Annotated in this window: 55 protein-coding genes (1 of these 55 running past the window's edge); 26 read left to right on the top strand and 29 right to left on the bottom strand. The window is 69.7% G+C overall.

Annotated elements, in window-relative coordinates; genetic code table 11:
- Window positions 1–722: the 5' portion of a D-arabinitol 4-dehydrogenase gene (gene dalD / locus LGN10_RS27065; RefSeq protein WP_226225597.1), read on the bottom strand. The gene continues 673 nt to the left of window position 1, outside the view; only the first 722 of its 1,395 coding nucleotides appear in the window; the start codon lies at window positions 720–722; its stop codon lies off the left edge, out of view.
- A gap of 175 nt (window positions 723–897) precedes the next feature.
- Window positions 898–1,809 carry a LysR family transcriptional regulator gene (locus tag LGN10_RS27060; RefSeq protein ID WP_059578464.1) on the bottom strand — a complete coding sequence of 304 codons (912 nt, stop codon included), beginning with the start codon at window positions 1,807–1,809 and terminating at the stop codon, window positions 898–900.
- A 99-nt stretch (window positions 1,810–1,908) separates the two neighbouring features.
- Between LGN10_RS27060 and mdlC the strand changes: the two genes are divergently transcribed.
- The 4 genes from mdlC (at window position 1,909) to LGN10_RS27040 (ending at window position 7,623) form a co-directional block, all read left to right on the top strand.
- A complete protein-coding gene (mdlC, locus tag LGN10_RS27055) occupies window positions 1,909–3,516 on the top strand; it encodes a benzoylformate decarboxylase (protein WP_226225596.1) in 1,608 nt (535 codons plus the stop codon).
- 29 nt (window positions 3,517–3,545) lie between these two features.
- On the top strand, window positions 3,546–4,997 hold the full coding sequence (locus tag LGN10_RS27050) for an aldehyde dehydrogenase (RefSeq protein ID WP_226225595.1): 1,452 nt from the start codon (window positions 3,546–3,548) through the stop codon (window positions 4,995–4,997).
- 14 nt (window positions 4,998–5,011) lie between these two features.
- The gene (locus LGN10_RS27045) at window positions 5,012–5,956 is read left to right on the top strand and encodes a ketopantoate reductase family protein (RefSeq protein WP_226225594.1); all 945 of its coding nucleotides are present in this window, start codon (window positions 5,012–5,014) and stop codon (window positions 5,954–5,956) included.
- Between the two features lie 260 nt (window positions 5,957–6,216).
- A complete protein-coding gene (locus LGN10_RS27040; protein WP_226225593.1) occupies window positions 6,217–7,623 on the top strand; it encodes an MFS transporter in 1,407 nt (468 codons plus the stop codon).
- A 20-nt stretch (window positions 7,624–7,643) separates the two neighbouring features.
- On the opposite strand, the gene kynA is transcribed toward LGN10_RS27040, so the two are convergent.
- The 3 genes from kynA to kynB form a co-directional block, all read right to left on the bottom strand.
- A complete protein-coding gene (gene kynA / locus LGN10_RS27035) occupies window positions 7,644–8,579 on the bottom strand; it encodes a tryptophan 2,3-dioxygenase (RefSeq protein WP_226225610.1) in 936 nt (311 codons plus the stop codon).
- Between the two features lie 90 nt (window positions 8,580–8,669).
- Window positions 8,670–9,923, bottom strand: coding sequence for a kynureninase (gene kynU / locus LGN10_RS27030; RefSeq protein ID WP_264163271.1), 1,254 nt, complete (start codon window positions 9,921–9,923; stop codon window positions 8,670–8,672).
- Window positions 9,924–9,951: 28 nt separating this feature from the next.
- Window positions 9,952–10,593: an arylformamidase gene (gene kynB, locus LGN10_RS27025; RefSeq protein WP_059578446.1), complete on the bottom strand. Its 642-nt coding sequence runs from the start codon at window positions 10,591–10,593 to the stop codon at window positions 9,952–9,954.
- Window positions 10,594–10,723: 130 nt separating this feature from the next.
- Between kynB and LGN10_RS27020 the strand changes: the two genes are divergently transcribed.
- Window positions 10,724–11,224 (top strand): Lrp/AsnC family transcriptional regulator, encoded by a 501-nt coding sequence (locus tag LGN10_RS27020; protein WP_006477992.1) that lies wholly within the window; start codon window positions 10,724–10,726, stop codon window positions 11,222–11,224.
- On the opposite strand, the gene LGN10_RS27015 is transcribed toward LGN10_RS27020, so the two are convergent.
- The 3 genes from LGN10_RS27015 to LGN10_RS27005 form a co-directional block, all read right to left on the bottom strand.
- Window positions 11,211–11,720, bottom strand: coding sequence for a flavin reductase family protein (locus tag LGN10_RS27015; RefSeq protein ID WP_059578443.1), 510 nt, complete (start codon window positions 11,718–11,720; stop codon window positions 11,211–11,213). The genes LGN10_RS27020 and LGN10_RS27015 overlap by 14 nt on opposite strands.
- Window positions 11,721–12,015: 295 nt before the next feature.
- Window positions 12,016–12,681 (bottom strand): hypothetical protein, encoded by a 666-nt coding sequence (locus tag LGN10_RS27010; RefSeq protein WP_099316759.1) that lies wholly within the window; start codon window positions 12,679–12,681, stop codon window positions 12,016–12,018.
- Window positions 12,678–14,084 (bottom strand): selenium-binding protein SBP56-related protein, encoded by a 1,407-nt coding sequence (locus LGN10_RS27005; protein WP_059578438.1) that lies wholly within the window; start codon window positions 14,082–14,084, stop codon window positions 12,678–12,680. The genes LGN10_RS27010 and LGN10_RS27005 overlap by 4 nt, the downstream gene beginning before the upstream one ends.
- Window positions 14,085–14,196: 112 nt before the next feature.
- Between LGN10_RS27005 and LGN10_RS27000 the strand changes: the two genes are divergently transcribed.
- On the top strand, window positions 14,197–14,430 hold the full coding sequence (locus LGN10_RS27000) for a hypothetical protein (protein WP_226094298.1): 234 nt from the start codon (window positions 14,197–14,199) through the stop codon (window positions 14,428–14,430).
- A gap of 216 nt (window positions 14,431–14,646) precedes the next feature.
- On the top strand, window positions 14,647–15,207 hold the full coding sequence (gene msrA / locus LGN10_RS26995) for a peptide-methionine (S)-S-oxide reductase MsrA (RefSeq protein WP_059578436.1): 561 nt from the start codon (window positions 14,647–14,649) through the stop codon (window positions 15,205–15,207).
- Window positions 15,208–15,229: 22 nt separating this feature from the next.
- Here the strand turns inward: msrA and LGN10_RS26990 are convergent, their stop codons facing one another.
- From LGN10_RS26990 to pdxH, 3 genes are all read right to left on the bottom strand, one after another.
- Window positions 15,230–16,528: a DUF72 domain-containing protein gene (locus LGN10_RS26990; protein ID WP_226225592.1), complete on the bottom strand. Its 1,299-nt coding sequence runs from the start codon at window positions 16,526–16,528 to the stop codon at window positions 15,230–15,232.
- A gap of 23 nt (window positions 16,529–16,551) precedes the next feature.
- Entirely contained in the window at window positions 16,552–17,772 is a 1,221-nt protein-coding gene (locus tag LGN10_RS26985) for an SAM-dependent methyltransferase (RefSeq protein ID WP_124659056.1), read from the bottom strand.
- A 125-nt stretch (window positions 17,773–17,897) separates the two neighbouring features.
- Window positions 17,898–18,542, bottom strand: a complete 645-nt coding sequence (gene pdxH, locus LGN10_RS26980) for a pyridoxamine 5'-phosphate oxidase (RefSeq protein WP_059644820.1) — start codon at window positions 18,540–18,542, stop codon at window positions 17,898–17,900.
- A gap of 128 nt (window positions 18,543–18,670) precedes the next feature.
- Here pdxH and LGN10_RS26975 point away from each other — a divergent pair, with 128 nt between their 5' ends.
- Window positions 18,671–19,528 carry a ThiF family adenylyltransferase gene (locus tag LGN10_RS26975; RefSeq protein ID WP_059578424.1) on the top strand — a complete coding sequence of 286 codons (858 nt, stop codon included), beginning with the start codon at window positions 18,671–18,673 and terminating at the stop codon, window positions 19,526–19,528.
- Between the two features lie 108 nt (window positions 19,529–19,636).
- On the opposite strand, the gene trxA is transcribed toward LGN10_RS26975, so the two are convergent.
- Window positions 19,637–20,485 carry a thioredoxin gene (gene trxA / locus LGN10_RS26970; protein ID WP_059578420.1) on the bottom strand — a complete coding sequence of 283 codons (849 nt, stop codon included), beginning with the start codon at window positions 20,483–20,485 and terminating at the stop codon, window positions 19,637–19,639.
- Window positions 20,486–20,537: 52 nt separating this feature from the next.
- Entirely contained in the window at window positions 20,538–21,419 is an 882-nt protein-coding gene (locus LGN10_RS26965; protein WP_059578417.1) for a pirin family protein, read from the bottom strand.
- Window positions 21,420–21,676: 257 nt separating this feature from the next.
- On the opposite strand from LGN10_RS26965, the gene LGN10_RS26960 reads away from it, so the two are divergent.
- On the top strand, window positions 21,677–22,558 hold the full coding sequence (locus LGN10_RS26960; protein WP_179231749.1) for an EamA family transporter: 882 nt from the start codon (window positions 21,677–21,679) through the stop codon (window positions 22,556–22,558).
- Between the two features lie 45 nt (window positions 22,559–22,603).
- On the opposite strand, the gene LGN10_RS26955 is transcribed toward LGN10_RS26960, so the two are convergent.
- Window positions 22,604–24,130, bottom strand: a complete 1,527-nt coding sequence (locus tag LGN10_RS26955) for an N-acetylmuramoyl-L-alanine amidase (RefSeq protein ID WP_060012038.1) — start codon at window positions 24,128–24,130, stop codon at window positions 22,604–22,606.
- The gene (gene tsaE / locus LGN10_RS26950) at window positions 24,112–24,663 is read right to left on the bottom strand and encodes a tRNA (adenosine(37)-N6)-threonylcarbamoyltransferase complex ATPase subunit type 1 TsaE (RefSeq protein WP_059578407.1); all 552 of its coding nucleotides are present in this window, start codon (window positions 24,661–24,663) and stop codon (window positions 24,112–24,114) included. Before tsaE ends, LGN10_RS26955 begins: the two co-directional genes overlap by 19 nt.
- A gap of 17 nt (window positions 24,664–24,680) precedes the next feature.
- Between tsaE and queG the strand changes: the two genes are divergently transcribed.
- The 3 genes from queG (at window position 24,681) to xerD (ending at window position 27,387) form a co-directional block, all read left to right on the top strand.
- Window positions 24,681–25,904 (top strand): tRNA epoxyqueuosine(34) reductase QueG, encoded by a 1,224-nt coding sequence (queG, locus tag LGN10_RS26945; RefSeq protein ID WP_226225590.1) that lies wholly within the window; start codon window positions 24,681–24,683, stop codon window positions 25,902–25,904.
- Between the two features lie 65 nt (window positions 25,905–25,969).
- Entirely contained in the window at window positions 25,970–26,440 is a 471-nt protein-coding gene (locus LGN10_RS26940; protein WP_226225588.1) for a methylated-DNA--[protein]-cysteine S-methyltransferase, read from the top strand.
- A complete protein-coding gene (xerD, locus tag LGN10_RS26935) occupies window positions 26,437–27,387 on the top strand; it encodes a site-specific tyrosine recombinase XerD (protein WP_124659054.1) in 951 nt (316 codons plus the stop codon). Before LGN10_RS26940 ends, xerD begins: the two co-directional genes overlap by 4 nt.
- 49 nt (window positions 27,388–27,436) lie before the next feature.
- Here the strand turns inward: xerD and LGN10_RS26930 are convergent, their stop codons facing one another.
- Window positions 27,437–28,999, bottom strand: coding sequence for a class I adenylate-forming enzyme family protein (locus LGN10_RS26930; RefSeq protein ID WP_226225587.1), 1,563 nt, complete (start codon window positions 28,997–28,999; stop codon window positions 27,437–27,439).
- Between the two features lie 235 nt (window positions 29,000–29,234).
- Here LGN10_RS26930 and ybaK point away from each other — a divergent pair, with 235 nt between their 5' ends.
- Window positions 29,235–29,726, top strand: a complete 492-nt coding sequence (gene ybaK / locus LGN10_RS26925) for a Cys-tRNA(Pro) deacylase (RefSeq protein ID WP_012329097.1) — start codon at window positions 29,235–29,237, stop codon at window positions 29,724–29,726.
- A gap of 116 nt (window positions 29,727–29,842) precedes the next feature.
- Window positions 29,843–30,484, top strand: a complete 642-nt coding sequence (gene plsY / locus LGN10_RS26920) for a glycerol-3-phosphate 1-O-acyltransferase PlsY (protein WP_050017052.1) — start codon at window positions 29,843–29,845, stop codon at window positions 30,482–30,484.
- Between the two features lie 79 nt (window positions 30,485–30,563).
- Here plsY and LGN10_RS26915 read toward each other — a convergent pair whose 3' ends face one another.
- Window positions 30,564–31,049 (bottom strand): YajQ family cyclic di-GMP-binding protein, encoded by a 486-nt coding sequence (locus LGN10_RS26915; RefSeq protein WP_034208219.1) that lies wholly within the window; start codon window positions 31,047–31,049, stop codon window positions 30,564–30,566.
- A gap of 136 nt (window positions 31,050–31,185) precedes the next feature.
- Here LGN10_RS26915 and murB point away from each other — a divergent pair, with 136 nt between their 5' ends.
- The gene (gene murB / locus LGN10_RS26910) at window positions 31,186–32,235 is read left to right on the top strand and encodes a UDP-N-acetylmuramate dehydrogenase (protein WP_226225585.1); all 1,050 of its coding nucleotides are present in this window, start codon (window positions 31,186–31,188) and stop codon (window positions 32,233–32,235) included.
- Between the two features lie 85 nt (window positions 32,236–32,320).
- On the opposite strand, the gene argF is transcribed toward murB, so the two are convergent.
- A complete protein-coding gene (gene argF / locus LGN10_RS26905; RefSeq protein WP_006482207.1) occupies window positions 32,321–33,250 on the bottom strand; it encodes an ornithine carbamoyltransferase in 930 nt (309 codons plus the stop codon).
- 414 nt (window positions 33,251–33,664) lie between these two features.
- Between argF and LGN10_RS26900 the strand changes: the two genes are divergently transcribed.
- Window positions 33,665–33,985, top strand: coding sequence for a DUF3579 domain-containing protein (locus LGN10_RS26900; protein ID WP_034178852.1), 321 nt, complete (start codon window positions 33,665–33,667; stop codon window positions 33,983–33,985).
- Window positions 33,986–34,141: 156 nt separating this feature from the next.
- Here LGN10_RS26900 and rpsT read toward each other — a convergent pair whose 3' ends face one another.
- Window positions 34,142–34,414: a 30S ribosomal protein S20 gene (gene rpsT / locus LGN10_RS26895; protein ID WP_006482211.1), complete on the bottom strand. Its 273-nt coding sequence runs from the start codon at window positions 34,412–34,414 to the stop codon at window positions 34,142–34,144.
- Between the two features lie 302 nt (window positions 34,415–34,716).
- On the opposite strand from rpsT, the gene murJ reads away from it, so the two are divergent.
- Entirely contained in the window at window positions 34,717–36,267 is a 1,551-nt protein-coding gene (gene murJ, locus LGN10_RS26890) for a murein biosynthesis integral membrane protein MurJ (RefSeq protein WP_059578388.1), read from the top strand.
- 8 nt (window positions 36,268–36,275) lie between these two features.
- Window positions 36,276–37,118, top strand: a complete 843-nt coding sequence (locus tag LGN10_RS26885) for a SirB1 family protein (protein WP_060313760.1) — start codon at window positions 36,276–36,278, stop codon at window positions 37,116–37,118.
- 229 nt (window positions 37,119–37,347) lie between these two features.
- On the opposite strand, the gene adk is transcribed toward LGN10_RS26885, so the two are convergent.
- The 4 genes from adk to lpxK all read right to left on the bottom strand — a co-directional run bounded on the left by adk (window position 37,348) and on the right by lpxK (window position 40,336).
- Complete coding sequence (gene adk / locus LGN10_RS26880) at window positions 37,348–38,010, bottom strand: adenylate kinase (protein ID WP_226225584.1); 663 nt, start codon at window positions 38,008–38,010, stop codon at window positions 37,348–37,350.
- Between the two features lie 207 nt (window positions 38,011–38,217).
- Window positions 38,218–39,009: a 3-deoxy-manno-octulosonate cytidylyltransferase gene (gene kdsB / locus LGN10_RS26875; protein WP_089465083.1), complete on the bottom strand. Its 792-nt coding sequence runs from the start codon at window positions 39,007–39,009 to the stop codon at window positions 38,218–38,220.
- Between the two features lie 123 nt (window positions 39,010–39,132).
- A complete protein-coding gene (locus LGN10_RS26870; protein ID WP_006482216.1) occupies window positions 39,133–39,327 on the bottom strand; it encodes a Trm112 family protein in 195 nt (64 codons plus the stop codon).
- Window positions 39,308–40,336 carry a tetraacyldisaccharide 4'-kinase gene (lpxK, locus tag LGN10_RS26865; RefSeq protein ID WP_059644854.1) on the bottom strand — a complete coding sequence of 343 codons (1,029 nt, stop codon included), beginning with the start codon at window positions 40,334–40,336 and terminating at the stop codon, window positions 39,308–39,310. Before lpxK ends, LGN10_RS26870 begins: the two co-directional genes overlap by 20 nt.
- A gap of 493 nt (window positions 40,337–40,829) precedes the next feature.
- On the opposite strand from lpxK, the gene xseA reads away from it, so the two are divergent.
- Together xseA and sodB are read left to right on the top strand one after the other, a co-directional pair.
- Window positions 40,830–42,212 carry an exodeoxyribonuclease VII large subunit gene (gene xseA, locus LGN10_RS26860; RefSeq protein WP_226225583.1) on the top strand — a complete coding sequence of 461 codons (1,383 nt, stop codon included), beginning with the start codon at window positions 40,830–40,832 and terminating at the stop codon, window positions 42,210–42,212.
- A gap of 229 nt (window positions 42,213–42,441) precedes the next feature.
- Complete coding sequence (gene sodB / locus LGN10_RS26855) at window positions 42,442–43,020, top strand: superoxide dismutase [Fe] (RefSeq protein ID WP_059578375.1); 579 nt, start codon at window positions 42,442–42,444, stop codon at window positions 43,018–43,020.
- Between the two features lie 111 nt (window positions 43,021–43,131).
- Here sodB and chrA read toward each other — a convergent pair whose 3' ends face one another.
- Together chrA and LGN10_RS26845 are read right to left on the bottom strand one after the other, a co-directional pair.
- Complete coding sequence (gene chrA / locus LGN10_RS26850) at window positions 43,132–44,343, bottom strand: chromate efflux transporter (RefSeq protein ID WP_226225582.1); 1,212 nt, start codon at window positions 44,341–44,343, stop codon at window positions 43,132–43,134.
- A gap of 117 nt (window positions 44,344–44,460) precedes the next feature.
- Entirely contained in the window at window positions 44,461–45,168 is a 708-nt protein-coding gene (locus LGN10_RS26845; RefSeq protein ID WP_059644863.1) for a Crp/Fnr family transcriptional regulator, read from the bottom strand.
- Between the two features lie 81 nt (window positions 45,169–45,249).
- Between LGN10_RS26845 and LGN10_RS26840 the strand changes: the two genes are divergently transcribed.
- Both LGN10_RS26840 and LGN10_RS26835 read left to right on the top strand, forming a co-directional pair.
- The gene (locus LGN10_RS26840; RefSeq protein ID WP_059578369.1) at window positions 45,250–45,774 is read left to right on the top strand and encodes a DUF962 domain-containing protein; all 525 of its coding nucleotides are present in this window, start codon (window positions 45,250–45,252) and stop codon (window positions 45,772–45,774) included.
- A 238-nt stretch (window positions 45,775–46,012) separates the two neighbouring features.
- Window positions 46,013–46,618 (top strand): class I SAM-dependent methyltransferase, encoded by a 606-nt coding sequence (locus LGN10_RS26835; protein WP_226225581.1) that lies wholly within the window; start codon window positions 46,013–46,015, stop codon window positions 46,616–46,618.
- Window positions 46,619–46,644: 26 nt separating this feature from the next.
- Here the strand turns inward: LGN10_RS26835 and LGN10_RS26830 are convergent, their stop codons facing one another.
- Together LGN10_RS26830 and mdtD are read right to left on the bottom strand one after the other, a co-directional pair.
- Entirely contained in the window at window positions 46,645–47,919 is a 1,275-nt protein-coding gene (locus LGN10_RS26830) for an EAL domain-containing protein (protein WP_059578360.1), read from the bottom strand.
- Window positions 47,920–48,087: 168 nt separating this feature from the next.
- Complete coding sequence (gene mdtD / locus LGN10_RS26825) at window positions 48,088–49,524, bottom strand: multidrug transporter subunit MdtD (protein WP_059578356.1); 1,437 nt, start codon at window positions 49,522–49,524, stop codon at window positions 48,088–48,090.
- A 237-nt stretch (window positions 49,525–49,761) separates the two neighbouring features.
- Between mdtD and LGN10_RS26820 the strand changes: the two genes are divergently transcribed.
- Window positions 49,762–50,085, top strand: coding sequence for a DUF2917 domain-containing protein (locus LGN10_RS26820; RefSeq protein ID WP_226225580.1), 324 nt, complete (start codon window positions 49,762–49,764; stop codon window positions 50,083–50,085).
- On the opposite strand, the gene LGN10_RS26815 is transcribed toward LGN10_RS26820, so the two are convergent.
- A complete protein-coding gene (locus LGN10_RS26815) occupies window positions 50,058–51,290 on the bottom strand; it encodes a citrate/2-methylcitrate synthase (RefSeq protein WP_059578352.1) in 1,233 nt (410 codons plus the stop codon). The two genes, LGN10_RS26820 and LGN10_RS26815, sit on opposite strands and share 28 nt — an antisense overlap.
- 140 nt (window positions 51,291–51,430) lie before the next feature.
- Here LGN10_RS26815 and LGN10_RS26810 point away from each other — a divergent pair, with 140 nt between their 5' ends.
- On the top strand, window positions 51,431–52,822 hold the full coding sequence (locus LGN10_RS26810; protein WP_226225579.1) for a CoA transferase: 1,392 nt from the start codon (window positions 51,431–51,433) through the stop codon (window positions 52,820–52,822).
- A 21-nt stretch (window positions 52,823–52,843) separates the two neighbouring features.
- On the opposite strand, the gene LGN10_RS26805 is transcribed toward LGN10_RS26810, so the two are convergent.
- Window positions 52,844–53,590 carry a GntR family transcriptional regulator gene (locus LGN10_RS26805; protein ID WP_006489667.1) on the bottom strand — a complete coding sequence of 249 codons (747 nt, stop codon included), beginning with the start codon at window positions 53,588–53,590 and terminating at the stop codon, window positions 52,844–52,846.
- 167 nt (window positions 53,591–53,757) lie between these two features.
- On the opposite strand from LGN10_RS26805, the gene LGN10_RS26800 reads away from it, so the two are divergent.
- Window positions 53,758–54,603, top strand: a complete 846-nt coding sequence (locus tag LGN10_RS26800; protein WP_059578345.1) for an aldo/keto reductase — start codon at window positions 53,758–53,760, stop codon at window positions 54,601–54,603.
- A 52-nt stretch (window positions 54,604–54,655) separates the two neighbouring features.
- On the top strand, window positions 54,656–55,034 hold a 379-nt coding region (locus tag LGN10_RS26795), incomplete at its 3' end, for a hypothetical protein (protein WP_226225577.1).

The following is a 55,034-nucleotide window of genomic DNA, read 5'->3' as shown; positions in this document are numbered from 1 at the left end:
TCGCCCATCACCGGGCACGCGTCGTCGATGCCGGTGGCCGCACGCACGCGCTCGCGCACGTCGTCGGTCGGGCGCGGCGTGATGCGGTCGACCATCGCGCTGGGCGTCGCGACGTTCGCATCGAACCACGCGAGCAGTCCGCCTTCGCCGCGCCGTTCGAGGAATTCGCGCATGCCCGCACGAAACCGCGCGCCGTTGTTGCGCAGGTTGTCGCAGCTTTGCAGCGTGAGCGGGCCCGCGCCGCGTTTGACGCGTTCGGCGAGCAGCGCCGCGAGCGCACCGTACAGCGTCGTGCGCGCGCCCTGCAGGTCGGCGGCGAGATCGGCGTTCGCGACGTCGAGCCGGTTGTGTTCGTCGAGGTAGTAGCCGCCTTCGGTGACGGTGAACGACACGATCCGGCAGGCCGGATCGGCGCCGGCGTCGATCAGCGCGGCGAGGTCGATCGACCATGGCAGCACGCGGGTGATCGCGCGAATCGTCTCGTACGCGCGTTCGCCTTGCGGCGTGACGGTTTCGAGCGTGTAAGCGCCGTGCTGGGCGGCCAGCGCGTCCATCGTCGCGCGCATGTCGTCGCGGATGTTGCCGACGGTCAGCGACCAACGTTCGTCGGCCGGCACGGCCGCGTTCACGCGATGCAGATACCACGCCTGGTGCGCGCGGTGAAACGAGCCCGCGCCGATGTGCAGCAGCACGGGCGCGCGGGCGGCGGGCGATTCGCTCATCGGTGTCTCCTGTTCCTGCCTGTCTATTCCGTCGAATACGATCTTTTGCTCTTTGTGTGAGCGAATGATCGTATTCGGGCGAACGAAAGTCAAGGCGCGGAAACGGCATTTCGATGGTGCGCTGCGGCGGCGTGCGGGGGCAGGGCGGGCGCGGCGGGGCCGATGGAAAAAGGCGTCAGCGCCCTTCGCGCGTGAGTGCGACGAGTTCGTCGAGCAGCTTGCCGGCCGGCCCCGGCAGGATCCCGTGGCGGCGCCGGAATGCGGTGAGCGTGCGCACCGCGACGACCTCGCGCACCGGCAGCGTGTCGATCGTGCCGGCGCGCCGTTCGGCGCCGACCATCGGCTCGGCCATCCAGCTGAGGAATCCCGCATGCGCGACCAGGCTTTTCAGCGTGATGACCGAACGCGTCTCGACCGCGATGTCGGGCAACGGCAACCCGTGCGCGTCGAAGGTCGCGCGCATGTGGTCGAACGGCGCGGTGCCGCGCGGCGGAATCGCCCAGCGCGCGTGCAGCGTATCGGCGAGCGTCGGCGGCCGGCCGAGCGCACGCAGCGGATGGTGCGGCGCCGCAACGATATGGCTGCGATCTTCCCAGCGGCACTCGGGGATCGCGACGATCTCGTCGGTGTCGGGCCCGTGCGCGGACAGCGCGAGGTCGATCTCGTGCTTGACCAGCCCTTGCGCGAGCCGGTCCCACACGCCTTCGATGATTTCGACGCGCAGGTTCGGCCAGCGGTCGAGCACACGGCCGACCGCGACCGGCAGCACGAGGCTCGCGATGCTGCCCACCGTGCCGACCTTGATCGTGCCCTTCGCGAACCCGCGCATCGCGTCGAGTTCCTCGCGCGCATGCTCGGCCTCGTGCTGCAGCAGCGTCGCGTGCGGCAGCAGCGCTTCGCCGAACGCGGTGAGCTGAACGCCCTTCGAATGGCGTTCGAACAGCGGCGCGCCGACCTGCGCCTCGAGCCGCTTCAGGATCCGGCTCAGCGCCGGCTGCGTGACATGCAGCGCGTCGGCCGCGCGGCCCAGGCTGCCGCACGCGACGATGGTCGTGAACGCGTGCAATTGTCGGAGATCGAAAGTCATGCCGGGGCGTAATGGCTTTTGGCAAAAAATACAGTATCCGTGAATGGCCTGCGCTTCGATACTGTGGAAACCGCCAAGCCATCGAGGAGACGCCCGAGCATGTCCGGCACCCCGTCCCAATCCGCCGCGCCGATCACCGTCCGCGACGCCGTCATCGATCTGTTTCGCCAGTTCGGCATCGACCGCGTGTTCGGCAACCCCGGCTCGACCGAGCTGCCGATGTTCCGCGACTTTCCCGACGATTTCCGCTACGTGCTCGGCCTGCAGGAGGCCGTCGTGGTCGGCATGGCGGACGGCCACGCGCAGGCCACCGGCCATGCGGCCGTCGTGAACCTGCATTCGGCGGCGGGCGTCGGCAACGCGATGGGCAATCTCTTCACCGCGTTCAGGAACCGCACGCCGCTGATCGTCACCGCGGGCCAGCAGGCGCGCGCGATTCTGCCGTTCGATCCGTTCCTCGGCGCGACGCAGGCCGCCGAGCTGCCGAAGCCGTACGTGAAATGGAGCATCGAGCCTGCGCGCGCGCAAGACGTGCCGGCCGCGATCGCGCGTGCGTACCGGATCGCGATGCAGGAGCCGCGCGGCCCCGTGTTCGTGTCGATTCCCGTCGACGACTGGGACCAGCCGGCCGAATGGCTGCCGCGCCGTGACGTCAGCAGCATCGTGCGGCCCGATCCCGACGCGCTCGCGCGGCTCGGCGACGCGCTCGACGCCGCGCGGCGCCCGGCGTTCGTGGTCGGCGCGGCCGTCGATCGCGCGGGCGCGTGGGATGACGCCGTGCGCCTTGCCGAGCGGCACCGTGCGCGCGTGTACGTCGCGCCGATGTCGGGGCGCTGCAGTTTTCCGGAGGACCATCCGCTGTTCGCCGGCTTCCTGCCCGCGATCCGCGAGAAGATCGTCGCGCGGCTCGACGGGCACGATCTCGTGTTCGCGTTCGGCGCGCCCGCGTTCACCTATCACATCGAAGGCTCCGGCCCGCACGTGCCGCCGGGCGCGACGCTCGTGCAGCTCGTCGACGATCCGGGCGTCGCCGCGTGGACGCCGTCGGGCGATGCGGTCGTCGGCAACCTGCGGCTCGCCGCGCGCGATCTGCTGGCGCGGCCCGCGCCGCCCCAGCGGCCGATGCCCGCGCCGCGCGCGCCGCGTGTCCGCGTCGACGCGCCTGCCGCCGGCGCGCGCATGTCGGTCGCGTTCGCGCTGCAGACGCTCTCGGACGTGCGCGACGCACAGGACATCGTCGTCGAGGAGGCGCCGAGCGCGCGGCCGGTGATGCAGGAACATCTGCCGTTCACGCGCAGCGGCACGTTCTACACGATGGACAGCGGCGGGCTCGGCTACGGGATGCCGGCCGCCGTCGGCGTCGCGCTCGCGCGGCCGGGCCGGCGCGTGATCGGGCTGATCGGCGACGGCTCGAGCCTGTATTCGATCCAGGCGCTGTGGAGCGCCGCGCAACTGAAGCTGCCGATCACGTTCGTGATCCTGAACAACCGGCGGTATGCGGCGCTGCAGGATTTCGCGCCCGTGTTCGGCTTCGGCCCCGGCGACCCCGTGCAGGGCACCGATCTGCCCGACCTGGACTTCGTCGCGCTCGCGCAAGGGATGGGCTGCCGCGGCGTACGCGTGGCCGATGCAGCGCTCCTGCGCGATACGCTGGCCGACGCGCTGCGTGCGGCGACGCCGGTCGTCGTCGAAATCGAGATTGCCTGATGCGCCGCGCGCGTCTTTCCGGAGATTCCATGCAAACCGTAGCGATGCTGATCGGCGGCGAACGCCGCCACTCGTCCAGCGGCGCGACCTTCGTGCGCCGCAACCCGCTCGACGGCGAAATCGCGTCGGCCGCGCCCGCGGCCACCGCCGACGATGCGCGCGCGGCGGCCGACGCGGCCGCCCGCGCGTTGCCCGGCTGGGCCGCGCTCGGCCCCGGCGCGCGGCGCGCATGGCTGCTGAAGGCGGCCGCCGCGCTCGAAGCGAAGCACGACCAGTTCGTCGCCGCGATGGCGGCCGAGACGGGCGCGTCCGCGCTGTGGGCCGGCTTCAACGTGCAGCTCGCGGCGAGCGGGCTCGTCGAGGCCGCGTCGCTGACCACGCAGGTCGGCGGCGAGCTGATTCCGTCCGACGTGCCGGGCTCGCTCGCGATGGGCGTGCGGCAGCCGGCCGGCGTCGTGCTCGGCATCGCGCCGTGGAATGCGCCGGTGATTCTCGCGACGCGCGCGCTCGCGCTGCCGCTCGCGTGCGGCAACACGATCGTGCTGAAAGGCTCGGAGCTGTGCCCCGTCACGCACGGGCTGGTCGTCGAGGCCATGCAGGAGGCCGGGCTGCCGCCGGGCGTCGTCAACTTCGTGACGAACGCGCCCGACGATGCGGGCGCCATCGTCGACGCACTGATCGCACACCCGGCCGTGCGCCGCGTGAATTTCACGGGCTCGACGCGGGTCGGCCGGATCGTCGCCGAAGCGTGCGCGCGCCACCTGAAACCGTCGGTGCTGGAGCTCGGCGGCAAGGCGCCGTTCGTCGTGCTGGACGATGCCGATCTCGACGCGGCGGTCGCCGCGGCCGCATTCGGCGCATTCGCGAATTCCGGCCAGATCTGCATGTCGACCGAGCGCATCGTCGTCGACGCATCGATCGCCGATGCATTCGTCGCGAAGCTCGCCGACAAGGCCGCGTCGCTGCCGCTCGGCGACCCGCGCAACGGGCCGGTCGTGCTCGGGTCGCTGATCGACACGAAGGCCGTCGAGCGCTGCAACGCGCTGATCGACGATGCGCTCGCGCACGGCGCGACGCTCGTGTGCGGCGGCAAGGCCGACAGCACGCTGTTCCCGGCCACGCTGCTCGACCACGTGACGCCGGCGATGCGTCTCTATGCGGAGGAATCGTTCGGCCCGGTGAAGGGCATCGTGCGCGTCGACGGCGAGGAGGCCGCGATCCGCTGCGCGAACGACAACGCGTTCGGGCTGGCGTCGGCCGTGTTCAGCCGCGACGTCGCGCGGGCGCTGCGCGTCGCCGCACGCATCGAATCGGGCATCTGTCACGTGAACGGCCCGACCGTGCACGACGAGGCGCAGATGCCGTTCGGCGGCGTGAAGGACAGCGGCTTCGGCCACTTCGGCGGCAAGGCCGGCATCGCCGCGTTCACGGACCTGCGCTGGATCACGGTGCAGACGGCGCCGCGCCACTATCCGTTCTGACGAGGCCGCCGACGATGAAGATTGCGATTCTGGGCGCGGGCGCGATGGGCTCGCTGTTCGGCGGGCGGCTCGCCGAAAGCGGCGAAGCCGTCACGCTGATCGACGTGAACGACGCGCATCTCGAAGCGATCCGCCGCGACGGGCTGCGCATCGACGACGACCGCGGCGAACGGCGCATTCGCACGCTGCACGCCATGCGGCCGGAAGCCGCGAATGCGGACGCGGCCGCCGCGCCCGACACGCCGTTCGACCTGCTGATCGTTTTCACGAAATCGCTGCACACGCGGGCGGCGCTCGACGGCGTGCGCGCGCTGCTGACGCCGGACACGTTCGTGCTGACGCTGCAGAACGGGCTCGGCAACGTCGAGACGGTGAATGCGTTCGTGCCGATCGAGCGCATCCTGGTCGGCGTGACGACGTGGCCGGCCGATGCGGCCGGGCCCGCGCACGTGCGCTCGCACGGCGCCGGCACGGTCCGCATGATGACGGCCGACGGCGCGGCGCGCCCGTTCGCGGCGGCCGTGGCCGACGCGCTGTCGCGCGCGGGGCTCGCCTGCACGCTCGACGCCGACGTGTGGGCCGCGATCTGGGAGAAGGTCGCGTTCAACGCGGCGCTCAACACGGTGTGCGCGGCGACGGGCTGCACCGTCGACCAGCTCGGCCATCATCACGACGGGCCGCGGCTCGCGCTCGCGCTCGCGGCTGAGACCGCCGCCGTCGCGCACGCGAAGGGCATCGCGGTCGACGGCGCGCGGATCGCGCGCAACGTCGAGCATGCGATCCGCGACCATCGGGGCCATCGGCCGTCGATGCTGCAGGACGTGCTCGCGGGCCGCCGCACCGAAATCGACGCGATCAGCGGCAAGGTCGTCGCGGCCGCGCGCGAAACGGGCGTCGCGGTGCCGCATGCGGAGACGCTGCTCGCGCTGGTCCGGTTGATCGACGCACGGGCGAACTGAGTAACAGGCCGGCGGCCGGCTGGCGCCGCATGACGATACGGATGCCGCGCCCGCGAAGCGACGGTAATGGATCGTGAAGGGTGGGACGACACACCGGCGCCGCTCGATGGGCGCCGGTCGACTGCACAGCATGAGATCCGGGCACGCTTGCGTGCGCCAGCCCGGACAACCGGAGACGCCATGAAAACCATCGAATGCCGTTGTCTCGTCGCGCGCCGTCCGCGCATCTTGCCGCCGGCGCGCGGTGCATCGGAGGCCGCATGAGCACACCCGACGCCCTGAATGAACGGCTGCCGCCGTCGGTCGACATCGGCACGACGCTCGACGACGGGCCGTTCACGGCGATGCAGCGCTGCGTCGTGCTGCTCGCCGCGCTCGCGATCGTGCTCGACGGCTTCGACGGCCAGTTGATCGGTTTCGCGATTCCCGTGCTGATTCGCGAATGGGGCATCGCGCGCGGCGCGTTCGCGCCGGCCGTCGCGGCGGGGCTGGTCGGCATGGGGATCGGCAGCGCGTGCGCGGGGCTCGTCGCGGACCGCTTCGGCCGCCGCCAGGCCGTGATCGGCAGCGTATTCCTGTTCGGCATCGCGACCTGCGCGATCGGGTTCGCGCCCGACGTCGCGACGATCGCGATACTGCGCTTTTGCGCGGGGCTCGGGATCGGCGGCGCGCTGCCGACGGCCACGACGATGACCGCCGAATACACGCCCGCGCGGCGCCGCACGATGATGGTGACCGCGACGATCGTCTGCGTGCCGCTCGGCGGGATGCTGGCCGGCCTGTTCGCGCACGAGGTGCTGCCGCGCTACGGCTGGCGCGGGCTGTTCTTCGCGGGCGGCGCGTTGCCGCTCGTGCTCGGCTTCGTGCTCGTGCGCGCGTTGCCGGAATCACCGCGTTATCTGGCGCGGCGCCCCGCACGCTGGCCGGAACTCGGTGCGCTGCTCGCGCGGATGCGGCGGCCGGTCGCGCCGGGCACCGTGTTCACCGATATGAAGGACGCCCGTGCGCCGGGCGGCCGCGGCGGCTTCGGCGCGCTGTTCGCGGGCGGGCAGGCGCGCGACACGATCGCGCTCTGGTGCGCGTTCTTCATGTGCCTGCTCGCCGTGTATGCGGCGTTCAGCTGGCTGCCGACGATGCTCGCGGCGAGCGGGTTGAGCGTGTCGGTCGCGGGCTCGGGGCTCACCGCGTACAACCTCGGCGGCGTGATCGGCGCGCTGCTGTGCGCATGGGCGATCGCGCATGCGGGCTCGCGCTGGCCGCTCGCGCTGTGCAGCATCGGCGGCGCGGCGAGCGCGGTGTGGCTGATGGGTGTCGATGCGAGCCGCCACACGGGCTGGCTGATCGTCGGGCTCGGCCTGCACGGGTTGTTCGTCAACGCGGTGCAGTCGACGATGTATGCGCTCTGCGCGTACATCTACCCGACGGCCGTACGCGCGACGGGCACCGCGAGCGCGCTCGCGTTCGGCCGGCTCGGCGCGATCCTCAGTGCGTTCGCGGGCGCGATCGTGATCACGTCGGGCGGCGCGGGCGCGTACCTGACGATGCTGGCCGTCGCGATGGGCGTGGTGTGCGTCGCGCTGCTCGCGGTGCGGCGGCACATTCCGCGGCTGTCGCGCGCGCCGGCTCAGCCGCGCGAAGGGGAAGAACTCGCCCGCACGTCGTCGTGACGGCGGGCGCGTGACGGGCGTTACAGCGTGGTGCGCACGTGCCAGAGCTCGGGGAACAGCACGACGTCGAGCATCTTGCGCAGGTACGGCGCGCCGCTCGTGCCGCCCGTGCCCTGCTTGAAGCCGATGATGCGTTCGACCGTCGTCACGTGACGGAAGCGCCACTGGCGGAACGCATCCTCGAGATCGACCAGTTCCTCGGCCATCTCGTACAGCTCCCAGTGCTGCTGCGGATGACGATAGACCTCGAGCCATGCGGCCTCGACCGTCTCGTCGTGCCGCATCGGCTGCGTCCAGTCGCGCTCGAGCCGCTCCGCCGCGATCGCGAACCCGCGCCGCGCGAGCAGGCGCACGACCTCGTCGTAGAACGACGGCGCCTCGAGTGTCGCGCGCACCTGTTCGAGGATGTCGGCACGGTGCGCATGCGGCTGCAGCATCTGCGCGTTCTTGTTGCCGAGCAGGAATTCGAGCTGGCGATACTGGTACGACTGGAAGCCCGACGACTGGCCGAGATACGGCCGCATCGCCGAATACTCGGACGGCGTCATCGTCGACAGCACGTTCCACGCCTGCACCAGTTGCTCGAGGATGCGCGACACGCGCGCAAGCATCTTGAACGCGGGCGGCAGCGCGTCGGTGCGCACCGCGTCGAGCGCGCCGCGCAGCTCGAACAGCGCGAGCTTCATCCACAGCTCGCTCGTCTGATGCTGGATGATGAACAGCATCTCGTTGTGATCGGGCGACAGCGGATGCTGCGCGTCGAGGATCGAATTCAGCGACAGGTAGTCGCCGTAGCTCATCGACTTCGAGAAATCGAGTTGCGCGTTGTGCCAGCCGGCTTGCGTGTCGGCCTCGCCCGGCACGTGCGGCGCTTCATGCGCGGCTTGCGCCGGTTGGGCGGCGCGTGCGCCCGAGAACGGGCAGCCTGCCGGCGCGTCGCCGCCGGGCGGCTGCATATGACCAGAATTCACGACTTTCTCCAGATTTGAATGACGAACGCGCGGCGCATGCGCCGCCTGCAACGGCGGCGCGCCGCGCAAGACCGCTCAGGTCACCGCGCCGCGTTCGGCGAATTCGGGCGCCTTCCACGCATCGGTGGCGAGGATGTCGCGCAGCGTCTCGACCGCATCCCACACGTCGACGAAGCGCGTATAGAGCGGCGTGAAGCCGAAGCGCAGCACGTACGGCTCGCGGTAGTCGCCGATCACGCCGCGCGCGATCAGCGCCTGCATCACTTCGTAGCCGTGCGGATGCTCGAAGCTCGCCTGCGAGCCGCGCTGGTGATGCGCGCGCGGCGTGACGAGCTTCAGCGACAGGCCCGCGCAGCGCGCTTCGACGAGCGCGATGAACGCGTCGGTCAGCGCGAGCGACTTGCGGCGGATCGCATCCATGTCGGTCTGCAGGAACACGTCGAGCCCGCATTCGACCATCGACATCGACACGATCGGCTGCGTGCCGCACAGGAAGCGCGCGATGCCCGGATCCGGCGCGAAGCCCGGCTGCATCGCGAACGGCGCGCGATGGCCCCACCAGCCCGACAGCGGCTGCGAGAAATGCGCGAGGTGACGCTGCGGCACCCACACGAACGCGGGTGAGCCGGGGCCGCCGTTCAGGTACTTGTACGTGCAGCCGACCGCGCCGTCCGCGCGTGCGCCGTTCAGGTCGACCGGCACCGCGCCGGCCGAGTGCGCGAGATCCCACAGCATCAGCGCGCCCGCGTCGTGCACGAGCTGCGTGACGGCCGGCATGTCGTGCATGTAGCCGGTGCGGTAGTTCACGTGCGTGATCATCGCGACGGCCGTGTCCGCGCCGAGCGCGCCGGGCAGGTCGGCCGGATCGTCGATCAGGCGCAGCTCGTAGCCGCCGCCGAGCTGTTCGATCAGCCCCTGCGCGATATACAGATCGGTCGGGAAGTTCGAGCGCTCCGACACGATCACGCGGCGCTCGGGCGCGCGCTCGGCCTGGTGGCGCAGCATCGCCGACAGCAGCTTGAACAGGTTGATCGAGATGGTGTCGGTCACGACCGTTTCGCCGGGCGCGCCGCCGATCAGCGTCGCGAGCTTGTCGCCGAGGCGGCGCGGCAGCGCGAACCAGCCGGCCGTGTTCCAGCTGCGGATCAGGCCGTCGCCCCATTCGGCGCCGATCACCTGCTGCGCGCGGGCGGCCGACGCGCGCGGCTGCGCGCCGAGCGAATTGCCGTCGAGGTAGATCACGCCGTCGGGCAGCGAGAACTGGTCGCGCAGCGGGGCCAGCGGGTCGTCGCGGTCGAGCGCGAGCGCGTCTTCACGGGTCTTGATCATCATGATGTGGGGTCGTAGGTCGGGGTAGTCAGGCGGCGCGGGCGGGCAGCGCGCGCAGCACCGCGCGCACGGGGCTCGCGTCGAGCGTCGCGAATTTCAGCGGCAGCGCGATCAGTTCGTAGTCGCCGGGCGGCACGTCGTCGAGCACGATGCCTTCGAGGATCGCCATCCGGTGCGCGCGCACACGATGATGCGCATCCATCGTCTTCGATTCCTGCGGGTCGAGCGACGGCGTGTCGATGCCGATCAGCTTGACGCCATGCGCGGCGAGCAGATCGACGGTGTCGGGCGCGACCGCGCAGAAATGGCTGTCCCATCGTTCGACCGCGGCGCGCGCATACGTGCGCAGCAGCACGCGCGGCGGCACGCCGTCGAGCGCGGCCGCGATATCGGCCGGCCGCACGACGGGCGCCGCGCCGATGCAATGGATCACGCGGCACGGGCCGAGATAGGTGTCGAGCGGCACCGCGCCGATCGGCGCGCCGTCGGCGTCGTAGTGCAGCGGCGCGTCGCAGTGCGCGCCCGTGTGCGGCGACAGCGTCAGGCGCGCGACGTTGACCGGCGAACCGGCCTCCATCCGCCACACGCGCTCGACGGAAACCGGCGTATCGCCCGGCCACACGGGGGTGGCGGGGCTGACGGGCGGCGAGATGTCCCAGAGTGTGTCCATGGCATGACGAAGCGAAGAGTCGATCCTTCGAATGATAGGTGGACGCTCGCAGAAAGTGCTTGCGAAATAAACATGGACAATCCGCCGGATTGGCAGATAATTCGACTCAGAGGGAAAACGGGGACCAAAAATGCACGCGATCACGCTCGATGCCACCGACTGCCGGATTCTGGCGGTATTGCAGGAGGAGGGCAGAATCAGCAATCTCGACCTGGCCGAACGCATTTCGCTTTCGCCATCCGCCTGCCTGCGCCGCATGCGCCTGCTCGAGGAGCAGGGCGTGATCGAGCACTATCGCGCGTGCCTGAGCCGCGAGAAGCTCGGCTTCGAGCTCGAGGCGTTCGTGCAGGTGTCGATGCGCAACGAAGAGAATCAATGGCACGAGCGCTTCGCGGAAGCGCTGCGCGAATGGCCGGAGGTGGTCGGCGCGTTCGTCGTGACGGGCGAGAGCCACTATCTGCTGCGCGTGCTCGCGCACAACCTCAAGCACTATTCGGATTTCGTGCTGAACCGCCTGTACAAGGCGCCGGGCGTGATGGACATCCGTTCGAACATCGTGCTGCAGACGCTGAAGGACGAAGCCGGCGCGCCGGTCGGCCTCGCGCGCACGGGGGCGATCAAAGCGGTGTGAGGCCGTGGAAGCCGCCGCCGTGGAACACGAGCGGCGGGGCGGCGTCCGATACGGCGCGCACGCCGCAGCGCTCCACTTCGCCGACGAAGATCACGTGGTCGCCTTCGTCGTAGCGGCTGCGGTTGTGGCATTCGAACCACGCGAGCGCGCCGTCGAGCACGGGCATCCCCGAGTTGCCGGCCGCGTGCGCGATCCCTTCGAAGCGGTCGCCCTTGTAGGTCGAAAAGCGCTTGCACAGGTCGAGCTGCGACGCCGCGAGCACGTTCACCACGTAATGGCTGTTGCCGCGGAACACCGGCGTCGACGCCGATTTGTGCGCGAGGCTCCACAGCACGAGCGGCGGATCGAGCGAAACCGAATTGAACGAGCTGGCGGTGATGCCGATCAACTGGCCGGAGGGCGCCTGCGTCGTGATCACCGTCACGCCCGTCGCGAACTGGCCGAGCGCCTGCCGGAAGGCGGCCGAGTCGAAATCCGGCGGATTGGCGTGGCTCATCGGGCAGCCATCCGGGACGGGACGGGCGGGCGCGACACGGCGCGGGTGCGACGGGCGCGGCGGACGAAAGACGACAAGGCGGTCGATGAGGAAGGGGTGCGCATGGCCCGATTTTAGCGGAATCGGGGCCGCCGGGCCCGGTCGGGCGGCGCATCGTGACGGCAGGGTGACGTAGCGAACAGTGCGGCGCGCGGCCGGCATCGCGGTTCCGTCACGCTTTTTGACGGTGCGGCCGTTCGTCCCGGCGCCGGATTGCGCTGCCGGGCATTGCATCGCATCGCGACCGCGACCCGCGCTATCGCGCCGCCGCCAGCCCGAGCGACAGCGCCCCCGTCACGATCAGGCTCGACGCCCACACCGTGTCGAGATTGAACCAGCTCCGCGACACGAACTTCAGCCCGAGATAGCGGTACACGAGCCATGCGAGCCCGCCGCCGGCGGCGATCATCGCGGCCGCGTGCACGGCCGCGACGACGAGCGCCATCCCGAGATGCGCATCGACGAGCATCGCCGCCGCGCGGTGGCCGGCATCGCGGTCGAGCCCGCAGAGGCCGAGGTAGATCGGCACGAGCATCAGCCCCGCGCCGTGCGCGAGCGCGACCGCGAACGACCACAGGCCGAGCCGCGCCGGCGGAATCCGCGCGAGCGCCCGCGGATGTCGGCGCCGGATCAGCAGCACCGCGCCGAAGCCGATCACGAGCGCGCTCGCGCCGATCCGGATCGCCGTCTGCCACGCGAGCAGTGCGGCGAGCAGCCCGAACGGCAGCATCACCGCGAAGACGGCGAGCGCATGACCGAGCGCGAGATAGCCGAGCGCCGCGACGAGCGCGCCGCCGCGGCGCGTCATCAGCGCGTTCGACACCGCGAGCGGCCAGCCCATCGCCGGGTTGAGCCCGTGATAGACGCCGCTCGCGAGCACGGCCGCCCACAGCGCGAACGGCGCATGAAGCCCGGCGCTCAACGCTTGACCGACGGATAGCAGAACGAGTCGGTCGAGCAGTCGCCGCCTTCGAGCCGGATCTGGTGCGCGCGATAGCCGTCGGGGAATTCGACCCAGTAGTCGTCGGCGAGCGTCAGCCCGCCGTCCGGCCCCGCGTGCGCGAGTACCTGCGCGGCCGGCACGCCGTCCGGATAGAACTGGTCGTCCCACGTCGAATAGAGCGAGTTGGTCCAGTACACGCGCCGGCCGTCGCGGCTGATCTCGACCATCTGCGGGCCGCCCGCGAACGTGCGGCCGTTCGAGTGCGGCGCACGGCGCGCGATGCCGCCGATGCGCACCGACCCGGCGAGCACCGGGTGGTGCGGGTCCGACACGTCGTACTGGCGCATCTCGCCGGTGCCCCAGCACGACACGTACAGGAAGCGATCGTCGAGCGACAGGTCGATGTCGGTCACGAGCGGCGGCACCGCGCCGAATCCTTGCAGCAGCGGCGGCAACTCGTCGGCCGGCGCCGGCTCGGCGGGGATCGTCGCGGTCTTCTTCACATGGAACTTGCCGCCTTCGCGCCACCAGGTCCAGATCGAGCCTTCGAGATTGGTCGTATCGACCACGACGCCGACGAATCCGTACTCGCGCACCGGGTCGTGCGCGGGCCGTACCTCGAGCGCCATCTGGTGCTGCGCGCCGAGATCGATCGTCTGCACGTTGCGTCGCGCGCGCAGATCCCAGAAATGCAGCCGGTGCCCGTACTTGTTCGCGAGCAGATCCTCGGGGACGATCCCGTTCTCGAATTGCGGCGGCAGCGCCCATTCGCTCGACACCATGTAGTCGCGCGGCAGGTTCCACCAGAAGTCGTAGTGCTTGTCCTGCGGGCCGCGGTCGATTTCCCAACGGCCGAGCACGTCGAAGGTTTCGCAATCCATGATGAAGATGCCGGGCGCGCCGTCGGTGCCGTCCTTGCCCGCCCCGCCGAGCGTGCTCACGTAGATGCCCTCGGGGCCGCAATGCACGGTGTGCGGCCGCGAATAGCCGGTTTTCGCGAAGATCTCGTCGGGCTCGATGATCTTGTGGATGCGCGCCTGCGTCGGATGCGGCTTCGTGTCGATCACGTAGATGCGCGACGAGCGCAGGCCGGGGATGATCAGGAAGCGGCGCTCGAGGAACGCATGGCCGGTGAGCGGCGACAGCGACGACGAGCACGCATTCCAGCCGAAATGGTGAAACTCGTCGCCGGTGTTCGGCATCGTCACCGTATGCACGATCTTGCCGTACGTCGACGAACCGGGCTTCACGTCGATCACGGCGAGCGCGTCGGGTCTGGAAAAATCGGGGCTCAGCAACAACGTATAGGCAAACTCTTCCGCCGGCGCCTGCATCGCAAGCTCGGGCGAAGCGTGAAACGTCGGGTCAGGCCGCATGCTCATGGTGGTGTCTCTCGAAGGTATCGGATCGTGGACGCACGGCCGTTCGTTGCGGACGTGCGGACTGCGGTGGCCGCGCGGCGCGCATCATGCCGGCGGAGCGAGCGGCAGGCGAATGCAACGCGTCGGCGACGCGCGCGATGCCGTGCATCAGGTCGTGAAAGCGGGAAAAGGCGACGGGTTGCCGCGCGGCGCGCTCCGTGAAACGGGCACGCGCCACCGCGACGGTGCGATTGACGTAGCGGCGAGCGGGGCCGCGACGCAGGCGATGTCTGTTAAGGCGTGCATATCGATGTTCCGGCAGATGGTGTTGGCATCGGGGTCGGGCATGCATCGGACGCTGGGTTGACGCGGCGGGGTGACCGCCGCGTGCGCGTGCCTAGTGTAGACGAGAAATACGCTGCCGGTCGCGTGCGACGCCTGGCCGATCTGCCAGTTTCGCGCGCGAGTGAGATACTTGCCGGAGTGCCGCTGCGACCCGCACCGCGGGCCGGCAGCGGCGATGCGAAACCGTGGCAGCCGGCACGCGTGTGCCGGCTGCCATCATCCACGAGAGGCTGATTTCATGGGGAACGAAATGCTTGAAACCGCGACGCTCGGAGGCGGGTGTTTCTGGTGCACGGAGGCCGTGTTTCTCGACGTCGACGGCGTGACGGCCGTCCAGTCGGGTTACGCGGGCGGTCATACGCGCAATCCGGGCTATCGCGACATCTGCGAAGGCGATACTGGCCATGCGGAAGTCGTCAACGTGACGTTCGATCCGGCGCGCATCGGTTATCGCGAGATCCTCGAGATTTTCTTCGCGACGCACGATCCGACCCAGTTGAACCGGCAGGGCAACGACGTCGGCACGCAATACCGGTCGGTCGTGTTCACGCACTCGGATGCGCAACGCGATACGGCGCTCGACGTGATCCGCGAGCTCGAGCGCGAACAGGTGTTCGGCCAGCCGATCGTCACACAGGTCGTGCCGCTCGACGGCAACTACTGGCCGGCCGAGGACTATCATCAGAACTATTACGCGCGCAACCCGGGGCAGGGCTATTGCTCGGTCGTGATCGGGCCGAAGCTCGCGAAATTCCGGCAGAAGTTCTCGCACCGGCTGAAGTCGCTGCGCGGCGCCTGAGCGTCGGCCGCGGCAACCGGCGTCACGCCGCCTCGTTGCGCCACTGCGCGCACGCGGCGGCGATTTCGCGTGCGAGTGCGAGGCACGACAGCGGTGCCGAGCCTTCCGCCTTGTTGTTGATCGTGATGATCACCGGCTGCCCGGCCAGCGCGTAGCGCGCGGCCAGTTCGGCGAGCGCCGAACGCGTGGCCGGATCCTCGTCGACGAGCTTGTCGAACGGCTCGTATTTCGCTTTCGCCTGCTCGTACTTGAAGCCGCCGTGCAGGCTCCAGCGCACGATCAGCGGGCCCGGCGCGTCGCCGTCGAGCAGCGCGAGCGCGGCGGCCTGGCGCAGCGGGTCGGGCATCCGCGCGTGCAGGCCGACGCAGTAGCGCACGCCGAGCGCGGCCAGTGCGCGGATGAAGCGCGGCGTGAGCAGGCTCGCGTCGCGGATCTCGATCGCATAGCGCGTGCCGTCGGCGTCCGGCGGCAACGGCGGCAGCGCCGCGAAGAACGCGGCGAGCCGGTCGATCAGCGCGGCCGGCTGCGCGAGCAGTTGATCGGGCAGCGGCGAGAACTGGAACACGAGCACGCCGGCTTTCCGGCCGAGCCCGTCGAGGCACGGCTGGACGAAGTCGCGGGTCGCGAGCGGCGCATCGAGGAACGTCGGGTTCGGCCCGGACGGCTCGCCGCGCCGGCCGCGGATCACCGCGTCGGTCACCGCGGCCGGCGCCTTCACGACGAAGCGGAAATCATCGGGCACCTGCTGCGCGTAGCGCAGGTAGTCGGCCACCGACAGCGGGCCGTAGAACGACCGGTCGAGGCTCACGCTTTTCAGCAGCGGATGCGCGCCATACGCTTCGAGCCCTTCGCGCGACAGCTTCGTCTGCGCGAAGTCGCCGTCGTAGACGATGCCGTTCCAGCCGGGGAAATACCACGACGACGTGCCGAGCCGCACGTTCGGCGGCAGGCCGGCCGCGACTTCGGCGACGTCCGCCGAGATCGGCGCGGGCAGCACGCCGCGCTTGCGGCGGCCTTTCTTCGGCGGGGCGGCCGCCGACGGCGGTTCGTCCCACAGCAGGCCGGACGACGGGGCGGGTGCGTCTTCGGCGGCGGGGCGGGAGATCGTACGGGCGGGCGGCGCCGGTCGCGGGTCTTTCGCTGCGTCCGGCGTCACGGGCTCGTCGGGGCTGGCGAAGCGGTCACCGTCCGCTGGCGACGTGCGTGCAGTGTCCGTCGGCACGCCGAACAGGTCGAACTGCCCGTCGGCGTGCGACTCGTCGGTGTCGTCGTGCCGCTGTCGTTGCGGCGGCGCCTTGCGCCGCGTCCTGCCGTCACCCATGCATGCCCAGCGTGATGCGCTGCCTAGCGCGGCAGCGCGTGTTCGTACATATAGCGCCGCGACCACGGCAGCGTTTTCGCGCTGCGCCCGGCCTTGCGGCACACGATCTGGAAGATCGACACGTCGTCGTGCTCGAACGCATACGCGCAGCCGGCGAGATACACGCGCCAGATGCGGAATTTTTCGTCGTCGACGAGCTTTCGCGCTTCCTCGGCTTTCGCCTCGAAGTTTTCCGTCCAGATGTCGAGCGTGCGCGCATAGTGCCGGCGCAGACTTTCGACGTCAACCGCCTCGAGCCCGCCGCGCTGCGCCGCTTCGAGCGCGAGGCTGATGTGCGGGAGCTCGCCGTCCGGGAACACGTAGCGGTCGATGAATTCGCCGCCGCCGAGCGCGGTTTCACCGCTTTCCGCGTCGGTCGACGTGATCCCGTGGTTCATCGCGATGCCGTCGTCGGTCAGCAGCTCGCGGACGCGCGAGAAATAGAGCGGCAGGTTCTTGCGCCCGACGTGCTCGAACATCCCGACGCTCGTGATGCGGTCGAACTGACCTTCGATCTCGCGGTAATCCTGCAGACGAATCTCGATCCTGTCTTCCAGCCCCGCCGCCTTCACGCGCGCGGTCGCGAGGTCGAACTGGTTCTGCGACAGCGTCACGCCGAGACACGTCGCGCCGAACTTCTGCGCGGCGCGCAGCACCAGCGCGCCCCATCCGCAGCCGATGTCGAGCAGGCGCTGGCCGGGCTGCAGCTGGATCTTCGTCAGGATGTGGTCGATCTTCTTGATCTGCGCGGTGGCGAGATCCTCGTCGCCGTTCTCGAAGTACGCGCACGAGTACACCATGTTCTCGTCGAGCCACAGCTTGTAGAACTCGTTCGAGACGTCGTAGTGGTACTGGATCGCTTTCTTGTCGGTGCTCTTCGTGTGATTGAAGTAGCGCTTCACGCGTGCGAGCTTGCTCGCGCTCGTCACGGTGCTGCGCGCGAGCGAGTAGCCGATGTTGATGATGTCCGACAGCTTGCCTTCGATGTCGATCTTGCCCTTCACGTATGCCTCGCCGAGATTGTCGAGGCTCGGTTCGAGCAGCAGTGGCAGCGCCGACGCGCTGTTCACCTTCAGCGTGACCTGCGGCGCGCTGAAGGTGCCGAAATCGAGTTGATCGCCGTTCCACAGCACGAGTCGCGCCGGTATGTTCGCTTTCGCCCGTACTTCGTCCGCCCACTGTGCCAGCTTCTTTTCCCAGAACATTTGGATTCTCCGTTTGTTCGTTGAATCGAATACAGCCAAGTATCCTGACCGGCGCCCGCCGCGTGCGTGCGGCGCGGGCGCCCGGATGCAACCCGGGACACGACCGGCGCGTGCCGGCGCCGCGCTTACGGCGACAGGCGCGAGATCGTCCAGCCCGACGCCGCCGCGGTGTCGCGCGTATAGAGCAGGCGGTCGTGCAGCCGCGACGGGCGCCCCTGCCAGAACTCGATCGCGTCGGGCACGAGGCGGTAGCCGCCCCAGTGCGGCGGGCGCGGCGGGTTGTCGCCATAGCGTTCGCCGACGGCCTTTTCGCGCGCTTCGAGCGTCGCGCGGCTGTCGATCACGGTGCTCTGGTCCGACGCCCACGCGCCGATGCGCGAGCCGAGCGGGCGCGACGCGAAATAGCGGTCGCTTTCTTCCGCGCTGGTTTTCTCGATCCGGCCTTCGATGCGTACCTGGCGCTCGAGCTCGATCCAGTAGAACAGCAGCGCGGCGTGCGGATGCACGGCCAGATCGTGCCCCTTGCGGCTTTCGTAATTGGTGAAGAAGACGAACCCGCGTTCGTCGACGCCCTTGATGAGCACGATCCGGGCCGACGGCCGGCCGTCGGCGCCGACGGTCGCGAGCGTCATCGTGTTCGGCTCGGGCAGCTTGGCGGCGAGCGCCTCCTTGAACCAGCGATCGAACTGGGCGAAGGGGTCGGGGGCGGCATCGGCTTCGTCGAGCGAAGCGCGCGAATAGTTGATCCGAAGATCGGCGAGAGTCGTCATGTTATGCAAACGCTTCAATCTGGGGCCAGTATAGCGAACGCGCGAGAATCGTGCGTGCACGGTAGCGCGTGCGAGCGGGGAGTTCAGGCAGAATAGAGGGCTGCACGACTTACGTTTTCCTTGCTGCCATGTCCGCCGCCGACGCCGCCCCGCCCAGTTCTTCCGATCTTACCCCGACCCCGGAAATCCAGCTTGACGTGGATCGCGCGCGGCGTTTCGGCGGCGTCGCGCGCCTGTACGGCGCGCCGGCGGCCGCCGCGTTCGAGCGGGCGCACGTCGCGGTGATCGGAATCGGCGGCGTCGGGTCGTGGGTGGCCGAGGCGCTCGCGCGCAACGCGGTCGGCACGCTGACGCTGATCGATCTCGACAACGTCGCGGAAAGCAACACGAACCGGCAGATCCATGCGCTCGACGGCAATTACGGCAAGCCGAAGGTCGACGCGATGGCCGAGCGCATCGCGCTGATCGATCCCGCATGCCGCGTGAACCGCGTCGAGGATTTCGTCGAACCCGACAATTTCGACGCGCTGCTCGGCGGCGGCTTCGACTACGTGATCGATGCGATCGACAGCGTGCGCACGAAGGTCGCGCTGATCGCGTGGTGCGTCGCGAAACGGCAGCCGTTGATCGTCGTCGGCGGCGCGGGCGGGCAGCTCGACCCGACGCGCATCCGCATCGACGATCTCGCGCTGACGATTCAGGATCCGCTGCTGTCGAAGGTCCGCGCGCAGCTGCGCAAGCAGCACGGCTTTCCGCGCGGGCCGAAGGCGCGCTTCAAGGTCAGCGCCGTGTATTCGGACGAGCCGCTGATCTATCCGGAAGCGGCGGCCTGCGACATCGAGGACGGCGCCGAGCCGTCCGCGGCCGCGCACGTCGCGGGGCTCAACTGTGCGGGCTTCGGTTCGAGCGTGTGCGTGACCGCGAGCTTCGGTTTCGCGGCGGCCGCGCATGCGCTGCGGGCGATCGCGGCACGGGCGGCCGGCTGAGCGTGCGGCGCGCGGGCACGCAAGGACGATGCCGCGGCGCGGGCGACGTGCCGCGAGCGATAGGCCGATGCGGCCGGGCCGTGGCGGCCCGGCCGGTCGCGCGTCGGGTCAGTTGAGCGCCATGCTCAGCTTGCGTCGCCACGCGGCGACGAGGTCGGGCCGATCGCCGGCCAGTTCGAACACCGAGATCATCGTGCGGCGGCCGAGATCGTCGCCGTACGCGCGATCGCGCGTCACGATTTCCAGCAACTGTTCCAGCGCCCCTTCGTACGCGCGCCGCGCGATCAGGCTCTGCGCGAGGTCGAAGCGCGCGTCGAGATCGGCCGGGTTCGCCGCGATGCGCGCCTCGAGCGCGTCGGTCGGCGGCAGGTCGGCCGTGGCGTCGAGCGCGTCGAAACGGGTCTTGATCGCCTGGTAGCGCGGGTCGCCGTTCTGCACGGTTTGCGGCGACAGGCGCTCGGTCTCCGCGCGTGCGGCATCGACTTCGTTGCGCGCGAGCAGCAGCTCGATCAGGTCGAGGCGCGCGTCGTCGTAGCCGGGGTTCAGCGCGAGCGCCGCTTCGAGGTGCGCGCGCGCATCGTCGAAGCGCTGTTCGGCCATCGCGTACTGCGCGGCGCGGCGTTCGGCTTCCTCGGGGGCCGGCAGCAACCGGTCGAGGAACGCGCGCAACTGCCCTTCGGGCAGCACGCCGACGAACTGGTCGACCGGCCGCCCGTCCGCGAACGCGATCACGTGCGGGATGCTGCGCGTCTGGAAGTGCGCGGCGAGCTCCTGGTTCTCGTCGACGTTGACCTTCACGAGCTTCCAGCGGCCTGCGTAGTCGGCTTCGAGCTTTTCCAGCAGCGGGCCGAGCGTCTTGCAGGGCCCGCACCACGGCGCCCAGAAGTCGACCAGCACGGGCGTGTCCAGCGACGCCTCGATGACGTCTTTCTCGAATGTGGCAAGCGTGGTGTCCATGGCGTTCTCTTCCGTTCGAATATCGTCAGGGTGGGGGCGGTGGGCCGCTTTTTCAACGCGGCTTCGCTTCGGGCAGCGCAATCCATTCGGTCTCGCCGGGCACCTTGCCCATCTCCTGGCGCGTCCACGCCGCTTTCGCGCGTTCGATCGCATCGCGGCTGCTCGCGACGAAATTCCACTCGATGAAGCGTTCGCCGTCCATCCGGTCGCCGCCGAGCAGCATCGCGCGCGCGCCGCTGCCGCTCGTCAGCGTGACGCTCGCGCCCGGCGCGAGCACGGCCATCCGTTCGGCCGGCACCGGCGCGCCGTCGATCGCGAGCTCCCCGTCGACCACGTAGACCGCGCGCTCCTCGTGCGACGCATCGAGTTCGAGCCGGCCGCCGGCCGCGAATTCGGCCGCGACGTACAGCGTGCGCGAGAACGTCGTCACGGGCGAGCGCAACCCGAACGCGTCGCCGGCGATCACCGTCAGCGCCACGCCGTCTTCGTCCCGCTTGGGCAGCGTGTCGGCCGCGTGGTGCTCGAACGACGGCTCGGTCGTCTCGTGCGCTTTCGGCAGCGCGACCCAGGTCTGGATCCCGTGCACGGTGTGGCCGCTCGCGCGTTGCGCGTCGGGCGTGCGCTCCGAGTGGACGATCCCGCGGCCGGCCGTCATCCAGTTCACGTCGCCCGGCACGATTTCCTGCCGCGAGCCGAGGCTGTCGCGGTGCAGGATCGCGCCGTCGAACAGGTAGGTGACCGTCGCGAGCCCGATGTGCGGATGCGGGCGCACGTCGAGCCCCGTGCCGGCCGGCAGCATGGCGGGCCCCATGTGATCGAAGAAGATGAACGGGCCGACGAGGCGTGCGGCGAGCGCGGGCAGCGTGCGGCGCACCTGCAGGTTGCCGATGTCGCGCACGTGCGGCTTCAGCAAGGCTTTGATCGAGTCGGTCATGGCGGGCCTCGTGGGGAACGGCTGGATTGCCGGTCATTGTACTGGCGGCACGGCGGCGCGCGTGACGGGCAGCGCGAAACGCGCGCGGCGCGATGCGGCCGTGGCGGGCACGCATCGTGCGGTGTCCACCGCGTCGCGCGAGCCGCTGCGCCCGCTGCCGATTCCATGCGCGCCGCGCGGGTATCCGGCGCGGCGGCGAAACCCGGTAGACTGACCGGCTTCACAACGACGATTCGACAATCGAGGAGACGCCGATGATGGCCCCGAAGGATCTGCTGCTCGCGCTGGTCGTGATTCTGGCGTGGGGCGTGAACTTCGTCGTGATCAAGGTCGGCCTGCATGGCATGCCGCCGATGCTGCTCGGCGCGCTGCGCTTCACGCTCGCGGCCGTGCCGGCGGTCTTCTTCGTGCGCCGGCCGCAGATTTCGTGGCGGCTGCTGGTGCTGTACGGCGCGACGATCCAGCTTGGCCAGTTCGTGTTCCTGTTCACCGGCATGTACGTCGGCATGCCGGCCGGCCTCGCGTCGCTCGTGCTGCAGTCGCAGGCGTTCTTCACGCTGGTGTTCGCGATGCTGTTCCTCGGCGAGCGGCTGCGCGTGCAGAACCTGATCGGGCTCGCGATCGCCGCGGGCGGCCTCGTCGTGATCGCCGCGCAGGGCGGCCGTGCGATGACGCTCGCGGGCTTCCTGCTGACGATCTGCTCGGCCGCGATGTGGGCCTTCGGCAATATCGTCACGAAGAAGGTCGGGAAGGCGAACCTCGTGTCGCTCGTCGTGTGGGCGAGCCTCGTGCCGCCCGTGCCGTTCTTCCTGCTGTCGCTGTGGTTCGAGGGGCCGCGGCGGATCGCGACCGCGCTCGCCGGGCTCGACGGCGCGTCGATCTTCGCGGTCGTCTATCTGGCGTTCGTCGCGACGCTGCTCGGCTACGGGCTGTGGAGCCGCCTGCTGTCGCGCTATCCGGCCGCGCAGGTCGCGCAGTTCTCGCTGCTGGTGCCGATCGTCGGGCTCGCGTCGTCGGCGCTGCTGCTCGACGAGCATCTGACGCAAGCGCAGCTGATCGGCGCCGCGCTCGTGATGGGCGGGCTCGCGGTGAACGTGTTCGGCGGGAAACTGCTGAGCCGCTTCGCGGCATCGTCGTGACGCGCCGGCACGCGCCGCGTGCCGGCGGCAGGGAACGGATGGCGCTCAGGCCATCCGGCTCTTCGCGAGCGGCGGATTCGCGGCGAAGTAGCGCTTGATGCCGCGGAAGATCGCGTCTGCCATCTCGTCGCGATAGCTGTCGTCGTTGAGCCGGCGCTCTTCGTCCGGGTTGCTGATGAACGCGGTCTCGACGAGGATCGACGGGATGTCGGGCGCCTTCAGCACCGCGAACCCGGCCTGCTCGACCGAGCCCTTGTGCAGCTTGTTGATGCCGCCCACTTCCTTCAGCACGTAGTTGCCGTAGCGCAGCGAATCGCGGATCTGCGCGGTCGTCGACATGTCGAACAGCGCGCGGCTGACTGCCGCGTCCTGGGTCTTGATGTTGATGCCGCCGATCAGGTCGGACGAGTTTTCCTTGTTCGCGAGCCAGCGCGCCGCGGCGCTCGATGCGCCGTGGTCGGACAGCGCGAACACCGACGAGCCGCGCGCGGACGGCGTCGTGAACGCGTCCGCGTGGATCGACACGAACAGATCCGCGCCGACGCGGCGCGCCTTCTGCACGCGCACGTTCAGCGGCACGAAGAAATCGGCGTCGCGCGTCATCATCGCGCGCATGTTCGGTGCGGCGTCGATCTTCGCGCGCAGCTTCTTCGCGATGTCGAGCGCGATGTGCTTCTCGTACGTGCCGTTGCCGCCGATCGCGCCCGGATCCTCGCCGCCGTGGCCCGGGTCGATCGCGACCGTCAGCAGGCGCACGGTGCCGCCCTTGCCCGATTTCGGCGCGGTGAACTTGTAGGTGTCGCCGTCGTCGTCGCTGTCGTCGCGGCGCGCGATGACGGGCGGCGGCTTGACGGCTGGCTTCGCGGGCGTCGACGGCGTGCCGGCGGCCGGCGGCGTGTGCGGCGCGGCCGGCGTGTTCTGTGCGAAACGCTGGAAGAATGCGTCGCTGTTGTCGCCGGCGGCGGGCGGCGGGGTGCCCGGGCCGGCCAGCGTGGACGGCGGCTGCATCTGCTGCGCGCGCGCGGTGTCGTTGAGCGCCTGTTCCTTGCGTTCCGTCTGCGCGATCAGGTCGGACAGCGGATCGGGCGCGACGGCCGGGTACAGGTCGAACACGAGCCGGTACTTGTACGTGCCGACGGGCGGCAGCGTGAACACCTGCGGCTTCACCGAGCCTTTCAGGTCGAACACCATCCGCACGACGTGTGGCTGATACTGGCCGACGCGCACCGACTGGATCTGCGGATCGTTCGGCGCGATCTTCGAGACGAGGTCGCGCAGCGCCTGGTCGAGATCGAGGCCGCTCAGGTCGACGACGAGACGGTCGGGACCCTGCAGCAGTTGTTGGCTATTCTGCAGCGGCTGGTCGGATTCGATCGTGACGCGCGTGTAGTCGCGTGCGGGCCACACGCGCACGCCGAGCACCGACGACGCGTGCGCGAGCCGCGGCGCGACGAGACCGAGCACCAGCGTCGACGCCCCCGCGCGCAGGATCTGACGGCGCCGCCAGTTGTGCGTCGCGGTGGCCGCCGATTCGATCGAGCGGAACGGTTTGATCAACATCTTTCGAGACATGCGTTTCCTGAAGCGCTGTACGCCCGGACGGTGAGGACGCGGCCGTCGCCGTCCACGTCGAGCGAGAAAACCAGATCGGGCACGCCGAGCAGGGCGCCCGCCTGTTGCGGCCATTCGACGAGGCAGATCGCGCTGGAATTGAAATACTCGCGAAAGCCTGCGTCCGACCATTCGGCCGGATCGTTGAATCGATACAGATCGAAGTGATAGACCTCGAGTTCCCCGTCGCTGCGTTCGAGCGCGTACGGCTCGACGAGCGTATAGGTCGGGCTGCGCACGCGCCCCTGGTGGCCGAGGCCGCGCAGGATCGCGCGCACGAGGGTCGTCTTGCCCGCGCCGAGATCGCCGACCAGCTGGATCTGCAGCCCGTCGAACGCGTGGGCGCGGTCGAGCGCGATGCGCGCGGCGTCGAGCGCGTGCGCGAAGCGGGTGCCGAAGGCCTCGGTTGCCGCTTCGTCGGCGAGCGCGATCACGCGCTCCGCGAGCGGGGCGGGCAGCATGGCGTGAGGCGGTTGGCTGGGCGTGGCTGGCATTCTCGTAAAATAGTGCGATGAACCGACTACCGGAACGCGCCGCATCCGACAGGCCTTCGACTCGTGCCGAAGGCGCGGCGCCGTGCGCGCTCGACGATGCGGCGTTGACTGCGCTCGCCGCTCGCATCAGGGCGTGGGGGCGCGAATTGGGTTTCGGGGCGATCGGCATCAGCGACACCGATCTCTCGGATGCCGAAGCAGGCCTCGCCGCCTGGCTGGAAGCCGGTTACCACGGCGAAATGGATTATATGGCGAAACATGGGATGAAACGCGCGCGGCCGGCCGAACTTGTGGCCGGTACGCGACGCGTGATCTCCGTGCGGCTCGCCTATTTACCGGCCCAAACGCTGGCTGACGACGAGCCCGGCGCGCTCGTGCCGCACGATTGGCGCACGCGCGAACGCGCACGGCTCGACGATCCGCAGGCGGCGGTCGTGTCGATCTATGCGCGCGGCCGCGATTATCACAAGGTGCTGCGCAACCGGCTGCAGACGCTCGCGGAGCGCATCGAGCACGAGATCGGCGGGTTCGGCTATCGCGTGTTCACCGATTCGGCGCCCGTGCTCGAAGTCGAACTCGCGCAGAAGGCCGGGGTCGGCTGGCGCGGCAAGCACACGCTGCTGCTGCAGCGCGATGCCGGCTCGCTGTTCTTTCTCGGCGAGATCTACGTCGACCTGCCGCTGCCGACCGACGCGCGCACGTCGCCCGACACCGCGCCCGAGACGCCCGGCGCGCACTGCGGCAGTTGCACGCGCTGTATCGACGCGTGCCCGACCGGCGCGATCGTCGAGCCGTACCGCGTCGATGCGCGCCGCTGCATCTCGTACCTGACGATCGAACTGAAAGGCAGCATCCCCGAGCCGCTGCGGCCGCTGATCGGCAATCGCGTGTACGGCTGCGACGACTGCCAGCTCGTGTGTCCGTGGAACAAGTTCGCGCAGGCCGCGCCCGTCGCCGATTTCGACGTGCGGCACGGCCTCGACCGCGCGACGCTCGTCGAGCTGTTCGCGTGGGACGCGGGCACGTTCGATACGCGGATGCAGGGCAGCGCGATCCGGCGCATCGGCTACGAAAGCTGGCTGCGCAATCTCGCGGTCGGGCTCGGCAATGCGCTGCGCGCGGGCGCGGACCGGCTCTCGCCGGCGGCGCGCGACGCGATCGTCGCCGCGCTGCGCGCGCGGGCCGACGATCCGTCGCCGGTCGTGCGCGAGCATGTCGAATGGGCGCTGCGAGCCGCGTGAAGGCGGCGTAAAGTGTCGTCGGCGCGCGGGCAGGGCCGCGCGCATCCCCCGGTCAGGAGAAGGCAATGTTCAACGCAGTGATCGACGCGCCGTTCGGCAAGGTCGGCATCCGCACGGATGCCGCGGTGGTGCGCGAGATCGTCTATCTGCCCGAGTCGATGAAGGCGGTCGAACCGGATTCGGCGCTCGCGAAGCGCGCGGTCCAGCAGATCGAACGTTATTTCGAGCGCGCGTCCGCGCGCTTCGACCTGCCGCTCGCCGACGTCGGCAGCGCATTCCAGCATCGCGTGTGGGACGTGATCAGCGACATCCCGCCCGGGACGGTGCTGACCTACGGCCAGGTCGCGAAGCGGATCGGCAGCGCGCCGCGCGCGGTCGGCCAGGCGTGCGGCGCGAACTACTTCCCGCTCGTGATTCCGTGCCATCGCGTCGTCGCGGCGGGCGGCCTCGGCGGGTTCGCGAACCACGACGGCAACGGCTATTACCAGCGAGTGAAGCGCTGGCTGCTCGCGCACGAGGGCGTGCCATACCGATGAGCGAACCGATGATTTCCCCCGCGGCCGACGCCGACACCGCCGCGGCATCGCCCGCGCTGCTCGCGAGCCGTGCGTCGATCGACGTGTTCTGCGATGCGCTGTGGCTCGAACACGGGCTCGCGCGCAACACGCTCGACGCATACCGGCGCGATCTGGTGCTGTTTTCCCAGTGGCTGGCCGCGACGCACGACGCGCCGCTCGACGCGGCCGACGAGGCGATGGTGACGGGCTACATCGCCGCACGCAGCGACGGCAAGGCGACGTCGTCGAACCGGCGGCTGTCCGTATTTCGTCGCTATTACGGCTGGGCCGTGCGCGAGCATCGCGCGAGCGCCGACCCGACGCTGCGGATCACGTCCGCGAAACAGGGCGCGCGGTTCCCGTCGACGTTGTCCGAGGCGCAGGTCGAGGCGCTGCTCGGCGCGCCCGACATCGGCACGCCGCTCGGCCTGCGCGATCGCACGATGCTGGAGCTGATGTACGCGAGCGGGCTGCGCGTGAGCGAACTCGTGACGCTGAAGACGGTCGAGGTCGGCCTCAACGAAGGCGTCGTGCGGGTGATGGGCAAGGGCTCGAAGGAGCGGCTCGTGCCGTTCGGCGAAGTCGCGCACGGCTGGATCGAACGCTACCTGCGCGACGCGCGGCCGGCATTGCTCGGCGCGCGCGCGGCCGACGCGCTGTTCGTGACCGCGCGCGGCGACGGGATGACGCGCCAGCAGTTCTGGAACATCATCAAGCGTCACGCGCAGCAGGCCGACGTGCGCGCGCACCTGTCGCCGCACACGCTGCGGCACGCGTTCGCGACGCACCTGCTGAATCACGGCGCCGACCTGCGCGTCGTGCAATTGCTGCTCGGCCACAGCGACATCTCGACCACGCAGATCTATACGCACGTCGCGCGCGAGCGGCTGAAAACGCTGCATGCGGAGCACCACCCGCGCGGGTGACGCGCGGCGCGGGCTGCGACCCGAACCCGCGATGCGCGCGGCGGCTGCGTCAGACCAGCTCGCGCAGCCGGTGCTTGAGCACCTTGCCGGTCGATGCGGCCGGCAGCGCATCGAGCACGCGGATGTGCGCGGGGCGTTTGTAAGCCGTGAGCCGCTCCGCGCACCACGCATGCAATGCCGCCTCGTCCGCTGCCGCGCCCGGCACCAGCTCGACGAACGCGAGCACTTCCTCGTTGCCGTCGATCGCCCGGCCGATCACGGCCGCCTGCACGACGTCCGGATGCGCGTTCAGCACCTGCTCGACCTCGACCGGATACACGTTGAAGCCCGAGCGGATGATCAGCTCCTTGCTGCGGCCCACGATCGTCACCGCGCCGTCCGCGCCCTGCCGCGCGAGATCGCCGGTGCTCAGCCAGCCGTCCGGCGACACGGCCGCGCGCGTCGCGTCCGCGTTGCGGTAGTAGCCGAGCATCACGTTCGGCCCGCGCACGCGAATCTCGCCGACTTCGCCCGGCGGCACGTCGGTGCCGTCCGGCGCGACGATCCGCATGTCGACGCCCGGAATCGGTACGCCGACCGAGCTGTCCGTGCGCGGCGCGTCGAGCGGCGTCTGCGTGATCGTCGGGCTGCTTTCGGTCATCCCGTATCCGTTGTGCAGCGGCACGCCGTACAGGCGCTCGACGCGCGCCTTCAGATTCGCATCGAGCGGCGAGCCGCCCGAATACGCGAAGCGCAGCCGCGGCGCGCGCCAGGCATGGCCGTGCGTGTGCACGTGTTCGAGCAGCTTCGCGTGCATCGCCGGCACGCCCTGGAAGATCGTGACGCCTTCGTCGGCGAGCGCGATGCGGACGGCTTCCGGCGAGAAGCGCGGCGCGAGCCGCAGCGTCGCGCCTGCGTAGAGGCTGCCCAGGCACACCGACGCGAGCCCGTACACGTGCGACACGGGCAGCACCGTGTAGACGACGTCGTCGGGCGACACGCGGCGCAGCATGCTCGACGTCGCCGCGATGAACAGCAGGTTGCGGTGCGACAGCATCACGCCTTTCGGCGTACCGGTCGTGCCGGTCGTGTAGATCAGCGCCGCGCATTGCGCGGCGCCGTCGGCGGCCACCGGTTCGGCCGGCGCGCCCGCATCGACCCGATACGACCACGCACCGATGTCGACCGGCAGCGCACCGGCGGGCGTCGCCCCGAGCCGCCCGGCATGGGCGCGCGCATCGGCCGATGCGTCGCTCGTGAACGCGATCAGCTTCGGCCGCGCGTGCGCGGCGATCGCATCGAGCTCGGCGGCCGACAACCGCGCGTTCGACACCAGCGCCCAGGCGTCGATGCGCGCGGCCGCGAACAGCAGCACGATCTGCGCGACGCAGTTTTCCGCGACGATCATCACGCGGTCGCCGCCTTGCACGCCGAGGCCCGCCAGCCGCGCGGCCGCCGCGTCGACGGCCTGCGCCAGCTCGCCGTACGACAGCCGGCGCGCATCCTCGATCAGCGCCGGATGCGCGGGCGACTGCGCGGCCCGGTGCGCCGGCACGTCGGCAATCCGACGCGGCAGCGCGGCGAGCAGCGCATCGACGTCGAGCGATTCGGATGCACGGATGGGCGAGGACATGGCGTCTCCAGATGACGGGCCGGCGGCGGCCGACGATATTTGCGAACGATCGTGCCATGGCGGCGCGTGCGCGACAATCGGCCAATCGGACAATAGCGCTTCACGAAGTTCGCAACGATGATGGGCGCAATCGCGACGGCGATGCGGCGGGCCGGCGGAAAACGGGCCGCGAGTATACCGTCGGCGCGGGCACGCCATTGCGCGCCCGCCCATCGTTCGCCATTAAAATGCCGCCATGAGCAAATCCAGACACGTGTCCGAAACCCCCGCGACCCAGCTGCTGCGCCGTCATGGCGTCGCATTCGGCGAGCATCCGTACGAATACGTCGAGCACGGCGGCACCGGCGAATCGGCGCGCCAGCTCGGCGTCGACGAGCACAGCGTCGTGAAGACGCTCGTAATGGAAGACGAACACGCGAAGCCGCTGATCGTGCTGATGCACGGCGACCGCACCGTGTCGACGAAGAATCTCGCGCGGCAGATCGGCGCGAAGCGCGTCGAGCCATGCAAGCCCGAGGTCGCGAACCGCCATTCGGGCTATCTCGTCGGCGGCACGTCGCCGTTCGGCACGCGCAAGACGATGCCCGTCTACGTAGAGGCGACGATCCTCGAATTGCCGACGATCTATCTGAACGGCGGCCGGCGCGGCTACCTCGTCAGCCTCGCGCCGGCGGTGCTCACGTCGCTGCTCGGCGCGCAGCCCGTGCAATGCGCGAGCGTCGACTGAGGGTTTCACCTTCGTGGCACCTCGCGCCCGTTCGGTAGAATGGGCGCCGTTTCGGCCTGCCGGCTTGCCGCGCACGGCCGTCCCTTTCCCGATACGTTGAAAGAAGAGTCCTCCGCATGCAGATCCTGCTCGCCGCCCTCGTTGCCTACCTGATCGGTTCGGTGTCGTTCGCCGTCGTCGTCAGTTCCGTGATGGGCCTGGCCGACCCGCGTTCGTACGGGTCGAAGAACCCCGGCGCGACCAACGTGCTGCGCAGCGGCAACAAGAAGGCCGCGATCCTGACGCTCGTCGGCGACGCGTTCAAGGGCTGGATCGCCGTCTGGCTCGCCCGTCGCTTCGGCCTGCCCGACGTCGCGATCGCGTGGGTCGCGATCGCCGTGTTCCTCGGCCACCTGTACCCGGTGTTCTTCCGCTTCCAGGGCGGCAAGGGCGTCGCGACCGCGGCCGGCGTGCTGCTTGCCGTGCACCCGGTGCTCGGGCTCGCGACCGCGCTGACCTGGCTGATCGTCGCATTCTTCTTCCGCTATTCGTCGCTCGCGGCGCTGGTCGCGGCCGTGTTCGCGCCGGTGTTCGACGTGTTCCTGTTCGGCATGCCGGGCCACAACCCGGTCGCCTGGGCCGTGCTCGCGATGAGCGTGCTGCTCGTGTGGCGTCACCGCGGCAACATTTCGAAGCTGCTCGCGGGGCAGGAGAGCCGGATCGGCGACAAGAAGAAGGCGGCCGCGGACGGCGGCGCGCAGGACGGCGGAAAAGCCTGAGAACGCGCGGCGCGGGCCGCGCGCCGGGCGCGCCGCGTATGCGGGGCCCGGCCGGATGACGCGACGGGCCGGTGGCCGGTCAGTCGCGGAAGTTGTTGAAGTCGAGCGGCGTGTCGGTCACGTCCTTGCGCAGCATCGCGATCGTGCTCTGCAGGTCGTCGCGCTTCGCGCCCGAGATGCGCACCGCGTCGCCCTGGATGCTCGCCTGCACCTTGATCTTGCTGTCCTTCACGAGGCGCACGATCTTCTTCGCGAGGTCGCCCGTCACGCCTTTCTTCACGGTGACGATCTGCTTGACCTTGTCGCCGCCGATCTTCTCGACCTTGCCGTAGTCGAGGAAGCGTACGTCGACGTTGCGCTTGGCCAGCTTGCCGATCAGCACGTCCTTGACCTGGCCGAGCTTGAAATCGTCGTCGGCGAACAGCGTCAGCTCGCGTTCCTTCTGCTCGACGCGTGCGTCGGAGCCCTTGAAGTCGAAGCGCGTCGAGATTTCCTTGTTCGACTGCTCGATGGCGTTCTTCACTTCGATCATGTTCGCTTCGGAAACGACGTCGAACGATGGCATGGCATTCTCCCTTGAGATGCGGGCGCCCGGCTCGCGCGCGGGCACTCGCTATAATTGCGGACTGTTTGCCATTTTACCGATGCCCCTGCGTTTGCCCAAGGCCGGCCCTGCGCCGCCCGGGCCGACGCGACCGCGAATGCCGATGCCCCCTGACGATTCCGCCCTGTCGCTGCTTCCCGACCATCCGCTCGCCGCGCACAACACGTTCGGCATCGCCGCGCGCACGCGCTTCGCCGCGCACATCACGCACGCGGCGCAGTTCGAGGCGCTGCATCGCGACCCGCGAGTCGCGAGCCTGCCGCAGCTGGTGCTCGGCGGCGGCAGCAATATCGTGTTCACGCGCGATTTCGACGGCGTCGTGCTGCTCGACGAGATCGCGGGCCGCCGCGTCGTGCGCGAGGACGGCGATGCGTGGTACGTCGAGGCCGGCGGCGGCGAGAACTGGCACGCATTCGTCGCGTGGACGCTCGAGCACGGGATGCCGGGCCTCGAGAATCTCGCGCTGATCCCGGGTACCGTCGGCGCCGCGCCGATCCAGAACATCGGCGCATACGGCCTCGAGATGAAGGCGTACTTCGATTCGCTGGTCGCGGTCGAGCTGGCGACGGGGCGCCGCGAGCGTTTCGACGCCGCGCGCTGCGCGTTCGGTTACCGCGACAGCTTCTTCAAGCGGGACGGGCGCGGCCGGTTCGCGATCGTCGCGGTGACGTTCCGGCTGCCGAAGCAATGGACGCCGCGGCTCGGCTACGCGGACGTCACGCGCGAGCTCGACGCGCGCGGCATCGCGCCCGACGCGGCGACGCCGCGCGACGTGTTCGATGCGGTCGTCGCGATCCGCCGCGCGAAGCTGCCCGATCCGCTGGTGCTCGGCAATGCGGGCAGTTTCTTCAAGAATCCGGTGATCGACGCCGCGCAGTTCGACGCGCTGCGTGCGCGCGTGCCCGACGTCGTGTCCTATCCGCAGCCGGACGGCCACGTGAAGCTCGCGGCCGGCTGGCTGATCGACCGCTGCGGCTGGAAGGGGCGCGCGCTCGGTGCGGCGGCCGTGCACGACCGCCAGGCGCTCGTGCTCGTCAATCGCGGCGGCGCGACGGGCGCCGACGTGCTCGCGCTGGCGCGGGCGATCCAGGCCGACGTGCGCGCGCGGTTCGGCGTCGAGCTGGAGGCGGAACCGGTCTGCCTGTAACGCAGCGCGCGCCGGTTTCGGCGCACCCAAACGAAAAGCGCCGATCGTCGACCGGCGCTTTTTTACGCGTGTGCGCTGCCGCGCATCAGTGCTTCAGACGGCCGAGCAGCAGGAACTCCATCAGCGCCTTCTGCACGTGCAGGCGGTTTTCCGCTTCGTCCCACACGACGCTCTGCGGGCCGTCGATCACGCCGGCCGTCACTTCCTCGCCGCGGTGCGCGGGCAGGCAGTGCATGAAGAGCGCATCCGGATTCGCATGGCCCATCATTTCCTCGTCGACGCACCAGTCGGCGAATGCCTGCTTGCGCGCTTCGTTCTCGGCCTCGAAACCCATGCTCGTCCAGACGTCGGTCGTCACGAGATCGGCGCCCTTGCACGCTTCGTTCGGATCGTCGAACACCTCGTAGAACGGTGCGCTGTCGGGCGACACGAGCTTCATGTCGAGCGCATAGCCCGGCGGGGTGGACAGGCGCAGCTTGAAGCCGAGGATCTGCGCGGCTTCGATCCACGTGTAGAGCATGTTGTTCGCGTCGCCGACCCACGCGACGGTCTTGCCGGCGATCGGGCCGCGGTGCTCGTAGTACGTGAAGATGTCGGCGAGCACCTGGCACGGGTGGTATTCGTTCGTCAGGCCGTTGATCACCGGCACGCGGGAATTCTGCGCGAAGCGCGTGATCACGTCCTGCTCGAACGTGCGGATCATGATGATGTCGACCATCCGCGAGATGACCTGCGCGGAATCCTCGACGGGCTCGCCGCGGCCGAGCTGCGTGTCGCGCGTGCTCATGAACACGGCGTGGCCGCCGAGCTGGAAGATCCCGGCCTCGAACGACAGGCGCGTGCGCGTCGAGCTCTTCTCGAAGATCATCGCGAGCGTGCGGTCGTGCAGCGGGTGATAGGTCTCGTAGTTCTTGAACTTGCGCTTCAGGATACCCGTGCGTTCGAGCACGTACTCGTAGTCTTCCAGCGAGAAATCCTTGAACTGCAGGTAGTGACGAATGGTTTTGGCGGTCATGAAACGAAATACGGCGGGTCTCACCCGGCAGCGAGGCCGGACGGCGCCGCCGTCGGGTGTGGATAACTCAAAGCAGCATAAAGGATTTTCCGTGCTTTGACGAGCCGCGACGCGACGCGGGGCAGCGTCGCCGCGCGTGGCCGGCGGTGCGGGTAGACGGGCGTCGGGACGACGCGCGATGGCGCGCTGCGGTATAATCCAAAAGTTTTCTCCAGCCCGGCAGGCAAGGCTTTTCGCGCTCTGCCGGACACAAGCCGTGCGCTGCACAAATCCGGTGCAGTCCACCGGCGGCGCACATCGACGCCCCGTTTTCGGGATATCGGAACGCTTGTGCCGCTTGCCACTCCAGCTTTGTGTTCGCGTATCCAGGCGCCGTTGCCTGGGGCATCGCCGGGCCGTCACTTGGGTAACCACATGGCTGAAACCCCTCCGACCGAATTCTTCATCCAGGGCATCACGAAAGACGGGAAAAAGTTTCGCCCGAGCGACTGGTCGGAACGTCTGGCCGGTGTGATGGCCTGCTTCGGGCCGGGGGCGAGCGGGCCGAATGCGCGTCTCAAGTATTCGCTGTACGTGCGCCCGACGATGCTCGGCGACCTGAAATGCGTGATCCTCGATTCGCGGTTGCGCGACATCGAGCCGATGGCTTTCGATTTCGTGCTGAATTTCGCGAAGGACAACAACCTCGTCGTGACCGAGGCGTGCGAACTGCCGGACTACGGCGCGAAGAAGTGAGTGTGATGCCGGCGGGCGAGGGCGCGAGCTGCGCCAGCCCGGGCAAATCCTGCCGCCGCCCGATGCGCCGGCGGCAGGCAACAAAAAAGCCCGCCTAGGCGGGCTTTTTCGTGATCGCAGGAAACAGGAGCGCCCGCTCGCGCGGGCGCACCGGATTTACGCTGCTGCCTGCAGACCCTTGACGGCTGCGGCCAGGCGGCTCTTGCTGCGAGCGGCCTTGTTCTTGTGAACGATCTTCTTGTCGGCGATCGTGTCGATCGTCTTCACGGCAGCCTTGAACAGCTCGGCAGCCTTTGCCTGGTCGCCGGCTTCAACAGCCTTGCGAACCGACTTGATCGCGGTACGGAATTTCGAGCGCAGCGCCGAGTTGTGCGAGTTTGCCTTCGCGGCCTGGCGGGCGCGCTTGCGTGCTTGTGCGGAGTTAGCCATGACGGTTCCTTATCCTGTCCTGTTTCCAGAGCTTGGAGCCTGACGGCCAAGCGCTGCTTTTCGATCCGTCCCCTGAGAACGATTGCCCAGGGACGCATAAAAAACGGTGATTTTAACCGAGGCCGGGACATGAAAACGGCAGTTGCCGTGCATGTACGAGCCCAGAAACCGGCGATTATAGCAACAAAATCAAGCGAGCGGCAAGTTCGACGTAACGCTCGCCGGGCGGGCCGCGGGCGGCGGCCGTGCTTTTCGGCATCGGCGATGGCCGGGTCGCGCAACGTCCGTATAATAAGCGCCCCATGAATCTATTCCGAGCCCTGCTGACGGTCAGCGGCTTCACGCTGCTGTCGCGCGTGACCGGACTGGCCCGCGAGACGCTGATCGCCCGTGCGTTCGGCGCCAGTCAATACACCGACGCGTTCTACGTCGCCTTCCGTATTCCGAACCTGCTGCGCCGCCTGTCCGCCGAAGGCGCGTTCTCGCAGGCGTTCGTGCCGATCCTCGCCGAGTTCAAGAACCAGCAGGGGCACGATGCGACGAAGGCGCTCGTCGACGCGATGTCCACCGTGCTCGCGTGGGCGCTGGCCGTGCTGTCGGTCGTCGGCATCGCCGGCGCGTCGTGGGTCGTGTTCGCGGTCGCGTCCGGCCTGCACGGCGACGGCCAGGCGTTCCCGCTCGCGGTCACGATGACGCGGATCATGTTCCCGTACATCGTGTTCATTTCGCTGACGACGCTCGCGTCGGGCGTGCTGAACACGTACAAGAGCTTCTCGCTGCCCGCGTTCGCGCCGGTGCTGCTCAACGTCGCGTTCATCGCCGCGGCCGTGTTCGTCGCGCCGCACCTGAAGGTGCCGGTCTACGCGCTCGCGTGGGCCGTCATCGTCGGCGGTGTGCTGCAGTTTCTCGTGCAGTTGCCGGGCCTGAAGAAGATCGACATGGTGCCGCTGATCGGCGTCAACCCGCTGCGCGCGCTGCGTCATCCGGGCGTGAAGCGCGTGCTGGCGAAGATGGTGCCCGCGACGTTCGCGGTGTCCGTCGCGCAATTGTCGCTGATCATCAACACCAACATCGCGTCGCGGCTCGGGCAGGGCGCCGTGTCGTGGATCAATTATGCCGACCGCCTGATGGAATTCCCGACCGCGCTGCTCGGCGTCGCGCTCGGCACGATCCTGCTGCCGAGCCTGTCGAAGGCGCACGTCGACGCCGATTCGCACGAATATTCGGCGCTGCTCGACTGGGGGCTGCGCGTCACGTTCCTGCTCGCGGCGCCGAGTGCGCTCGCGCTGTTCTTCTTCGCGACGCCGCTCACCGCGACGCTGTTCAACTACGGCAAGTTCGACGCGCATACCGTCACGATGGTCGCGCGCGCGCTCGCGACCTACGGAATCGGCCTCGTCGGCATCATCCTGATCAAGATCCTCGCGCCGGGCTTCTATGCGAAGCAGGACATCAAGACGCCCGTGAAGATCGCGGTCGGCGTGCTGATCGTCACGCAACTCTCGAACTACGTGTTCGTGCCGCTGATCGGCCACGCGGGCCTCACGCTGAGCATCGGCGTCGGCGCGTGCCTGAATTCGCTGCTGCTGTTCCTCGGGCTGCGCAAGCGCGGCATCTACCAGCCGTCGCCGGGCTGGCTGCGCTTCTTCGTGCAGCTCGTCGGCGCGGCGCTCGTGCTCGCGGGCCTGATGCACTGGTGCGCGATCAGTTTCGACTGGACGGGCATGCGCGCGCAGCCGCTCGATCGCATCGCGCTGATGGCTGCGTGCCTCGTGCTGTTTGCTGCACTATATTTCGGTATGTTGTGGGTGATGGGCTTCAAATACGCTTACTTCAGAAGGCGCGCCAAGTGACGACCGCAATGACCCGCGTCCTCGACTACTTCAGCACGCTCGTGGCGGACGACGACAGTCTGCCCGTCACGGAAGCCGCGCTGTCGCTGGCGCAGGACGCGTATCCCGACCTCGACCTGCAAGGCACGCTGGCCGAACTCGACATGCTGGCGGCGCGGCTGCGCCGGCGGCTCGCCGACGATGCGGACCTGAAGGGCCGCGTCGCCGCGCTGAACGACTTCTTCTTCCGCGAGCTCGGCTTCGCGTGCAATCACAACGATTACTACGACCCCGATAACAGCCACCTGAATGCCGTGCTGAAACGGCGGCGCGGGATTCCGATCTCGCTGTCGGTGCTGTATCTGGAGCTCGCCGAGCAGATCGGCGTGCCGGCGCGCGGCGTATCGTTTCCCGGCCATTTCCTGCTGCGCGTGACGCTGCCGGACGGCGACCTGATCATCGATCCGACCAACGGCCATTCGCTGTCCGAGGCCGAGATGGTCGAGATGCTGGAGCCGTACGTCGCGCGCGCGGCCGGCGCCGTCGACAGCGCGTTGCGCGCACTGCTGCAGCCCGCGACGAGCCGCGAGATCATCGCGCGGATGCTGCGCAACCTGAAGACGATCTATCTGCAGACGGAACGCTGGCAGCGGCTGCTCGCGGTGCAGCAGCGGCTCGTGATCCTGTTGCCCGAGCAGCTCGACGAGGTGCGCGACCGCGGCTTCGCGTATGCGCGGCTCGACTACCTGCGTCCCGCGCTCGAGGATCTCGAGCAGTATCTCGGCGAGCGTCCGGAGGCGGAAGACGCGACCGTCGTCGAGTCGCAGGTCAGCGAATTGCGGCAGCGGATGCAGCGCGACGGCGAGGATTGAGCGACCACCGCACCGGCTCCGGTACGCGACAATGACGCCCGCACCGCGGGCGTTTTTCTTGCGCGCGTGCGTTGACTTCGGCTGCATCCGGATCACACCGTCGACGCGAATCACTTCGCCGCCGAGCATCGGATTCGTGCGGTGGCGACACGCGCCCGGTCGTGCAAATCGCGCGCAGGCAAAAAAAAGCCGCCCGGAACGGGCGGCCTGCCAGTGCGCGACGCGCGGCTTACTTCAGTGCGTCAAACGCGCGCTCGCGGATTTCGTCGACGGTGCCGAGGCCCGAGATCTTGCGATACTGCGGCGCCTTCAGACCGTTTTCCTCGCCGCGCTGCGCCCAGTCGCCGTAGTACGTGATCAGCGGCTTGGTCTGCGCTTCGTACACTTCGAGACGCTTCTTGACCGTTTCTTCCTTGTCGTCGTCGCGCTGGATCAGCGGTTCGCCCGTCACGTCGTCGAGACCTTCGACCTTCGGCGGATTGAACTTGACGTGATACGTGCGGCCCGATGCCGGGTGCGTGCGGCGGCCGCTCATGCGCTCGACGATTTCCGAGAACGGGACGTCGATCTCGAGCACGTAGTCGATCGCGACGCCGGCTTCCTTCATCGCGTCAGCCTGCGCGATCGTGCGCGGGAAACCGTCGAACAGATAGCCGTTCGCGCAGTCGGGTTCCATCAGGCGCTCCTTCACGAGGCCGATGATCAGCGCGTCCGGCACGAGCTTGCCGGCGTCCATGTAGCCCTTCGCCTCGACGCCGAGCGGCGTGCCGGCCTTAACGGCCGCGCGCAGCATGTCGCCCGTCGAGATTTGCGGGATGCCGAATTTTTCCTTGATGAAGTTTGCCTGGGTGCCCTTTCCCGCGCCGGGCGCGCCCAACAGGATCAAACGCATGGTGATATCTCCAAGTATGTAGATTCGTGTGGCGAGACACAAACGTGCCGGCGACAGTGGGCGCGGGGCTTGCACGGCGCGTGGCGGACCGGTCTGATGCGGCGCGTCGGTTCGAGCGACGCGCGGCTGCCGGCGGAGCCACGGGCGGGTCAAGCGAGGACGCGCTGGTCGCGGACGGCTCGCACAATCGCCTGATTATGCCATGGGTTATTTTGAACCCGGCCGAAAAAGGGCCTGCACGCGCGCGAGATCGGCCGGCGTATCGATGCCGGCTTCGGGCGCGGATTCGGTGATCAGCACCGCGATGCGCTCGCCGTGCCACAGCGCGCGCAGCTGTTCGAGCTGCTCGGCCTGCTCGATCGGCGCCTGCGCGAGCGACGGATAGGTGCGCAGGAAACGCGCGCGATATGCATAGAGGCCGATGTGCCGGTAGACCGGGAAAGCCGGCGCCGGCATGGCCGCGACGTCGGGCCAGTGCGGCTGATATGCGTCGCGGCTCCACGGAATCGGCGCGCGCGAGAAGTACAGCGCGACGCTCTGCGCGTCGAGCGCGACCTTCACGACGTTCGGGTTGAACACGTCGGCCGCGTCGTGGATCGGGTGGGCCGCGGTGGCGATCGCGCACGCCGGATGCGCGGCCAGGTGCGACGCTACGTCGCGGACCAGCGCGGGGTCGATCAGCGGTTCGTCGCCCTGCACGTTGACGACGACGGTGTCGTCGCGCCAGCCGAAAGCCGCCGCGACTTCCGCGAGCCGGTCGGTGCCGGACGGATGATCGGCGCGCGTGAGCACCGCGTCGAAGCCGTGATCGCGCGCCGCGTCGAGCACGCTCTGCGCGTCGGATGCGACGAGCACCTGCTGCGCGCCCGCTTCGCGCGCGCGCTCGGCGACACGCACGACCATCGGCTTGCCGCCGAGATCGGCGAGCGGCTTGTTCGGGAGCCGCGTCGACGCGAGCCGGGCGGGAATGACGGCGATGAAGGGTTGCGGGTGAGTCATCGGGAAGCGCTGAGAAGAACGAGGCGGGCGACGCCGGAAGCCGGTCGCCCGGCGGAGTGCGGCGGCCCGGCCGGGGCCGGGCCGTCGGTGTCGAATCGTCGCGCCGGCGAGCGGCGCGGCGGCTCAGCGGCCGGCTGGGTCGACCGGCGTGCCTTCGACGGTCTGGCGCGCTTCGTCGACGAGCATCACGGGGATGCCGTCGCGGATCGGGTACGCGAGCTTGTCCGCGTTGCAGATCAGCTCCTGCGCGGCGCGGTCGTAGTGGAGCGGGCCTTTGCAGATAGGGCACACAATGATTTCAAGCAGGCGAGCGTCCACGGAGTTTCTCCACAACGAGGGCAATGAGGCGAGGGTCGAGCGCGGCTTCGACGGGGACCACCCACAGTCGGGCGTCGCGCCAGGAAGCGCCCAATTTTACTGCATCCTTCTCGGTGATCAGGATCGCATCGACGGCATCGTCGACGAACGGATTGTCCGCGAACGCGTAATGGTCGGGCAGCGCGCGGGTCGCCGGCGCGAGGCCGGCCGCGCGCAGCGTCGCGAAGAAGCGCTCCGGCGCGCCGATGCCGGCCGCGGCGAGCACGCGTTCGTTCGCGAATTGCGACAGCGGGCGGCGCAGCGCGGGCTGGTCGAGGTGCCACGCGGCGCCCGGCGTCAGCGCGAGTGCGTAGGTGTCGGGCCACGGCGGCAGCGCGCCGCTGTACGGATCGTTGACGAGCGTCGCGTCGCGGTGCCGCGACAGCGGCTCGCGCAGCGGCCCGGCCGGCAGCAGGAAGCCGTTGCCGCCGAGCCGGTGGTCGAACACGACGAGCTCGACGGTGCGCGCGAGGCGGTAGTGTTGCAGGCCGTCGTCGCTGACGATCACGTCGACGTCCGGGTGCGCGGCGCGCAGCGCCTGCGCGGCCGCGACGCGGTCGGGGCACACCCACACGGGCGCGCCGGTGCGGCGCGCGATCAGCAGCGGTTCGTCGCCGGCCGCACCCGCGCGCGACGCCGGCGTGACGGCGGTCGGCGCCTTCACGGTCGCGCCATAGCCGCGCGACACGACGCCAGGCGTGAAGCCGGCCGCGCGCAGCGCGTCGACGAGCGCGATCACGGTCGGCGTCTTGCCGGTGCCGCCGACGGTCACGTTGCCGACCACGACGACCGGCACGCCGACGTCGATCGGCTGCTTCCAGCCTTGCGCGTAAGCAGTGCGCCGCAGCGCCGCGCACAGGCCGAACACGCACGCGAACGGCGTGAGCGCCCACGCGAGCGCGCCGCGCCGCTGCCATTCGCGTGTCAGGCGCGCTTCGAGCCGCGCGAGCGGGCCGCCGGGCGCGCTCATCGGGCCGGGCGCGGCGCGTCGTGCGCCGCGGCGAGGGACGGATTCGTCAAGGCGGATTCTCCGTTGGGCGGCGCGTGCCGCAGGGCCGTGGAAGGCGGCACTCTAGCGCGCCGCACGCCGACGCGGCAAGCGCGACCGGCCGACCCGGCCCGACCCGGCCCGACCCGGCCCGACCCGACCCGGCCCGACCCGGCCGACGGGGCGGGATCGTGCCGGCCTGTGGATAACTCTGTGAAGAACTCCCCGGTCGATGGCCTCAAACGCCCGTCCGGCGGGCATCGAATCGGATGAGAATCATTCTGAAAGGTTTAAAAAATTATAAAAATCAAGGCGTTACGGAGAATCGTCTGGATTTTTTGGCGGTTTCCGCGCGTTTTACGCGGACGAATGTCAGCGTGTGGACACCTTCCACGCGTGGCGGCGAATACGGCGACGCTGGACGCCGCGCGCGTGTCGGACTATCGTGACGCCGCCAGCATTCATCCGACCGCCCATGCTTTCCGATTCTCCTTTTTCCGCACCCGGCGCCACGCGCGGCGGCGACGAAGTGATTCCCGTTTCGGCGCTCAACCGTGCGATTTCGACGATGCTCGAGCGCGCGTTTCCGCTGCTGTGGATTTCCGGCGAAGTATCGAACTTCACGCGCGCCGCGAGCGGCCACTGGTATTTCTCGATCAAGGACCAGCAGGCGCAGATGCGCTGCGTGATGTTCCGCGGCCGTGCGCAATACGCGGAATTCACGCCCCGCGAAGGCGACCGCATCGAGGTGCGCGCGGTCGTCACGATGTACGAGCCGCGCGGCGAAGTGCAGCTCAACGTCGAAGCCGTGCGGCGCACCGGACAGGGGCGCCTGTACGAGGCGTTCCTGCGGCTGAAGGCGCAGCTCGAAGGCGAGGGCCTGTTCGCCCCCGAACGCAAGCGGCCGTTGCCGGCTCATCCGCGCGCGATCGGCATCGTCACGTCGCTGCAGGCCGCCGCGCTGCGCGACGTGCTGACCACGCTCGCCCGGCGCGCGCCGCACATTCCGGTGATCGTCTATCCGGCTCCCGTGCAGGGCGCCGGTTCCGCCGAAAAGCTCGTCGCGGCCGTCGCGACCGCGAATGCGCGGCGCGAGGTCGACGTGCTGCTGGTGTGCCGCGGCGGCGGCTCGATCGAGGATCTGTGGTCGTTCAACGACGAAGCGCTCGCGCGTGCGATCGCGGCGAGCGAGCTGCCGGTCGTGAGCGGCGTCGGGCACGAAACCGATTTCACGATCGCCGATTTCGCGGCCGACCTGCGCGCGCCGACGCCGACCGGCGCGGCCGAACTCGCGAGCCCGCGGCGCGCGCTGCTGCTGCGCGAGGTCGACGAGCGCCAGCGCGCGCTCGCGCGCGGCATGGCGCGCCGGCTCGAACAGCGCGCGCAGCAGCTCGACTGGCTCGCGCGCCGGCTCGTGAGCCCGGCCGAGCGGCTGCAGCGGCAGCGTACGCACGTCGAGCAGCTCGCGGTGCGGCTCGCGTCGGCGGCGTCTCGGCCGGTGCGCGATGCGCGCGCGCGTTTCGCGCTCGCGCAACTACGCTGGCAGCGCGCGCGGCCCGACGCGTCACAGGCGCGCCACGCGCTCGCGGGGTTGTCGCAACGTCTCGCGGTCGCGTTGCAGCGTCGTCACGAACGCGACACTGCGCGTGTGTCGGCCTGTGCCGCACGGCTCGAGGTGCTGAGCCCGCAGCGTACGCTCGAGCGCGGCTATGCGGCGTTGATCGATGCGCAGACGGGCCGCGCGGTACGCGCGCCGAGCGCGCTGAAGCCGCAGCGGCGCCTGACCGTGCATCTCGCCGAAGGCGCGGCCGACGTGTCGCTCGCCGACGTGCAGCCGCGGCTGACCGATACGATCTGACGCAAGCGTCGCGCGCGAGGCGCGAGGATCATCGCAACGCATGCCGCGCGGCCGGGCACGAATGCTGCGCATCGTCCGGTTCGCCCTGCCGGACGTTGCGCCAGCATCGCTTTTCCGCATACCGCGGATAAATGGCCCGTGAGTTTGCGGGGTTATTCGTCCTCGCCTACAATCGGACGCTCGGCAGCATCCAACACAGCCTCCCTACATACTCAACGAAGGAATCGCCATGGCTCATACGCTCCCGCCGCTCCCGTACGCTGAAGACGCACTCGCGCCGACCATCTCGAAAGAGACGATCGAGTACCACTACGGCAAGCACCACCAGGCTTATGTGACGAACCTGAACAATCTGATCCCGGGCACGGAATTCGAAAACCTGCCGCTGGAAGAGATCATCAAGAAGTCGTCGGGCGGCATCTTCAACAACGCCGCGCAAATCTGGAACCACACGTTCTTCTGGAACAGCCTGTCGCCGAACGGCGGCGGCGCACCGTCGGGCGCGCTGGGCGACGCGATCAACGCGAAGTGGGGTTCGTACGACGCATTCAAGGAAGCGTTCACGAAGGCCGCGGTCGGCACGTTCGGTTCGGGCTGGGCATGGCTCGTGAAGAAGGCCGACGGTTCGCTCGACATCGTGTCGACCAGCAACGCCGCCACGCCGCTGACGACCGCCGACAAGCCGCTGCTGACGATCGACGTGTGGGAACACGCGTACTACATCGACTACCGCAACGCGCGTCCGAAGTTCGTCGAAGCGTTCTGGAACATCGTGAACTGGGACTTCGCAGCGAAGAACTTCGCGTAAGTCCGGCGCCTGCGCGCCGTCACGGCGCGCGGCATCGAACAAGGCCCTCGGAGCCTCGGTTTCGAGGGCTTTTTGTTTTTGTCCCGCCCCGAACGTGTCGCGCCGGCCGGCTCAACCGGCCATGCCGAGCAGCCAGCCGAGCGCCGCGCTCGCGATCACGACGGCCCAGGGCGGCACGCGCCAGAACACCAGCGCGACGAACGCGACCAGCGCGGCGGCCAGGTCGCGCGGCGCGACGATCGTGTCGGTCCAGACCGGGTGATAGAGCGCGGCGAGCAGCAGCCCGACGACGGCCGCGTTCACGCCGGCGAGCGCTGCCTGCATGCGCGCGCTGCGGCGCAGGCGTTCCCAGAACGGCGCGGTGCCGGCGATGAGCAGGAACGACGGCGCGAAGATCGACACGAGTGCGATCGTGCCGCCGAGCCAGCCATTCGGCGCGTCGCGCAGCGACGCACCGAGAAATGCCGAGAACGTGAACAGCGGCCCCGGCACGGCCTGCGCGACGCCATACCCGGCGAGAAACGCCGAATCGCCGACCCAGCCCGGCGCGACCACGGCCGCCTGCAGCAGCGGCAGCACCACATGGCCGCCGCCGAACACGAGCGCGCCCGTGCGGAAGAACGCATCGACGACGGCCAGCGTATCGGAGCGCAGCGCGCGGGCCGCGAACGGCAGTGCGGCGAGCAGCGCCGCGAACAGTGCGAGCCACAGCACGCCTGCGCGCGGCGACACGTGCAGCGGCAACGGTTCGTGCGCATCGCGTGCCGGCTGCGGCAGCACCGCGAGACCGGCGGCCGCGGCCACCGCGATCACCGCGACCTGCGTCCACGCGGCCGGCGCGAGCAGCGCCACGCACGCGGCCGCGGCCATCAGCGTGACGCGCCGCGCATCGGGGCACAGCGTACGCGCCATGCCCCACACGGCTTGCGCGATCACCGCGACCGATACGATGCGCAGCCCGTGCAGCGCGCCGGCTTCGATCGGCGCGCCTGTCGCGTGAACGCCGAGCGCGAACAGCATCATCAGCAGCGCCGACGGCAGCGTGAAGCCGAGCCACGCGGCGAACATGCCGGCATAGCCGGCACGCGCGAGACCGATCGCCATCCCGACCTGGCTGCTCGCCGGCCCGGGCAGGAACTGACACAGCCCGACGAGATCGGCATAGGTGCGCTCGGTGAGCCAGCCGCGCCGCGTGACGAATTCCGCGCGAAAGTAGCCGAGATGCGCGACCGGCCCGCCGAACGACGTGAGGCCTAGCCGCAGGAACGCGATGAATACGGGCCACGGATGACGGGCGGGGGCGGGGACGGTCGACGTGTTCAAGGCGATGCGCGCGGTGGACGGAAACGAGCCGCCACGATAGCGCAACTCGGCCGCCGCGGGCAGCGCGTCGCGGCCGATACAGGCTGATAGGGGCCGATAGAGGCCGTGGCGCGCCGTTCAGTACGCGCCGTCGCCGAGCCCGCTCGCGCGGCGCAACGCGTCGACGTCCACGAGCTCGATCTCGCCGACGTGCAGCCGCACGACGCCATCGGCCTGCAGCGCCTTCAGCAACTGGTTGGTCGTCTGCCGCGTCAGCGACAGCATCGACGCGAGCATTTCCTGCGACAGCCGGATGTGCGTGCGCCCGGCGCTGATGCCGCCGTAGCCTTCGGCGATCATCAGCAGCCGCGCGGCAAGCCGCTGCGCGGCCGGCATCACGCTTATCGATTCGACCGTCAGGAAGCTCAGGCGCAGCTTTTGCGCCATCAGCAGCGCGAACTGCCGCCAGTATTGCGGCGTCGTATCGAGGATCGCGAGCAGCGCGGCCTGCGGTACGTGCAGCAGCAGCGTGTCGTCGAGCGCGATGGCGTCGTGCGTGCGCGGACGGCCGTCGAACAACGCGATCTCGCCGAACCAGGTGACGGGCTCCGCCACCGTCAGCAGCGCTTCCTTGCCCTGCGGATCGACCGCGCCTATCGTGAGTGAACCGGCCAGCACCGCGTACAGCCCGCACGGCGGGTCGCCGCGCCGGAACAGCGCCTGGCCGGACGGCAGATGGCGCGGCGTCGCGCGGGCGATCAGCTCCGCGCGCAGCGCGGGCGGCAGCGCGGCGAACCACGGGTTCGCTTCGATCTGCGGCAGGTACGGGGCGAGCGAGGAAGGCATGGGCGCGCGATGTCGGGTAGCTGACAGCGGTTCTCGGGCGTGATGCGCATCATAGCGCTCAATAACCGATCAGGAGACGCCATGAAGACCCTCGAAGACTATCTTTCCCAGTATGCGGCCTACCATCGCGACGCGCGCAACATCGCGACGCATCTGGTCGGCATCCCGATGATCGTGTTCGCGATCGCGGTGCTGCTGTCGCGGCCGGCGCTCGGGACGCCGGCCGGCATCGCGCTGTCGCCCGCACTGCTGCTCGCCGTCGCGTCCGCGGCGTTTTACCTGCGTCTCGACCTGCGGTTCGGGATCGTGATGGCCGTGCTGTTCGCGCTCGCCCTGTGGGCCGCGCAGTCGCTGGCGCTGAGGCCGACCGCGCAATGGCTCGCGATCGGCATCGGCGCGTTCGTCGTCGGCTGGATCGTGCAGTTCGTCGGGCACTGGTTCGAAGGCCGCAAGCCCGCGTTCGTCGACGATCTGACCGGCCTGATCGTCGGGCCGCTGTTCGTCGTCGCCGAGGTCGCGTTCTTCGCGGGGCTGCGCGGCGACGTGCGCCGCGAAGTCGAGCGGCGCGCGGGCCCCGTGCACGGCGGCGCGCATTCACCTGTCTGATGCGCCGGCCGGGCCGGTCCGCCTGTTCGGCGCGGGCGCTTCGGTGCGCCGGCGCCGGTCAATGCGCGACTGTGCGCGCTCGTTCACGACGCGGCAAGCGCGGCGGCGCGTCAGGCGTCGCGTGCGGCGCGCGTGCAGGCCGCGCAGGCCGGCGTCGCACCATCCGCCGTCGGCGCAGGCCGTACGCAACGGCTAAGATGCGGAGTGCGTCATACGACGCCTTTGCGGAGCAATCGCCATGGTGGATCGCCCGACCCTCGATGCCTACGACGCCCATGCCGCGCAATACGCGCAGGACTGGCTCGACCAGGCTGCGCCCGACGACATGTACGCACTGCTCGAACAGTATTTCTCGCCGGGGCTGACCGCCGACGTCGGCTGCGGCGCGGGGCGCGATACGGCGTGGCTCGCGTCGCGCGGCTTCGACGTGCGCGGCTACGACGCGAGCGCCGCGCTGCTCGACGAGGCGCGGCGGCGCCATCGGGATCTGATTTTCGAGCGGGCCGCGCTCCCGGCGCTGGCCGGCGTACCGTCCGGCGCGTTTCGCAACGTACTGTGCGAAACGGTGGTCATGCATCTCGAACAGGCGGACGCGGCGGCGGCCGCCGCGCGGCTGGCCGATCTGCTGATGCCGGGCGGCACGTTGTACCTGAGCTGGCGGGTGGCCGGAAACGGCGTGCTGCGCGACGAGCGCGGCCGCCTCTATACGCCGCTCGATTCGGCGCGGATGCATGCGGCGCTCCGCGCCGGCGTGCACGTGATCGACGAGCACGAGATCGTCAGCGCATCGTCCGGCAAGCGCGTGCACCGGTTGATCGTGCGCAGGGCGGGCGGCGACGCGTGAGCGCGCCGCGCCGGCGCACTTGGCACTTACTCGCGGCTGAGCGCCGCTTCCCAGTTGATGTCGACGCAGAGCACCTGCATGCCCGTCGCGGCCGGTGCGGCGATCGACGCGGTCACGCACAGGTGCGCCTCGTTGATCGACAGGTAGGGCGGCGTCAGATGCACGCCGCCCGGCGCGCGCATCGCGTCGATGAAGTACGGGCGGCGTTCCCAGCTCGCGCCTTCGGAATGCAGCAGCGGCCGGAAGCGCTTCGCGCGTTGCGACACGCTGCCGCGCGCGAGCACGTTGTCGCCGATCTGGCGGCCCGACGCGTCGAGCAGGAAGCAGCGTGCGGTCTCGGGCAGCCCGAGCACCGCGGCCGCCGCATCGGTGAGCGATTCGCCCGCGCCGAGCTTGCGGCTCGCTTCCTCGAGCGCGGCGACGTACGGCGCGAGCCGTTCCGCCTGCGTGCGCTCGCGCTGCGCGACGCGCAGCCGCAGCGCGGCCGACAGCGTATCCATGCAGCCCGCGGCGGCCTGCGGCTGCACGGGGTCGACGCTCGGCCCCGCGAAGTACTGGCCCTGCACGAAATCGACGTCGCATTCGAGCGCGATCAGCGCGTCGCGTTCGGTCGCGAGCCCACCCATCAGCACGAGCTGGCCGGATTCGTGCAGCAGCGACACGAGCCCCGGCAGCACGCGTTCGAGATGCGAGTGCTCGCTCGCCTGCGCGAGGATGCCGCGGTCGAGCGTGACGATGTCGGGATGCAGGTGCCACACGCGATCGATGTTCGAATGCTTCGCGCCGAATCCGACGAGCGCGATCAGGAAGCCGGCCTTGCGCAGCCCGTCGATGATCGCCGCATAGCGCGGCGTCTCGCCGCCGGCCTGTTCGGGCACCTCGAGCACCACGCGGTGCGGCGGCAGCCCGAGCGCCTTCAGGTTCGCGAGCAGCGCGTCGCCGTACACGGTGTCCATCAGCGCGGCCGGATGCAGGCTCAGGAAGAGCCACTCGTCGTGGCTGTCGAACGCGTGGAAGTTACCGAGATGCAACGATTCGGCGAGCCGGCCGAGCTCGAGCAGGTCGCCGCGCCGTGCCGCCTGCGTGAACACCTCGTGCGACGCCACCTGACGGTTTTCCTCGTCGTGCGCGCGCAGCGACGCGTGATAGCCGATCGCGCGCCGGTGCGACACCGAGAAAACGGGCTGAAACACGCTGAACACGGTGTAGCCGCCGTACAGCACGGTGCGCCGGTTCCCGTCGTCGCCGGCGACCGGGCGGGGCGGCTGAAAGCCGGGGGGATCGATTTCGATCATGCTCATGATGTCGGCCGAAGGAAGGCTGCCAGTTTACCTACAGAATAGGCCAGCAAGAAGCATGCACGGCGGCATGGCGCCGTGTACGGCCGCCCGGCGCGGCCGGTACGCGGGCGGCCGGGTCGCGTTGCACCGCGATGGTGCGCGCCGGCCCGATTCGGCGCGCGCCGCGCGTCACGCGCGCTCGGACGGGTCGGTCTTGCGCGCCGGGCCGCGGATCTCGGGCGCGAGCTGCGCGAAGATCCACGCGGACGCGGCCGTGATGATCCCGACGCAGATGAACGTCGCGTGGAACGCCGGCAGCGTGTTGCTCGGCGTCACGGTGCGCAGCATGCCGGTGAACGTCGCCAGCAGCGCGCCGGCGACCGTGACGCCAAGGCTCATCGACAGCATCTGCACGAGCGAGAACAGGCTGTTGCCGCTGCTCGCGCCGCCGGTGCCGAGATCCTTCAGCGTCAGCGTGTTCATCGCGGTGAACTGCATCGAGTTGAAGCCGCCGAACAGCGCGAGATGCACGACCTTCACCCACACCGGCACCGTGTCGCGCATCAGCGCGAAGCTCGCCATCATCACGCCGACCATGATCGTGTTCGCGAGCAGCACCTTGCGATAGCCGTGCTGCGTGATCAGGCGCGTGATGATCCGCTTCGAGAACATGCCGGCCGCCGCGACCGGCAGCATCATCAGCCCGGCCTCGAATGCCGAGTAGCCGAGGCTCACCTGCAGCAGCAGCGGGATCAGGTACGGCATCGCGCCGCTGCCGATCCGCGCGAACAGGTTGCCGAGCAGCCCGACGCTGAACGTGTGGATCTTGAACAGCTCGAGCGAGAAGATCGGCTGCGGCGCGCGCACCGCGTACAGCCCGTACGCGACGAAGCACGCGAGGCTCAGGACCAGCAGCACCAGCACGGCCGCGTGCTGCATGCCGAGATCGGCGAGCCCGTCGAGCGACAGCGAGATCGCGACCATGCCGATCGTCAGCAGCAGATAGCCCTTCAGGTCGAAGCGGCCGGCGGCCGGGTTGCGCGAATCGGGCATCGAATAGAAGGTCGCGATGCAGCCCGCGACGCCGACCGGCACGTTGATCAGGAAAATCCAGTGCCACGACGCGATCTTCACGAGCCAGCCGCCGAGCGTCGGCCCGATCAGCGGGCCGATCAGGCCCGGAATCGCGACGAACGACAGCGCGGGCAGGTAGCGCTCGGCCGGAAACGTGCGCAGCACCGCGAGCCGCCCGACCGGCAGCAGCATCGCGCCGCCGACGCCCTGCACGACGCGGAACGCGACGAGCTGCGTCAGCGTATGCGCGTTCGCGCACAGCAGCGAGCCGAGCGAGAACACCAGGATCGCGCTGAAGAACACGCGTCGCGTGCCGAACGTGTCGGCGAGCCAGCCCGACACGGGGATCATCACCGCCATCGTCAGCGAGTACGCGATCACGACCGATTGCATCCGCAGCGGCGATTCGCCGAGGCTCGCGGCCATCGACGGCAGCGCCGTGTTGACGATCGTCGCGTCGAGCGTCTGCATGAAGAAGCCCGTCGCAACGAGCCAGAGCATCACGGTGAGGTTTTTTTCGCCGGGAGCGGCGGCGGGCGGGCGTTGGAACATGAGGGCGGGGTGGTGGCGCGGGACAGCCGACATTGTAGGGAAAGCCGCCGCGCCGTGCAGGTTCGGGGCGATATGTGATGCGGCCCGACTCGACCTCGGCCGGCCGCGCCACGGGAAGCCTGTCCCCGTCGGGCGGCCAGTACAGTTCAGCCGAAAGCGTCCGCGGCCGTATCTGTCCGTGTGCCGCCTCCGTCCGAAATACTGGTGTCGTCGAACCCGTGCGACCAGGAGGCTGCCATGCGCGAACTGCGACTTTACGTGATGGACGGCGACGAGCCGGCCGGCCGGTGGCGGATCGTCGATCTCACGCTGCTCGAAGTGGCCGAAGGCGACGTGTGGGTGACCGTCGAGGGCCGGCCCGACGATCACTGGTTGGGTGCGGGCGCATCGCTGACGTTGCTGCCCGGCATGCGCGCGTGGGTCGGCGCCGGGCCGCGCGGCGCGACGTTCGCGTTCGGCCCGCTCGCGGCGCCGGCCGTGCGCTCGACGTCCGCGTGGTGGCGTCCGTTCGCCGCGTGGCGTCACGGCCGGCGTCACACGGCCGCGTCGCTGCCGACGTAGCGTGCGCGTGGCCGGATCAGCTTTCCGTCCGCGTACTGTTCGAGCGCGTGCGCGATCCAGCCGGCCGTGCGGCCGGCCGCGAACAGCGTGAACGCCGCGCCGTCGGGCAGTGCGAGCGTGCGCTCCAGCACTGCGAGCGCGAAATCGATCGCCGGCCGCAGGCCCGTCGCCGCTTCGACGCGCGCGGCGAGCGCGCGCGCCACGCGCAGCGCCGGCCGCTCGGGCGCCGCCGCGTGCAGCGCATCGAGCAGCGCCCGGGCGCGCGGATCGCCGTCGGGGTATAGCGGGTGCGCGAAGCCGGACAGGGCCGTGCGGCCGCCGTCCGCGCGTTCGTCGTGCGCGAGCCGCAGCGCGAGGTAGCGATCGAGATCGGCGGCGCGGGCCGCTTCGTCGAGCAGCGTGCCCGCGCGGAACGTCTCGCCGCCGTGACGCGGCCCCGACAGCGCCGCGAGCCCGCCGGAGATCGCGCCGAACAGATGGGTGCCGGTCGACGCGATGCAGCGCACCGCGAAAGTCGACGGATTCAGTTCGTGATCGGCGCACAGCACGAGCGCGCGCCGCAGCAGGTCGGCTTCGGCGCGCCGTCGCACGCGCCACGCGGCCGCGAGCTGCCGGTGCACGGGCGCGTCGCCCGGCGCGATGCCGGCGAGCGCGGCCGTCGCGACGCGCAGCAGCAACGCGGCGGAATCGAGCTGTGCATCGCGCCCCTGCGCCCACAGGCGCGGCAGCGATGCAGCCGCGGCCGGCAGCAGCACCAGCGCGCGTTCGAGCGGCGCGAGCGGCGCCCAGCGATGGGCCCAGTCGCGCCACTGCGCCGCGTCGAAACCGGTCGATGCGAGCGACGCGGCGGCCAGCCGCGCGGGCGGACAATCCCACAGCCGCGCGGCCGTTTCCTCGAGTGTTGCCGTATCGGCTAGCGCGATCGCATCCGCGCCGCGATAGCGCAGGCGGCCGTCGGCGATCTGCGTGATCCGCGATTCCAGGACCGGCACGCCCCAGTCGAGCGAACGTTCGGCGACACCGCCCGCGCGCTTCGCGTCGGCGCGGCGGCGCGCGAGCAGGCGCACTTCGTCGGCGTCGTAGCGGCGGCGCTTGGTCGCGCCGTCGGGCAGCGAGCGCAGCAGGCCGCGGCTCACGTATGCATAGAGGGTGCTCACGCTGACGCCGAGCATGCCGGCGGCTTCCTGCGCACTGAGGGACGTCATGCCGGTTGCTCCTGTCGCCGCGCATGAAGCGCGGAACCGCTACAACTATTCGTTATGTATTGATTCGCGCAATCAAGATTGATCGCGCCTGTCGCGAATTCTAGACTCGATTCCGTCTCCTCAACGGTATCTCCTTCACCATGACACCCGAATCCGCATTGGCGCATCTTTGGCAACTCGCACACGGCGAGCGCGACGCGCTGGCTCGCACGACCGTGACCGGGCAGGACCCGACGTTGCCGTCGACGTTTCATGTGGGCACGCTTGCCGCCGCGACGATCGCCGCGGCGGCGCTCGCGGCAGCCGAATGCCATCGGTTGCGCACGGGCGTGGCGCAATCGGTCGACGTGTCGGTGCGCGACGCGCTCGTGGCGTTTCGCAGCGAACGCTACCTGCGCGTGGACGACGGGCCGCCGCCCGAGTTGCGTCATCCCGTCACCGGCTTCTTCGAGACGGGCGACGGACGCTGGATTCAGCTGCACGCGAATTTCCCGCATCACCTGCACGGCATTCTCGACGTGCTCGGCTGCGGCCCGCAGCCGGCCGACGTCGCCGCGGCGATTCGCACGTGGGACGGCGCGGCGCTCGATACCGCGCTGGCCGACGCCGGCCTGTGCGCGGCATTGATCAGAATGCCTGACGAATGGGCGGCGCACGAGCAGGCGCGCGCGATCGCGTCGCTGCCGCTGTTCGAGATCGAGCGGATCGGTGACGCGCCGCCCGAGCCGATCGGCCGCGGCGAGGGCGGCCGGCCGCTGGCCGGCGTGCGCGTGCTCGATCTCACGCGCATCATCGCGGGGCCGGTCGCGGGCCGCACGCTGGCGTCGCATGGCGCGCAGACGCTGCTCGTCAACGGCCCGCACCTGCCGAACATCGCGCCGCTCGTGATCGACAACGGACGCGGCAAGCGCTCGACGTGGATCGATCTGCGCGACGCGGCAGGCGTCGATACGCTGCACGCGCTGGCGCGCGAGACGGACGTGTTTCTGCAGTCGTACCGGCCCGGCGCGCTCGCCGCGCGCGGGTTCGCGCCGCGGGCGCTGGCCGAGCGGCGGCCCGGCATCGTCTACGTGTCGGTGTCGGCGTACGGGCACGCCGGGCCGTGGGCGAAGCGGCGCGGGTTCGACAGCCTCGTGCAGTCGGCGAGCGGAATCGCATGGCACGAGCAGCAGGCCGCGCAGGCGAGCGGGCCGCGCCATCTGCCATGCCAGGCGCTCGACCATGCAACGGGGTATCTCGCGGCGTTCGGCGCGATGATCGCGCTCGCCCGGCGGGCGCGCGAAGGGGGAAGCTGGCACGTGCGGACGTCGCTCGCGCAGACGGGGCGCTGGCTGCAGTCGTTCGGCGCCGTGCCGGGCGGGCTGCACGCGCCCGATCTCGCGCTGGCCGACGTGCGCGACCGGATCGAGCGCGTCGCGTCGCCGTTCGGCGTGCTCGACACCGTGCGGCCGGCCGAGCGGTTGTCGGCGACGCCGCCGTCGTTCGCGCGTCCGCCCGTGCCGCTCGGCACCGACGACGCGCGCTGGTTGTGAGCGCCGGCGCCTCGCCTCGCGTTACTTGCGCAGCTCGACGACGAAATCGTAGTAGTCGTTTCGGCAGTAGGTATCGGTCAGTTCGATCGCGCGCTGGTCGGACGTATAGCCGATCCGCGTGATCAGCAGCAGGGCGTCGTGCGGGGCGATGCCCATCTGTTCGGCGATCTCGTCGGTTGCGTTGACCGCGCGGAAATGCTGCAGCGCGCGCACGATCGGCGTGCCGCGCGCTTCGAGATAGCTGTACAGGGAGCCGACGATCGCCTGCGGATCGGGAATCAGCGTCGCGGGGAACGTCGAGTTCTCGACGGCCATCACGATGCCGTCGGCCAGGCGCAGACGTTTCAGCCGCGTAACCGATGCGGCCGGCGACAGCCCGAGCTGGATCACTTCGTCGCGGTTGGCCGGCTGGATTTCGCGCGCGAGCCACTGCGAGCTCGGCTTGAAGCCGCGGCGCTCGAGCATTTCGCTGAAGCTCGACAGCCGCGACAGCGGATCCTCGTAGCGCGGCTGGATGAAGTTGCCCGCGCCCTGCGTGCGGCGGATCAAGCCTTGCTCGACGAGCAGCGCGATCGCCTTGCGCGCGGTGATGCGCGACACGCCGAGCGCTTCGGACAACACACGCTCGGAAGGCAGCGCTTCGCCGGCCGTCCAGCGGTTGTCGTGGATTGCATCGCCGAGCTTGCGGGCGAGCTGCAGGTAGAGCGGCGTATCGTTGTCGGGGTCGGGGCGCAGGTCCTGCCAGCGGTCGTCCGTGGGTGCCTTCATACAATGGGTATCGATCAGGTTGCGGCCATTCTAAGTCATCATGCCGTGCCGTTATAGCCGGTTTTTGCCGCGTGACAGGCCCGAGGCGTACCGATTGACTACACTGATGCGTCGTATCCGATGCTTCGGCCGCGGTGCGCGGCCACGAATCCGCAACGAGGAAACGCATGACAGACACGATCGCCACGGTCGTCTTGCCGAACGGCGAGACGATTCCGAAGCTGGGCCTGGGCACCTGGGAAATGGGCGAGCGGCCGGCGCGGCGCGCGGACGAGATCGCCGCGCTGCGCGAGGGCGTCGAACTCGGGATGACGCTGGTCGATACGGCCGAGATGTATGGCGACGGCGCGACCGAGGAACTGGTCGGCGACGCACTCGCGGGCCTGCGCGACGACGTGTTCCTCGTCAGCAAGGTCTATCCGCACCATGCGAGCCGGCGTGGGGTCGTCGCTGCGTGCGACGCGAGCCTCAAGCGCCTGCGAACCGATCGCCTCGACCTGTACCTGCTGCACTGGCGGGGTTCGGTGCCGCTCGAGGAAACGGTCGAGGGTTTCGACGCGTTGCAGCGTGCGGGCAAGATTCGCCACTGGGGCGTGAGCAACTTCGATACGGCCGACATGGCCGAACTCGTCGACGAGGCGGGCGGTGGTGCGTGCGCCACCAACCAGATTCTCTACAACATCGCGCGACGCGGCCCGGAATTCGACCTGCTGCCGTGGCTGGCCGAGCGCCGGATACCGGCGATGGCATACAGTCCGGTCGATCACGGGCGGCTGCCGAAACGCTCGCCGCTCGACGAGATCGCGCGGCTGCGCGGCGTGTCGGTGATGCGCGTCGCGCTGGCATGGGTGCTCGCGCAGCCGGGTGTATTCGCGATTCCGAAGGCGTCGCGAATCGAGCACGTACGCGACAACCGCGCCGCGCTCGATGTCGTGTTGAGCGATGACGAGCGCGTGCAGCTTGACGCGTATTTCCGTCCGCCGCGCAGCAAGCGCGCGCTCGAGATGCTCTGACCCCGGGCAACGCTTGGGGTCAGTGGTTGCCGCCGGGCGATCCGCCGTTGCCGTGACCGCCGCCGTTGCCGCGACCGCCACCGTTGCCGTTGCCGTTGCCGACACCGTTGGCCCCGCCGTTGCCGGCGCCTCCGCTGCCATTGCCGTTACCGTTGCCGCCGCCATTGCCGTGGCCGCCGGTGCCATTGGCGCCGCCGCTCCCGCCGCCGTTACCGTTTCCGCCGCCATTGCCGTGGCCGCCGCCGCCGTTGCCGTGGCCGCCGCCATTGCCATGGCCTCCGCCGCCAGCACCGCCGCCACCAGCACCGCCGCCGCCAGCACCGCCGCCAGCACCGCCGCCAGCACCGCCGCCAGCACCGCCGCCAGCACCGCCACCAGCACCGCCACCAGCACCGCCACCAGCACCGCCGCCGCCGCCACCGCCACCGCCG

The sequence above is a fragment of the Burkholderia sp. AU32262 genome, assembly GCF_020419985.1.
Lineage (GTDB): Bacteria > Pseudomonadota > Gammaproteobacteria > Burkholderiales > Burkholderiaceae > Burkholderia > Burkholderia semiarida.
This window is presented reverse-complemented; position numbering and strand designations above follow the sequence as displayed.

Coding starts and splice junctions, on each gene's coding strand:
- adk (WP_226225584.1), bottom strand. CDS start 38,010: ATGCGTTTGATCCTGTTGGGCGCGCCCGGCGCGGGAAAGGGCACCCAG.
- murB (WP_226225585.1), top strand. CDS start 31,186: ATGCCGATGCCCCCTGACGATTCCGCCCTGTCGCTGCTTCCCGACCAT.
- LGN10_RS26960 (WP_179231749.1), top strand. CDS start 21,677: ATGGCCCCGAAGGATCTGCTGCTCGCGCTGGTCGTGATTCTGGCGTGG.
- mdtD (WP_059578356.1), bottom strand. CDS start 49,524: ATGTTCCAACGCCCGCCCGCCGCCGCTCCCGGCGAAAAAAACCTCACC.
- LGN10_RS26840 (WP_059578369.1), top strand. CDS start 45,250: ATGAAGACCCTCGAAGACTATCTTTCCCAGTATGCGGCCTACCATCGC.
- LGN10_RS26800 (WP_059578345.1), top strand. CDS start 53,758: ATGACAGACACGATCGCCACGGTCGTCTTGCCGAACGGCGAGACGATT.
- LGN10_RS26805 (WP_006489667.1), bottom strand. CDS start 53,590: ATGAAGGCACCCACGGACGACCGCTGGCAGGACCTGCGCCCCGACCCC.
- pdxH (WP_059644820.1), bottom strand. CDS start 18,542: ATGACGACTCTCGCCGATCTTCGGATCAACTATTCGCGCGCTTCGCTC.
- LGN10_RS26955 (WP_060012038.1), bottom strand. CDS start 24,130: ATGTCTCGAAAGATGTTGATCAAACCGTTCCGCTCGATCGAATCGGCG.
- sodB (WP_059578375.1), top strand. CDS start 42,442: ATGGCTCATACGCTCCCGCCGCTCCCGTACGCTGAAGACGCACTCGCG.
- LGN10_RS26940 (WP_226225588.1), top strand. CDS start 25,970: ATGTTCAACGCAGTGATCGACGCGCCGTTCGGCAAGGTCGGCATCCGC.
- queG (WP_226225590.1), top strand. CDS start 24,681: ATGAACCGACTACCGGAACGCGCCGCATCCGACAGGCCTTCGACTCGT.
- LGN10_RS26810 (WP_226225579.1), top strand. CDS start 51,431: ATGACACCCGAATCCGCATTGGCGCATCTTTGGCAACTCGCACACGGC.
- mdlC (WP_226225596.1), top strand. CDS start 1,909: ATGTCCGGCACCCCGTCCCAATCCGCCGCGCCGATCACCGTCCGCGAC.
- argF (WP_006482207.1), bottom strand. CDS start 33,250: ATGACCGCCAAAACCATTCGTCACTACCTGCAGTTCAAGGATTTCTCG.
- LGN10_RS27050 (WP_226225595.1), top strand. CDS start 3,546: ATGCAAACCGTAGCGATGCTGATCGGCGGCGAACGCCGCCACTCGTCC.
- msrA (WP_059578436.1), top strand. CDS start 14,647: ATGGGGAACGAAATGCTTGAAACCGCGACGCTCGGAGGCGGGTGTTTC.
- LGN10_RS26985 (WP_124659056.1), bottom strand. CDS start 17,772: ATGTTCTGGGAAAAGAAGCTGGCACAGTGGGCGGACGAAGTACGGGCG.
- LGN10_RS26845 (WP_059644863.1), bottom strand. CDS start 45,168: ATGCCTTCCTCGCTCGCCCCGTACCTGCCGCAGATCGAAGCGAACCCG.
- LGN10_RS26900 (WP_034178852.1), top strand. CDS start 33,665: ATGGCTGAAACCCCTCCGACCGAATTCTTCATCCAGGGCATCACGAAA.
- LGN10_RS27040 (WP_226225593.1), top strand. CDS start 6,217: ATGAGCACACCCGACGCCCTGAATGAACGGCTGCCGCCGTCGGTCGAC.
- LGN10_RS26820 (WP_226225580.1), top strand. CDS start 49,762: ATGCGCGAACTGCGACTTTACGTGATGGACGGCGACGAGCCGGCCGGC.
- lpxK (WP_059644854.1), bottom strand. CDS start 40,336: ATGAGCGCGCCCGGCGGCCCGCTCGCGCGGCTCGAAGCGCGCCTGACA.
- LGN10_RS26885 (WP_060313760.1), top strand. CDS start 36,276: ATGACCCGCGTCCTCGACTACTTCAGCACGCTCGTGGCGGACGACGAC.
- murJ (WP_059578388.1), top strand. CDS start 34,717: ATGAATCTATTCCGAGCCCTGCTGACGGTCAGCGGCTTCACGCTGCTG.
- trxA (WP_059578420.1), bottom strand. CDS start 20,485: ATGGACACCACGCTTGCCACATTCGAGAAAGACGTCATCGAGGCGTCG.
- LGN10_RS27005 (WP_059578438.1), bottom strand. CDS start 14,084: ATGAGCATGCGGCCTGACCCGACGTTTCACGCTTCGCCCGAGCTTGCG.
- LGN10_RS26975 (WP_059578424.1), top strand. CDS start 18,671: ATGTCCGCCGCCGACGCCGCCCCGCCCAGTTCTTCCGATCTTACCCCG.
- LGN10_RS27015 (WP_059578443.1), bottom strand. CDS start 11,720: ATGAGCCACGCCAATCCGCCGGATTTCGACTCGGCCGCCTTCCGGCAG.
- xerD (WP_124659054.1), top strand. CDS start 26,437: ATGAGCGAACCGATGATTTCCCCCGCGGCCGACGCCGACACCGCCGCG.
- LGN10_RS27020 (WP_006477992.1), top strand. CDS start 10,724: ATGCACGCGATCACGCTCGATGCCACCGACTGCCGGATTCTGGCGGTA.
- LGN10_RS26930 (WP_226225587.1), bottom strand. CDS start 28,999: ATGTCCTCGCCCATCCGTGCATCCGAATCGCTCGACGTCGATGCGCTG.
- LGN10_RS26830 (WP_059578360.1), bottom strand. CDS start 47,919: ATGAGCATGATCGAAATCGATCCCCCCGGCTTTCAGCCGCCCCGCCCG.
- LGN10_RS26965 (WP_059578417.1), bottom strand. CDS start 21,419: ATGACCGACTCGATCAAAGCCTTGCTGAAGCCGCACGTGCGCGACATC.
- LGN10_RS27060 (WP_059578464.1), bottom strand. CDS start 1,809: ATGACTTTCGATCTCCGACAATTGCACGCGTTCACGACCATCGTCGCG.
- xseA (WP_226225583.1), top strand. CDS start 40,830: ATGCTTTCCGATTCTCCTTTTTCCGCACCCGGCGCCACGCGCGGCGGC.
- rpsT (WP_006482211.1), bottom strand. CDS start 34,414: ATGGCTAACTCCGCACAAGCACGCAAGCGCGCCCGCCAGGCCGCGAAG.
- LGN10_RS27045 (WP_226225594.1), top strand. CDS start 5,012: ATGAAGATTGCGATTCTGGGCGCGGGCGCGATGGGCTCGCTGTTCGGC.
- kynU (WP_264163271.1), bottom strand. CDS start 9,923: ATGATCAAGACCCGTGAAGACGCGCTCGCGCTCGACCGCGACGACCCG.
- tsaE (WP_059578407.1), bottom strand. CDS start 24,663: ATGCCAGCCACGCCCAGCCAACCGCCTCACGCCATGCTGCCCGCCCCG.
- kynA (WP_226225610.1), bottom strand. CDS start 8,579: ATGCAGCCGCCCGGCGGCGACGCGCCGGCAGGCTGCCCGTTCTCGGGC.
- LGN10_RS27000 (WP_226094298.1), top strand. CDS start 14,197: ATGCAACGCGTCGGCGACGCGCGCGATGCCGTGCATCAGGTCGTGAAA.
- LGN10_RS26815 (WP_059578352.1), bottom strand. CDS start 51,290: ATGACGTCCCTCAGTGCGCAGGAAGCCGCCGGCATGCTCGGCGTCAGC.
- LGN10_RS26915 (WP_034208219.1), bottom strand. CDS start 31,049: ATGCCATCGTTCGACGTCGTTTCCGAAGCGAACATGATCGAAGTGAAG.
- ybaK (WP_012329097.1), top strand. CDS start 29,235: ATGAGCAAATCCAGACACGTGTCCGAAACCCCCGCGACCCAGCTGCTG.
- kynB (WP_059578446.1), bottom strand. CDS start 10,593: ATGGACACACTCTGGGACATCTCGCCGCCCGTCAGCCCCGCCACCCCC.
- LGN10_RS26835 (WP_226225581.1), top strand. CDS start 46,013: ATGGTGGATCGCCCGACCCTCGATGCCTACGACGCCCATGCCGCGCAA.
- plsY (WP_050017052.1), top strand. CDS start 29,843: ATGCAGATCCTGCTCGCCGCCCTCGTTGCCTACCTGATCGGTTCGGTG.
- LGN10_RS26990 (WP_226225592.1), bottom strand. CDS start 16,528: ATGGGTGACGGCAGGACGCGGCGCAAGGCGCCGCCGCAACGACAGCGG.
- kdsB (WP_089465083.1), bottom strand. CDS start 39,009: ATGACTCACCCGCAACCCTTCATCGCCGTCATTCCCGCCCGGCTCGCG.